The sequence below is a fragment of the Stutzerimonas kunmingensis genome, from assembly GCF_032106285.1.
GTDB classification, from domain to species: domain Bacteria; phylum Pseudomonadota; class Gammaproteobacteria; order Pseudomonadales; family Pseudomonadaceae; genus Stutzerimonas; species Stutzerimonas kunmingensis_B.
In genome coordinates this window covers 223,371-280,593 of record NZ_DAMCPO010000002.1, presented here as the reverse complement: position 1 = coordinate 280,593, position 57,223 = coordinate 223,371, and the positions used below count along the sequence as shown (strand labels likewise).

Here is a 57,223-nt window from a genome sequence, read left to right as displayed (position 1 = left end):
ACCGCCGCAGCCAGAGCAAGGCGCGCAAGCCTGCTCGCGATGGAGCCGCCAGTGAAGCGCAAACCGCTGCTCGACCTCCGCAGCTGCCGCCAAACCGTGCTCCGGACGAGTTTCTCGATGACGAAGTGGACAACTTCGGCAATCGTGTCGACTACGTCAGCCCGTATCAGAACAAGCAGAACCGCGGCCGGCGCCCTGGTGCTCCGGCTCCGGCTCCGGCTGGTGCCGCGCCACGTGCCGCCGGAGCCGCACGCCCTGGCGCTGCTGGTGCTCCCGCCGGCAAGGGCAAACGTCCGGGTACGGGCCAAGGCCAGGCGGCGCGCAGCGGCCAGCCGCGCAACGGCCAGCCACGGCGCAAGAACGACAGCCGACGGATCGAAGAGCCAGCCGTCGCGCGCCAGGAAGCTGCCAAGCCGCGTGAAAAGCAGCCAGTGATCATCCACAAGGAATCGAAGATCGATCGGCTGCCCAGTCTGGAGCAGCTCGAGCAGCTGCCGTCTCGCCCGCGTGGCGAAAAGCCGGCGCTGCTGACGCGCAACCGCGAGGCCTGAGCCGCGCCCGAAACAAAAACGCCGCCCATCGGGCGGCGTTTTTGTATCCACTCGACGACCGTCCCCAGAACCGGGGGCAGCCGTCGATGTCACTCAGCCCTCGGCAGGCGCCGCCTGTGGCATTCCCCGCCAACCGCCACCCAGGGCCTTGAACAGATTGACCTCGCTGGTCATCTGCGCGAGGCGATCGCTGATCAGCTGCTGCTGCACGCTGAACAACTGGCGCTGCGCATCGAGCACGGTCAGATAGCTGTCCACGCCGGTGCGATAACGGCGCTCGGCAAGGTTGTAGTAGTCCTCGCTGGTCGCCAGCAGATCCCGCTGCGCCTGCACCTGGCGGGTGTAGGTGGCCTGCGCCGCGAGACCATCGACCACTTCGCGGAATGCGGTCTGGATCGCCTTCTCGTATTGCGCGACCTGGATGTTCCTGCTGATCTCTGCGTAGTCCAGATTCGCCCGCAGCTGGCCGGCATTGAAGATCGGCACGCTGATGCTCGGCGAGAAACTCCAGTAACCGGAACCGCCGTCGAACAAGCCGGACAGCTCACGGCTGGCGGTCCCTGCCGCGCCGGTCAGGCTGATGCGCGGGAAAAAGGCCGCACGCGCGGCGCCGATGCTGGCATTGACCGCACGCAGCTGGTACTCCGCCTGGAGAATATCCGGGCGTTGCTGCAGCAGGTCCGAGGGCAACCCGACCGGCAACGTCGCCAGCTGGGTGCGCTCGAGACCTTCGCCGCTCGGCAGACCGGCCGGTAGGCTCTGGCCCAGGAGCAGGGTCAGGGCATTGCGGTCCTGCGCCACCAGGCGGGTGTACTGCTCGATGCTCACCCGCGCGCTGTCCACCGCACTGCGTGCCTGACGCAGTTCCAGCGCCGAGGCGACCCCGACATCGAAGCTGCGCTGGGTCAGGCCCAGGCTTTCCTCGTAGGTCTTGAGCGTGTCACGGGTGACCTGCAGCAGCGCCTGATCGGCCTGCAGCGTCAGCCAGGCATTGGCGACACTGGCGATCAGGCTGATCTGCGTGCTGCGCTGCGCGGCCTCGCTGGCGAAGAACTCTTCCAGGGCCTGGTCGCGCAGGCTGCGCAGGCGGCCGAACAGATCCAGTTCCCAGGACACGCCGAAGGTGGCGCTGTACTGACTGCTGATGGCCGGCTCGCCGCTCATGTTCAGATCGCCCGGTGTACGGCTGCGGGTGCCAGCGCCATCGGCGCTCACCGCCGGCAGCACATCGGCGCGCTGCACGCGGTACAGCGCACGGTAGGCATCGACGTTCAGCGCGGCGACGCGCAGGTCGCGGTTGTTCTCCAGCGCGACCTCGATCAGCTGCTGCAGCGCCGGATCACGGAAGAACTCGCGCCAGCCGAGCGCCTGCGCCCGAGCCTCGGGGGATGGCTTCGAATAGACTTCGCCCTGCGGCCAGTCGGCCGGGACCGGCGCATCCGGACGCTGATACTCGGGGATCAGCGAGCAGCCACTCAGCGCCGCCACGAGCGCCAGACTCAACAGAGACTTGTTCACAGCGAGTCCTCCTTCACACCTTCGTTGGCGGGCTTCGTGCGGTCGAAGATTGTGCAGATCATCACGTAGAACAACGGAATCCAGAAAATCGCCAGCACCGCAGCGGAGATCATCCCGCCGATCACGCCAGTACCGATGGCGTGCTTACTGCCCGCGCCAGCCCCGGAAGCAAGCGCCAGCGGCACCACCCCGAGAATGAACGCCAGCGACGTCATGATGATCGGCCGCAGACGCATGCGACATGCCTGCAATGCCGCATCGACATGGCTCATGCCCTGCTCGTGCAGCGCCTTGGCGAACTCCACGATAAGGATCGCGTTACGCGCCGACAGACCAATGGTAGTGACCAGGCCCACCTGGAAGAACACCTCGTTGGAAAGGCCGCGCAGCAGCGTAAAGGCAAGCGCACCGACGATGCCAAGCGGCACCACCAGCATGACCGAGAACGGAATCGACCAGCTCTCGTACAAGGCCGCCAGGCAGAGGAACACCACCAGCAGCGACAGGGCGTAAAGCGCCAGCGTCTGCGAGCCGGCCAGCCGCTCCTCGTAGGATTGCCCGGTCCAGGAATAGCCCACCCCCGGCGGCAGCTGAGCGGCGATGCGCTCCACCTCGGCCATGGCATCACCCGAGCTGTAGCCGGGCGCCGGCTCGCCGAGCATCTCGATCGCGCTGACGCCGTTGTAGCGGGACAGCTTCGGCGAACCGTAAGTCCATTCGCCGCTGGCAAAGGCGCTGAACGGCACCATCTCGCCGGCATCGTTACGCACATACCACTTCTGCAAATCCTCAGGGCTCATGCGCGCGTCCGGAACGCCCTGCAAATACACCTTCTTCACCCGCCCTCGATCGATAAAGTCATTGACGTAGCGCCCACCCCAGGCGATCGACAGGGTGCTGTTGATCGCCGCCAGCGAAACGCCCAGTGCCCGCGCCTTTTCATCGTCGATAAGCACCTGATACTGCGGTTCGTCGCGCAGGGTATTGGGCCGCACCCGGGTCAGCACCGGACTCTGGCTGGCCAGCTGCATGAACTTGTCGCGGGCCTGCTGCAGCACTTCCTGGCCAACGCCGGCGCGGTCCTGCAGGAACAGGTTGAAACCGGTGGCGTTACCCAGCTCCATCACCGCCGGCGGCGCAAAGGCGAATACCTGAGCGTCACGGAAACTGGCGAAATGTTGCTGCGCACGCTGAGCCAGGGCGAATACGCCGTCCTCCTCGTTGGTCCGCTCGCTCCAAGGCTTCAGGCTGATGAAGGCGATACCCGAGCTCTGACCGCGGCCGGCGAAGCTGAAGCCGGTCACGGTAAAGACGGAACGAACGATGTCGCCCTCCTCTTCCAGCAGATAGCTGCGCATGGCGTCGATGCTCTGCTGGGTGCGCTCGGCAGTCGAGCCCGACGGGGTCATGACCTGAGCGAACAGGACGCCCTGGTCCTCTTCCGGCAGGAAGGCGCTGGGAATGCGGTTGAACAGCACCACCATGACGCCGACGATCAGCACATACAGCAGCAGGAACGGCGCCTTGCGCTTGAGCACGGCTTTCACACCGCGCTCATAGCCATTGACGCTGCGCTCGAAGGAGCGATTGAACCAGCCGAAGAAACCGCGTTTCTCGTGATGGTCGCCCTTGTCGATCGGCTTCAGCAATGTGGCACACAGCGCTGGCGTGAAGATCAGCGCCATCAGCACCGAGAGCACCATCGCCGATACGATGGTGATCGAGAACTGCCGGTAGATGACCCCGGTCGAGCCTCCGAAGAAGGCCATCGGCAGCAGTACCGCCGACAGCACCACACCAATGCCGATCAGCGCGCCCTGGATCTGGCCCATGGACTTGCGCGTCGCCTCCAGAGGCGAGAGCCCTTCTTCGCGCATCACCCGCTCGACGTTTTCCACCACCACGATGGCGTCGTCGACCAGCAGGCCGATGGCCAGGATCATGGCGAACATGGTCAGCGTGTTGATGCTGAAGCCGAACACCGCCAGCACGCCGAAGGTGCCCAGCAGCACCACCGGTACCGCGAGCGTCGGAACCAGCGTCGCGCGGAAGTTCTGCAGGAACAGGTACATCACCAGAAACACCAGCACGAACGCTTCGAGCAGCGTTTGCATGACACCGGTGATGGAGGCGGAGATGACCGGCGTAGTGTCGTACGGGTAGACCACATCGACGCCCGGCGGGAAGAACGGCTTGAGCTCGTCGATGGTCTTGCGCACGCCTTCGACAGTATCCAGCGCGTTGGCGCCAGTGGCCAGTTTCAACGCCAGGCCGGCAGCCGGCTTGCCGTTGAAATGCGCGCTGACCGAGTAGTTCTCACCGCCCAGCTCGACCTTGGCGACATCACCCAGACGCACCTGCGAGCCGTCGCTGTTGACCTTGAGCAGGATGTTGCGGAACTGCTCCGGAGTCTGCAGACGGGTCTTGCCGATCACCGTGGCGTTGAGCTGCTGCCCGGGCAGCGCCGGCAAGCCACCCAACTGGCCGGAAGACACCTGGACGTTCTGCGCCTGGATCGCCGAGCTGACATCCTCCGGCGTCAGGCTGAAGTTGTTCAGCTTCGCCGGATCGAGCCAGATGCGCATCGCGTACTGGGCACCGAACACCTGGAAGTCGCCCACACCCTTGGTCCGCGAGATCGGGTCCTGCATGTTGGCGACGATGTAGTTGGCCAGGTCGCGTTGATCCAGACTGCCGTCAGTCGATACCAGACCGATGATGATGAGGAAGTTGCGCACGGCCTTGGTGACGCGGATGCCCTGTTGCTGAACCTCTTGCGGCAGCAGCGGCGTTGCCAGCTGCAGCTTGTTCTGCACCTGGACCTGAGCGATATCGGGGTTGGTGCCCTGATCGAAGGTCACGGTGATTTCCATGCTCCCGTCGGAGTTACTCGACGAACTGATGTAGCGCAGCCCGTCGATACCGTTGAGCTGTTGTTCGATGACCTGCACCACGGTGTCCTGCACGGTCTGTGCAGAGGCGCCCGGGTAGGTCACCGAGATACCGACCGCGGGTGGGGCGATGCTCGGATACTGGTTGACCGGCAGGTTGAGGATGGACAGGCCGCCGGCGAGCATGATCACCAGAGCAATCACCCAGGCGAAGATCGGCCGGTCGATAAAGAAGTTGGACATGACTAGGAACCCCTCAGCCTTCTTGGCCTTGGGGTTGTGCAGACACCCCACCGCGATTATCGACATTGGTAGCCGGAGCCACCTCGACCTCGACCCCCGGCCGGATGAACTGCAGGCCTTCGGTGATCACGCGATCGCCCGGCTGCAGGCCTTCGCCGACCAGCCAGCGATTGCCCACGGCGCGCTCGGTCTTGATCGGGCGCACTTCCACCTTGTTCTCGGCATTGACCACCATGGCGGTCGGGTCACCCTTGGTGTTGCGCGTGACGCCCTGCTGCGGAACCAGGATCGCCTCGCTCTTCATGCCGGCCACCAGCTGCGCATGGACGAACATGCCCGGCAGCAGATTCTTGTCCGGATTCGGGAATACGGCGCGCAGCGTCACCGAGCCGGTACCGGCATCCACCGTGACTTCGCTGAATTCGAGTTTGCCTTCGTGACCGTAATCGCTGCCATCCTCCAGTTTGAGGGTGACCTTGGCCGCGTTATCGCCAGACTTCTGCAGACGACCCTCGGCCAGGTCGCGCCGCAGCGCTAGCAGGTCTCGGGCCGGCTGGGTCACGTCGACATAGATCGGGTCAAGCTGCTGAATGGTCGCCAGTTCCTGCGCCTGACCGTTGCTGACCAGCGCACCCTCGGTCACCGCGGAACGGCCGATCCGGCCGGAAATCGGCGCCAGCACCTTGGTGTAGCGCACGTCGATCCGCGCGCGCTCCAGCTCCGCTTCGGCCTGCAGGCTGGTGGCCCGCGCCTCGTCATAGGCCTGCTTACTGACGGCCTGATCCTTGACCAGCTCGGCGTAGCGGTCGGCCAGCGACTTGCTGGACGCCACGCTCGCCTGGGCGCTCTTCAACGTGGCTTCGTATACCGATGGATCAATCTGATACAGCTGCTGCCCGGCCTTTACGTCACTGCCTTCGGTAAACAGGCGTTTCTGGATGATGCCGTTGACCTGCGGTCGCACCTCGGCGATGCGGTAGGCGCGGGTACGCCCGGGCAGCTCGGTGGTTACCGCGAACGGCTCTGCCTGCAGGGTCACGATACCCACCTTGGGCTTCTGCTGGGCCGGTGGGGCGGCTTCTTCCTGACAGCCGGCCAGGAAAACAGCCATGGCGAGAATGGACATCAGGGCAGCATTGGCTGACTTGATTGGCATGGTTAGACCTCTTGAAAACCTGGCAGGCGGGAGTGGGCAACAGCACACCGCAGACGCGGAGAGCGTAAAGGCCCGAAATATACTTACATCCATGACTGTCTGTAAACCTGAAAAGACTCGTCGGACCTGCTGCAAATATTGCAAAAGGTGTGTTCATAGGCCCGTTCGCCACAGCTTTGTCCGCTGCGCAATCCGCGCCGATACATAATCCAGGCAAACGCAGAACGTCGGCAAGATGCCGGCGTTCGGGTTCCACGGGGAGCGTTTACTTGCGCACACCTTCGACCGAGATGATCAGATCGACCGTTTGCGACGCCGGCTCGAGGTCCATCTTGATGTCGAAGTCCTTCAGCGTCAGCGTGGTACTGCCTTCGAAACCGGCACGGTAGCCACCCCAGGGATCATCACCTTCGCCGATGAACTTGGCAGAGATCACCACCGGCTTGGTCACGCCGTTGAGCGTCAGGTTGCCGGTGATGTCAGCAGTGCCGTCGCCGGTGGACTTCACCGAAGTCGACTCGAAGGTCGCTGCCGGGTGCTTGTCGACGTTGAGGAAGTCATCGCTGCGCAGGTGCTTGTCGCGCTCGGCGTGGTTGGTATCGACGCTGGCGGTCTTCAACGTGACGTTGACCTTGCTCGCTTCCGGCTTGTCCGCATCGAAGCTGAAGCTGCCATCGAAATCCTTGAACGTGCCCCACAGCCAGCTGTAGCCGAGGTGGCTGATCTTGAAATTGACGAAGGCGTGCTGGCCCTGCTTGTCGATGGCGTAGTCGGCAGCGAATGCCTGGCCACCGACCAGTGCGGAACCGAGGACCAGTGCGGCGAGGGTTTTCTTGAGCATCGATGGATTCTCCTATCGGGGGTGATTAACCGGCACTACGACCGAGCATGCGCTTGAGTGTCGCGTCGCGGTCGATGAAATGGTGTTTGAGCGCAGCCAGGGCGTGTACCACGGCGAAGATCACCAGCGCCCAGGAAGCGTATTCGTGAACAACCCCGGCGCTGTCGGCCTGATCGGGGATGGAAGTGATCAGCGCCGGCACCTCGAACAGGCCGAACACGCTGATCGGCCGGCCATCGGCGGTGGAGATCAGGTAACCCGAGATCATCACCAGGAACAGGCCGAGGTAGAGCAGGCTGTGACCAAGCCTGGCCGCGATCCGGGTCAGCCGCCCCTGACTCGCCAGCGGCGCCGGCGCAGGGCTGACGAAACGCCAGAGCACCCGCAGCAGCATGATCAGAAACAGCGCGATGCCAATGCTCTTGTGCAGGTCCGGCGCGGTGCGATACCAGCTGCTGTAGTAGTTCAGCCCAACCATCCAGAAGCCCAGGCCGAACAGACCGAATACGGCGATGGCCACCAACCAGTGCAAGGCAATGCTGGTCAGCCCATAGTTCGTTGAGGAGTTACGCCAGTGCATTGAGTCTTCCTTCAAATTCAGGCCTAGAAGCGTAGCCGGTTACCTATCGGAATAGAGCGCATTTTTTCGCTTTGAAACATCGAGTAAATCGATGACTGATCGCATAAGTCATGCCCCAGCGCTTCTGCTAGGCTTCGCGACTCATTGCGGAGGAGTAACGATGAGCCTGAACGACAGCTGGATGCAACGCGACCTTGCCGTACTCTGGCATCCCTGCACCCAGATGAAAGATCACGAGCAGCTGCCGCTGATTCCGATCCGCCGCGGCGAAGGCGTCTGGCTGGAGGATTTCGACGGCAAGCGATACCTGGACGCGGTCAGTTCCTGGTGGGTCAACGTCTTCGGCCATGCCAATCCGCGCATCAATCAGCGCATCAAGGATCAGGTCGACCAACTCGAGCACGTGATGCTGGCCGGCTTCAGTCATCAGCCGGTGGTGGAGCTGTCGGAGCGCCTGGTCGCCCTGACGCCGGCCGGACTGGACCGCGTCTTCTATACCGACAACGGTTCGACCGGTATCGAAGTGGCGCTGAAGATGAGCTTTCACTACTGGCGCAACAGCGGACGTGGCCAGAAGCAGCGCTTCGTCACCCTGACCAACAGCTATCACGGGGAAACCGTTGCCGCCATGTCGGTGGGCGATGTCGCCCTCTTCACCGACACCTACAAGCCGCTGCTGCTGGACACCTTCAAGGTGCCGAGCCCGGACTGCTACCTGCGACCTGAGGGTGTGAGCTGGGAAGAGCATTCGCGGCAGATGTTCGCGCACATGGAACAGACCCTTGCCGAGCACCACCAGGACATCGCCGCGGTCATCGTCGAACCGCTGATTCAGGGCGCCGGCGGCATGCGCATGTATCACCCGATATATCTGAAGCTGCTGCGCGAGGCCTGCGACCGCTACGAAGTGCACCTCATCCACGACGAGATCGCGGTCGGCTTCGGCCGCACCGGCAGCATGTTCGCCTGCGAGCAGGCCGGCATCACGCCAGACTTCCTCTGCCTGTCCAAAGCCTTGACCGGCGGCTATCTGCCGATGGCCGCAGTGCTCACCACCGACCGGATGTACCGGGCGTTCTACGACGACTATTCGACGCTGCGCGCCTTCCTCCATTCGCACACCTACACCGGCAACCCGCTGGCCTGCGCCGCGGCACTGGCGACGCTGGATATCTTCGCCGAAGACAACGTAATCGAAGCGAACAAGGCGCTGGCCGCGCGCATGGCCAGCGCCACCGCACACCTGGTCGAGCATCCGCACGTGGCCGAAGTCCGCCAGACCGGCATGGCACTGGCTATCGAGATGGTTCAGGACAAGGCCAGCCGCACGGCCTATCCCTGGCAGGAGCGTCGCGGCCTGAAGGTCTATCAGCACGCGATGGAGCGCGGAGCGCTGTTGCGCCCGCTCGGCAGTGTGGTGTATTTCCTGCCGCCCTATTGCATCACCGAGGAACAGATCGACTTTCTCGCGGCAGTCGCCACCGAGGGAATCGACATCGCCACCCGAGATGCCTCCGGGGTATCGGTCCCGGTCGGTCCATACCCAGGCTTCAGAGACCCGGGTTGATGTGGAGCATCGGCAGCCTGCGAGCCAGGCTGCCGATGCTTTAGACTTGCCGCTTCCAACTCGCCGCCTGCAGCTGCCTCCATGCGCCTATCCCGTTTTTTCATCGACGCCCCCCTTTCCCTTGGCCAGCACCCACTGCCTGACGCATCGGCCCACTACATCAGCAGGGTGCTGCGGCTTTCGGCCGGCAGCGCGGTTCAGCTGTTCGATGGTAGCGGCAGTGAATTTCGCGGCGAACTGCTGGAAGTCGGCAAGAAGTCCGTCACCGTCGAACTGCACGAACGCCTGACGGGGATGCCAGAGTCACCTCTACAGATCCACCTCGGGCAGGGTCTTTCCCGCGGCGAACGGATGGATTGGGCCATTCAGAAGGCCACCGAGCTAGGCGTAACGCAGATCACGCCCATCGTCAGCGAGCGTTGCGAAGTGCGCCTCAACGATGAGCGTGCCGACAAACGTCTGGCCCATTGGCGGCAGATCGCGATCAGCGCCTGCGAGCAATGCGGCCGGTCGGTGCTGCCGGTCATCCACCCGCCGATCAGCCTGCGTGACTGGTTGCCTGTCGAGGCAGACTTGAAGCTCGTGCTGCATCCAGTGGCCGCGCCGCTGACGAGCCATGCCAGACCGCAGACACTGGCTTTCCTGATCGGTCCGGAAGGAGGCTTGAGCGAGAGCGAAGTCGAACAAGCAGCCAATCAAGGGTTTCAGCCTGCTCAACTCGGCCCGCGAGTGCTGCGCACCGAGACCGCTCCGGTGGTGGCGCTGAGCGTGGCACAGCAGCTCTGGGGCGATTTCTGACGACGTACCGGGTGGCGGCCTCGATCAGATCAGGCCAGCATCGGCGAGCTTCTGCTCCAGACCGATCAGATCGGGGATTCGCGGCTGCACGTCGCCAAGGTTGACCGCATCCAGTTCGAGCGCGGCAAGCGTGACATCCGCGCGCGCGAGGCTGGCGTCGACCTTGATCGAGTGCGGGATGCCCTGCACCAGCAGCGCGATGAACTTGACGTGGTCGCGCCCACCAACCGCGTTGAGCACGGCAACCCGCGCCGAACTGCCAACCGGTTGTGCCTGGCCGCTGGACGCGGCCTCGAACGACAGCAGTGGTAGGCTCAGGTCACGCCACTGCACCTGCCCGAGAAACCATGCAGGCATGCCCTGCACCGCTTGCGGAGCGCGATAGGGAATCAGCTCGGCGACGGCCACGTTGGGCACCAGCAATACGCGATCGGCGAGCGGCATCAGCAGCCCGGTGAGGCTTTCCGCCTCCGGAGAAACGACCATTTGACTCATGAGTTATCCCGTTGAAAAGACGTGGCGGGCGTACCGACCTGGCTGACCAGATGATTGACCAAGGCTTGCGCCAGCTCGCGAGGGTCACCGCTGTAGGAGCTGTAGCCACCTTCGCGAAGATTGTCCGGCATACTTGAGCAGGCGCAGGAGTCGGCGCGCTGCGTCCAGACCCTGCCACCCTGACGCAGCACATATGCGGCCGCCGCACTGCCGTCGCTGCCCATGCCACTGAAGGCAATGACACCGCAACGCTGGCCGAACTGCTGGGCCAGATTCAGCATCATCTGGTCGATCGACGGGCTATACGGTTCAGGCCAGCAACGACCGTTCAGGCGGGTGCTGCCATCGGACTCGAACCCGAGTTCCTCTCCGATCGGCGCGATGATCACTTCTCCGCAGCGCACCGGCTGGCCAGGGCGCACCTGTTGAACTTGCCACTGACTATGTCGGCCAACGGCCTGGGACAACGCGGACTCGAAGCTGGCTTCGATATGCTGGGCATAGATGAAACCGACTGGCAGGCCGCCAGGCAGCGCGTCCAGGAAGGCCTTCACGGCTTCCGGCCCACCGAGCGAAGCCGCCAGCAGCCATACCTGGGTCGCCGCTTCACCGGCATGCAGCGCGCTATCAGCCAGCAGCGGCGGTAGCGTCAGGCGCTCGGGGCGTTGTCCTTCACCCTGCAGTACGTCCAGACGCGGCCCCACTGCCCGTGATGGGTCACCGATCAGGCGCTTCAGCTTGCTGAACAGGCTGCGCTCCCAACGTGGGTAGAACTCCGAATGCCGCTCCGGCGCATGCCCCTCACCGAACAGCACTCGCGTGGTGTCGCGCTCAAGCAACGCATCCACAAGAGGCGAATCTTCGGTCTGCGCCAGATCAACCAGCCAGAGATCGGCCTCGGTACTATCCAGGTCTGCCGGCTCGAGGCGCGCCGGGTCATTGTTCAATACCACCTGATAGCCACTGCCGGTCAAAGCCTGCTGCAGCACGTGACGCTGCAGAGAGGTGTCGGCGAGTACCGCAATGCGGGCGCAGAGAACGTCAGACATCGGCGTGGACCAAGCGCTGAATGGCCTCGAGCAACACCGATTCCTGATAGGGCTTGCCAAGGTATTCGTTGACGCCGATGGTCAGCGCGCGATCACGGTGCTTCTCGCCGGTACGCGAGGTGATCATGATGATCGGCAGATCCTTCAAACGCTCGTCGTGGCGAACCAGCGTGGCCACCTCGAAGCCGTCCATGCGCGGCATCTCGATATCCAGCAGCATGATGTCCGGCTTGCGCTCCTGCAGCTGAGTGATGGCATCCACCCCGTCCTTGGCGGTCAGAACGTTCATGCCATTGCGCTCCAGCAGACGACTGGTGACCTTGCGCACGGTGACCGAATCGTCAACCACCATGACCAGCGTCGGCCGTTCGGTTTCGACCTCGACCGGCTCCTGCACCTGATCGATAAGGCGCGGCTGTTGCAGCTGAATGAGCTGGTGCGCATGGAGCACACGGATGGTCGCCAGCAGGTCCAGAATCACCACGACCCGGCCATCGCCGAGGATGGTCGCGCCGGAAATGCCATGTACGCCGGCGAACTGCAGCCCAAGGCTCTTCACCACGATTTCACGAGAACCGGCGAGGCTGTCGACCTGTACCGCAACGCTGTGCTCTTTCGAGCGCACCAGGATCACCGGCAGCGGCAGACTCTGCCCCACCAGCTTGGGCTTCTGGCCGTTGTTCAAGAGATCGCCAAGATAACGCAGCTCGTAAGCCTGACCGGCATATTCGAAGCGCGGCGCATCCGGCTGGTAATAAGCTTCCAGCTCGTATGGCGAGACACGCACGATACCTTCGATGGTATTCAGCGGGATCGCATACAGATCCTCACCGGAATAAACCATCAGCGCGCGGTTCACCGACACTGTGAACGGCAGGCGAATCAGGAAGCGCGTGCCCTGACCGAGCGTCGACTCGATGCTCATCGACCCGCCGAGCTGCTTCACTTCCGAGTGCACCACGTCCATGCCCACGCCGCGTCCGGAGATCTGCGTGACGCGCTCCGCGGTGGAGAACCCGGCTTCGAGGATGAACTGCAGGATTTCATGCTCGGACAGGTCGCTATCGGCGGACATCAGCCCGCGCTCGATCGCCTTGCGCCGCACCGCGTCCAGATTGATGCCACCGCCGTCGTCGGCCAGCGTCAGCACGATATCGCCGCCCTCACGTGCCAGATCCAGGCGTATCACACCCTGCTCGGGCTTGCCGGCAGCGCGACGACGCTCGACCGGCTCGATGCCATGGTCCACGGCGTTGCGCAGCATGTGCTCCAGCGGCGCGACGATTCGCTCGAGCACGCTGCGGTCCATCTCACCGGTGGCATTGCCGACCATGAACTCCACCTGTTTGCCGAGCTCGCCAGCGACCTGCCGCACGATTCTGCGCAGGCGCGGCACCAGGCGCTCGAAAGGAACCATGCGGGTGCGCATGAGGCCTTCCTGTAGCTCGGTATTGACCCGAGCCTGCTGCAGCAGCAGCGTTTCAGCGTCGCGATTACGCGCAGCCAGCGTTTCCTTCAGATCGAGCAAGTCAGACGCTGACTCGAACAGTGCACGCGAAAGCTGTTGCAGCTGCGAATGGCGGTCCATTTCCAGCGGGTCGAAATCGTCATAGCCGGCGCGCTCGGCTTCAGCCTGGTAACGGCTGAGAATCTGCGCCTGGGTTTCGGTATCCAATCGGCGCAGCTGGTCGCGCACCCGCTCGATGGTCGCTTCCATCTCGCCAAGGGTGAAGCCGACGTCGCTGACCTGCTGCTCGACTCGACCGCGGAAGATCGATGTTTCGCCCGCCAGGTTGACCAGACCCTCCAGCAGTTCTGCGGGAACCTTGACCAGCTCCTGCGGTGCCCGCCGCGCAGCGGCTTCCTGAGCGGCCAGCTGTGCGCGTCGAATGAATGGCAGCACCTTAGCCGGGCTGGTACTCGGCTTCGGCAAGGTACTGGCCGCGACGATCGGTTGTTCCAGAGCCACCGGCTCGCGCGGCAACTCTGGCTCGAGCTCCGGCGACTCAGGTTGCGAAGCGTAGCCTCCGTCGCTCGCCAGGCCCGCCCGAAGCAACTCGACATCCTTCAGCAGCGCGTCGTAGCCGTGCTGCACATCGAGAAACAGGCTATCCGGCCAGGGGGCGCCCTGCTGCTGCGCCTCGCTCAACCGCTGCTCCAGATCGTGGGCCATGTTGCCCAGTGCGGTCTGCCCAGCCAGCCGCGCACCGCCTTTCAGCGTGTGCAGCACACGGAGCATGTCAGCCAACGGAGCGGCATCCTCACGGCCGGCATCCCAGCGACCGAGCGCTGATTCCATTTCCTCCAGCAGGTCGTCAGCTTCCTCGACAAAGATGTCGAGAATTTCGGCTTCGGCAGACTGCTGCGCATCTTCCTGAGCGGCCTTCAGCGACACGCTGCTGGGAATGCTCAGTTGCTCATCGGGGTTGTTGCGAAAGTGGCGAATCGTCTCGATCAGCGCATCGCCCGATGGCACCGGTTGATGGGCCCGCACCGCCTCGAGCATTTCCGCCAGGCGGTCCTGGCAGGCCTGCAGAAGGCCGAACAATTCCGGACTGGCCCGGTAGCTACCGGCGCACAGGCCTTCGTAAAGAAACTCGAGCTCGTGGGAGAGATCACCGATTTCACGGATATCAGCCATCCGGGCCCCGCCCTTGAGGGTATGCAGATCGCGCTGCAATGCCTCAAGTTCGAAGCTGTTGTCGACATCCGCCATCCAGCGTTGCAAACCACCCGCAGCGCTCTCGATGAGGTCGAAACCCTCCTCGAGGAAGATCTCCACTAATTCGGGATCGCGCTCGACCGTGTCGTGCTCCTCGGCGGCCGGCACAGCTTCGAACGCTTCCGGCACCTCATCCAGCTCGGGAAGGCTGAGGTCGATCTCATCCAACTCTTCGCTGAACGGGATATCCGAAGCGCGTCTATCGTCCGCTGCAGTTTCGTTGTCGCCTTCATCCGCCTCGGCAGAAGTCTCATCGACATCGGGCAGCGGCAAATCAAACGCATCGGCGCTCAGCGGCTCATCCAGCGATTGCGCAGGATCGTTCTCCGGTCGGATCAGGTCAGCATCCGTATCCGCCTCGACCTCGGGTAGTGAGGTATCAGTAGCATCAACGCCGTCGAATGCCGGCAGAGCCCCCTGACGGAAGGCTTTCATCGACTCGATGAGTGCATCAGCACTGCTCATCGGCGTCTCACGCTGCAGCTGCTCGAGCTGCAGCGCCAGATGATCGTGGCTACGCTGCAACAGCGCTGCAAGCGGGGCGGAATGGACGTAGCGACCGTCGGAGAGCCCCTCGTAAAGCGACTCCAGCTCATGGGCCAGGTCGCCGATCGGACAGATTGCTGCCATCCGGGCGCCGCCCTTGAGCGTGTGAAGGTCGCGCAGCAGAGCCGAGAGCGCCATCTGGTTCGCTGGATCAGCGAGCCAGCGATCCAGCGCATGGCCGGCGCTTTCCATCAGGTCGACGGCTTCGTCGAGAAAGATCTCAACCATTTCGTGATCGAGATCGTCCTGCGCCTCGTCTTGCGGGGCTTGTTCTTCGGGCCAGGCTTCGGCTTCGGCTTCGGCTTCGGCTTCGGCTTCGGCTTCGGCGGGCAATTCTGTCAGCGAAACCTCGCCAGGAGCAGCAACCGGCACGGGGTCGCCCGGCTGCTCCAGAACCAATGGATCAATGGCTTCGGCGAGCAGTGCTTCGAGCCGCGCCACCAACTCCGACTGCTCACTCACCTGCAGCGCGGCAGCTACCTGATCCATCATGCCGACCAGCGCTTCATGGCCCTGCTCGACGTCGTCGAAGAAGCGCTCGCTAACAGCCAGTCGCCCCTCCTCAACCACCGCGTACAAACGCAGCAGCACCTGGCACAACGCCTCCATCTGCGGCAGGTCGGCCATCTTCGCGCCCTGTCCGAGCGTGGTCAGCTCCTGCAGCAGAGCGGAGAGTTCCTGACGCTCGGCAGGATGCTCGCGCCAGCTGCGCAGCAAATCTTCGGCATCCAGCAGGATGTCCATGCCTTCAGAGAGGAACAGCGCGATCACGCTCGGATCGCGGGCCTCACCAGCATCGTTATGCTGGCGGGCGCCGGCTTCGACCAGTCTGGCCTGATGCAGGGCGTGCACCTTGGCCAGGAAACCCGGGGCGCCTTCTATCGGCGCCAACGGTTCGTGATCGAGATTGGCCAGCCCCTGGCGTAACAACAGCTCGGCCTCATGCAGCAGCTCGGCTTCGGCCAGATCCATCTGGATCAGGTTGGTCTTGAATTCCTTGACCATCTTCTCCAGGGGCGTTGCGATTTCCGCCACCGGCAGGATGCCGGCCATGTGCGCACTGCCCTTGAGCGTGTGCAAGGCACGTTGCAGTGCATCGGTCACCGGCTGCGGCAGGCGCTGGGCGCAATCGGCGAGAAAACTGACCAGCGTGGTCAGATGCGATTCGGCTTCGTTGCGAAAAATTTCCAGCAACTGGGGGTCCAGTGCGTCGTCATCGTCTTGCGGCGCCGCGGACGGGGCAGGCTCGTCCGCAATCGCAGCAGGCGTCTCGGCAGGCTGCGAAAGTACCACTGACTGCCCCTTGGCCAGGGCATGCGCTGCTGCCGCAAGGTGATCGACGTCATCACGCTGGCGCTGGGCCTTGGCCGCGAACTCATCGACGAGGGCTGGCATGAGTGCAACGACATCGTTAACGACCTGCCTCACCGCGTCGGTCGGCTGGATGCTGCGATCGAGAACACGATTGAGCAGATTCTCGATGGACCACGCCAACTCGCCGATGACCAGTGCACGCACCATCCGCCCACTGCCCTTGAGCGTGTGGAATGCACGTCGCACTTCGCCCAGGGCATCCTTGTTGTCACTGTCGGCAAGCCAGAGTGGCAACTGCTCGCCAATCGCCTCCAGAACTTCTGCCGCTTCCTCGATGAAGACTTCCAGCAGGTCCTCGTCGACCGCTTCTTCGTCGGCAGGAGGTGGCAGGAGGCTAGGCGGTACATCCTGAGCAGGCGGGTTGATGGCTGCGACCGGCGCCGCCATGACTTCCTCAAGGCTGAGTACAGGCTCGACTTCCACCTGCAGGCTTTCAGGTTCGGAATAATCTGGCAGGCTCACTTCCGGAAGATCGAGCTCGGCGACCTGCGCATCGCTCCACTCGCCCAGGTCCGACTCATCTTCAAGTGAGTCTGGAGGCGTTTCGGGCGCCGGCATCTCTTCTGGCAGGTTGAAAATGATTTCTTCATCGCCGGACAGGTCTTCCAGCGTCCACTCGCTTTCCTCGGCCTCCGCCGCGATCTCCGCATCACGGCTCTCGAGTGGCGCTTGCGCCTCGCTTAAGAAATCAGGGTCCATCGGTGCCGGAGATTCTTCCTGGTCGACCGCAACGGAGTCGAACGCTTCCAGACTTGCGTCCGGCTCCTCAGGCAGCACTTCGATCTCGTCCAGCGGATCGGCGAATTCGTTCTCGAGCGCCGCGACCTTCATCGGTGCATTTGCATGTCCCAGCGAGTAGCCGAGGTTCTGCAGGCTTTCTTCGGCCACATCCAGAATCAGATCGCCCTGGGTGCCGCAATCCTCGGACAGTCGCTCGAGGTAATACTCGACGCTGGTGATCGCGTCAGCCAGGGTATCCAGGCTCTGCCAGTCCGGCACAGCCTGTCGCGCCAGAAGCTGATCCTGGATGTAGCCATTGCAGGCTTGCAGCAGGGCCGCAGCACGCTCCAGGGGAATCATCGCCAGACCGCCGCGAACCTGAGTGAGCAGATCCGGCACCCGGGCCAGATGCTCGTGGTTCCATTGCGAGGCAATGAATTCGATGATTGCATCCTTGGCCTGCTCCAGCCCGTTACGCGCTTCGCGAATGACTAACTGGTGAATCTGGGCAACATCGGTGGTCGGCAGGTGGCTTGCTTCGCTGCGCTCCTCCGCGGGACCGCCGACCATGCCGGCCAGCGTGGCCTCGACATAGAGCAACGCACCGGCGATATCCATCAGGATGGCGTCGTCGGGCGCCTGCTGCCCCTGCGCTACGGACTGGACGAGGACGATCTGATCGAGAATGATCTTGCGCGGTTGAGCGAAGCCGAGCACTGCCAAGGTATCGGCGATCTGCTTGAGCGGGACCTCGAGGCTGGACAGCTCGGCAATGACCTTGCGATCGCTGCGCACGAACAGGTCCAGGCTGTCCTTAACCCGCACCAGCTCTTCACAAAGGGCAGCGACCACCGAGCGCATCGCGCCACGGTCGGGGCCAGCCAGCTGAGCACGCTCCTGATCGACCACGGCGCTGTCTGGCAGCGCTTCGTCGAGGCGGTAAAGCTGCTTTAACGCCTGGATACGGGGCGTCTGCCCCGGCGCCTTGGCGACGTAGAAGAGCAGGTTCTTGATCAGCTCATCGGGCGCCGCCTGATTTAGGCCATCAGCGCCTTCCTCGACCAACCGCTTGAGCTGCTTGTCTACCTGTCGCAACAAGGTGCGGACGGAGGTGCCGTTGCTCACGCCGCCACTGGCCAGGCCTTCGACCATGCCCGAGGCGATCTGCCATAGCGCCGCCAGTGGCGCATCCTTGCAGAGCATTTCCAGTCGGGCGAATACCCGCGCCATGTAGCCGAGATTGGTCGGTAGGTCCTGGTTGCGAATCACCCCAACCAGCGCAACCTGCAGCATCTGGCGCAGCTTGCGCAGCAGGGCCGGCAGCTCGTTGGTACGCAGACGCTCGACCGACTCCTGGGAAAGCGCCGGCGTGCGTCCGGATAGGTCGGGTGAAAATAGGCTGGTTTCAGAAAGCAGCTTTTCACCGCGAGCGGCGCGCAGGTCGTTAAGCAGCGGCAGCACCACCATCGGCAGGTCGCGGCGCGCACTCTGAATGCGGTCCAGATAGGCAGGCAGCTGCAGGATGGCCTGCATCATCACCTCGAGCGCCTCGCCCTGATTGGCCACCCGCTCGTCGAGCAGGGCCCGCGCCAGCTGCTCCATTTCCTCGGCGAGCAATGCTGCGCCGAAGAACTCCACCATCTGCAGAGTGCCGTGGACCTGATGCACATAGGTCAGGCAAAAGCGCATCCGGGTCGAGTCCTGTGGGTTCTCGACGAACGCCTCCAGAGCCTGACGCGCCTGCTTAAGCGTCTCGGCAATCTCGCCTTTCACCCACTCCAGGGCGACATAATCGTGCCGATCACCCATAGCGACTCCGCTCATAAACTTTTCCGGGTAAAAGCCAGAACCTGATCGTTGGCCACCGGAAGCAAGCCCGGATGCTGCCAACCGACCACTTCACCTACACCGATCACCAACAATCCCCCCGGAGCCAGGCAATCTGCCAGGCGATTGAGGATTTCTCGGCGACGCCAGCGGCGGAAATAGATCAGCAGGTTCTGACAGAAAATAACGTCCATGCTGGAAACGGGCGAGTTCGCCAGTTCCAGCACATTGAGCCTTGCAAAGCACACACGTGCGGCCAGGCCGGGAATCACTTGAAAACGATCATCGGATAGCGACAGGAAATAACGCTCACGCAACGCCGGTTCGACCTGCTCCAGCTTGCGCGCGCTGTAGACCGCTGTTCGGGACTTGGCCAGCGCGCTCAGACTGATATCCGTACCGGTGACCCCGAAGCTGCCGTCGAATTCGCGTCCCGCCAGCGCCTCGGCGGTGGCCATGGCTAGCGAGTACGTCTCTTCACCACTTGCGCAACCAACGCTCCACAGCGCCAGGGGTCGCTTGATCGACTCCTGCTCCAGACGCTGGCGCAAGTAGGTTTCGAGCAGATCAAAAGAAGCGGGATGACGGAAGAAACGTGTTTCCTGAACGGTCAGCCTGTCCATGAGAGTCGACCACTCGACAGCACCACGGGGGCCGGAGGTGACCTGCCGATAGTAGCTGGCATAGTCGGGAGCACCGACCTCGCGCATGCGAGCGCTCAGATTGGTCTGCAGGAAGCTGCGCCTGCGTTCGCTGACGACCATGCCGGAGCGCTCTTCGAGGAGCGTCTGCCAGTCATGGAATTCCGCCGGCGACATATCGGCCAAGGGCTCCAATGCCCAGTCAAACCTCGGCTGCATGCCCTGCCCCTCGCTCATGATCATCGGCGGCAGCCATCAGATGACTGCCGCACTGCTCAAGTCAGGCCTGATCCGGAGCATCCGGCAGGGTAAAGCCGGAAACGGAATGGCGCATCTCGTTGGCCATCTTGGCCAAATTACCGATGCTCTTGGCCGTAGCGGTTGTACCCGACGAGGTCTGCGAGGTGATCTCCTGGATCACGTTCATGGTGTTGGAGATGTGGCCGGCCGAAGAAGCCTGCTGGCGTGCCGCGTTGGAGATGTTCTGGATCAGCGCCGCAAGCGTCTTCGATACCTTCTCGATCTCTTCCAGTGCCACACCGGCGTCCTGCGCCAGACGCGCACCGCGCACCACTTCGGAAGTGGTCTGTTCCATCGAGATGACCGCCTCGTTGGTGTCGGTCTGAATGGTCTTTACCAGTGCCTCGATCTGCTTGGTCGCCGCGGAAGAGCGTTCAGCCAGGCGCTGTACTTCGTCCGCTACCACGGCGAAGCCGCGGCCTGCGTCGCCCGCCATGGATGCCTGGATCGCCGCGTTGAGTGCAAGGATGTTGGTCTGGTCGGCAATGTCGTTAATCAGGCTGACGATGTCACCGATCTCCTGGGACGACTCACCGAGACGCTTGATCCGCTTGGACGTATCCTGGATCTGCTCGCGAATGTTGTCCATGCCGGTGATGGTGTTGTGCACCACCTCGTTGCCCTTGTTGGCAATGGCTACCGAACGTTCTGCTACCGCCGAGGATTCCGCGGCGTTGGCCGATACCTGGTCAATGGAAACCGCCATTTCGTTGATGGCAGCAGAAGCACCGGCAATTTCCTGGGCCTGGTGTTCGGAGGCCTCGGCGAGGTGCATTGCAGTCGCCTGGGTTTCCTGCGCAGCGCCCGATACCTGAACAGCGGTCTGGTTGATGGTGGCTACCAGTTCGCGCAGCTGGTCGATGGAGTAGTTGATCGAGTCGGCAATCGCACCGGTGAAGTCTTCGGTAACGGTCGCGGCCACCGTAAGGTCACCGTCTGCGAGGTCGCCGATTTCATCGAGCAGTCGCAGAATCGCAGCCTGGTTACGCTCGTTCTTCTCAGCGGTTTCGCTCAGGCGGCGGCGTGCTTCCTGAACCATTACCAGACCAATCAGGATGATCGAGGCCAGCGCAATGGCGCCCAGCACGTAACCGAGGATGGTGTTGAGATAACGGGCATCGGCGCGGCTCTGCAGGCCTTGCGACAGCGCGGAGGTCTTGTCGAGCAGGGTCTGCGAAACCTCGAAGATGCTGTTCGCCGACTCGCGCACCTGGAACAGTTCAGGCGACGTTTCGAGAATTTCGTCCACCGATCCGGATACGAACTGGAAGAGCTCAGCGATCTCCGAGAGACGATCCAGCGCCTCTTCGTCGGCCACCGCAGTGATGCCCATGGCGACGTTGCCTTCGATCATCGCATTCAGGACTCGACCGAACAGACTGGCATCACGACCGAACATATCGGCCGCCTGTACCGAGTCCTGGTCACCGGACAGCACCTTGTTCACCGAACCGAGGATACGCTCGGCCAGCAGCGACTGGCGCTGGGCAACCGAAACCTGAGCTGCTGGCGCACCACTTTCCAGCAGGATGTCGACGACCTCCTCGTACTCGACCTGGAGCTGAGGAATGGTTTCGGCGAGGGTGCTGGCTACCTGGTGGAGCGACAGGACAGTCTGCTCACTGGCCAGGATGGCGTCGGTATCGCGACGCAGCGTGTTCCAGTCCTGCTCCACCGCGTTGACTTCATCGCGCAACGATTCGGGAACCGCCGGCAGACCGATGTTCTCGTTTCCTTGCGAGAGATAGGCCCAGCGCTGGTTGAACTCGTTCCGGGCCTGCTTCAGAGACGCGAACGCCTCCTGCGTGCCGGTCGCCGCTTCCACGGCATCCTTGGCGATCTGCTGGGACAGTACGCGCAGCTCTCCTGCGTGAGCGATGTATTCGTTATCGTGATCGGCCTGAGTGTTGACGTACGCGAAGTTCGCGAACAGCAGCACGATCGATACGATCAGCACGATAAACAAACCGGTGGTCAGCGTATTGCTGCGCACCCCGCTCAACAAAGCATTAGCATTCATTTTGATCATTATCCGGCCCCCGCCTGGACCCCCGTCGTTTCCATCCAAGAACCAAAAGGCCGACCTTGGTCGACCCACCTACAACTAAAACGCGACGTCCAGAAACGCCTGATGCGTAGCCAATGCGTGCGGGCTGAAGACCAGCCAGGGCTGCTCGCGCTGGAACACACCATGAATGAATGGCTGAATCGATGCCTCGATCGGAGGCAACTCCTCCGAGAAGGTTTCCACCGCGAAATGCTGCATGCCGAAGACTTCATCGACAGTCAGTCCGGCGAACACTTCCTGGTGATCCACCACCAGCACCCTGCGCTGCTTGCGCAGTGCCGAAAGCTCAAGCCCGAAATACCCACAAAGGTCCATCACAGGCAACAATCTGCCGCGCACGTTCGACACGCCCTTTACCCAACTCTTGACGCCGGGAAGCAACGTATAGCGCGGCTCATGCAGGATTTCGCCAACCTCCCCCATTGGAGCGACGAACAAGCGCCCCCCCATCCGAAAGCCGATCCCTCCCCAGGTTTGCACGGCTTCCTGCTGAGAAGGCAGGCCTGCCGCGTACGTGCGGCAACGTTTATCTAGCTCCAGCAACTGCTGAAACGGCGATTGCATGTCAGGCATGCTGGCCACGTCCCTTTGTCCGAGTGTTGGCTACCGCGGCGTCAGCCCGCCAGAACGGCATTCAGGGTCTTCAGCAATGTGGCTTCGTCCACCGGCTTGGTCAGGTAATCCTTGGCGCCTTGGCGTTTGCCCCAGACCTTATCGGTTTCCTGATCCTTGGTGGTGACGATGATCACCGGAATGTGACTGGTTTCAGAATCTTTGGTCAGCTGGCGCGTCGCCTGAAAACCATTCAGCCCAGGCATGACGATATCCATCAGCACGGCATCCGGCTTTTCCTGGCGCGCCAGCGCGACGCCGTCAGCACCATTTTCTGCTTTAAGCACCACATGGCCATTCTTCTCCAGCATGGCGGTGAGCTTGTACATTTCGGTCGGCGAATCATCAACAATCAGAACGCGAGCCATGATTTCTCCATAGGAAGGCTTCAGCGGCAAACAATGCCGAACTTCAGGATGCTTGCTCCACCGGTGCGAAATCAGGGACATGCGCCTTGATCGCACCGAGCAGCTCTTCTTTGCTGAACGGCTTGGTGAGGTATTGATCGGATCCGACAATACGCCCTTTGGCCTTGTCGAACAGGCCATCTTTGGAAGACAGCATGATCACCGGCGTCGACTTGAAGGAACTGTTGTTCTTGATCAACGCACAGGTCTGATAACCGTCCAGCCTGGGCATCATAATATCGACAAAGATGATGCGGGGATGAGTATCCGCAATCTTGGCGAGCGCATCGAAACCGTCCACAGCGGTGATGACATCGCAACCTACCTTCTTCAGCAGGGTTTCAGCAGTGCGACGAATCGTTTTCGAATCGTCGATCACCATGACCTTCAAGCCCTCGGAGTGCTGTTCCATTTCGCCCTACCATCGCCTCGGTGAGTCGTAGTTTATCGTTATGTCAGTGCGCCGGAGGCCCTGCCACCGATGGGCTGCACCCAATCGCCGGACCTTTTTAGCACACTCCTCATGCACACGCTATCAACCGGAAAAGCATCCGGATTTTCCTTGACCCAGTGCACAACCACAGCCAATCTGCAGCGACATTTTGAGCCACTGGCGGCGCTTCGCCGCCCATTGCCGGAGAACACCCCATGACCGTTCGCGTCGGGATCATCATGGACCCTATCGCGCAGATCGCCTTCAAGAAGGACAGCTCGCTGGCCATGCTGCTGGCTGCCCAGGCGCGAGGCTGGACACTGTTCTACATGGAGCAGCGCGACCTATATCAGCTCGGCAATCAGGCCCGGGCGCGCATGTGCCCGCTGCGGGTATTCAACGACCCACAACATTGGTTCGAGAAGGATGGGGAGGTCGATGCGGCCCTGACTGATCTGGACGTGATCCTCATGCGCAAGGACCCGCCTTTCAACAGCGAGTATGTCTACGCAACCTATCTGCTGGAACTGGCGGAAAAGGCCGGAACGCTGGTGGTCAATCGACCGCAGAGCCTGCGCGACTGCAACGAGAAGTTCTTCGCCACCCAGTTTCCACAATGCACCCCACCGACACTGGTCAGTCGGCGCGCGGACATTCTCCGCGAGTTCGCCCGCGAGCACCGTGACATCATTCTCAAACCCCTCGACGAGATGGGCGGTGCATCGATCTTTCGTCATCGCGAGGGCGACCCGAATCTGTCGGTTATTCTCGAGGTTCTGACCGAGCATGGCAGCCGCCAAATCATGGCGCAGCGATACATTCCCGCGATCAAGGACGGCGACAAGCGCATCCTGATGATCGATGGCGAGCCGATCCCCTATTGCCTGGCGCGAATCCCCGCCACTGGCGAGACCCGCGGCAATCTGGCCGCGGGTGGTCGCGGCGTGGCACAGCCGCTGTCGGATCGCGACCGCGAGATTGCAGCGATCGTCGGCCCGGAACTACGCAAGCGCGGCTTGCTGTTCGTCGGCCTGGATGTGATCGGCGACTACCTCACCGAAATCAACATCACCAGCCCGACCTGCATCCGCGAAATCGACAATGCTTTCGATACCCGCATCGGCGAACGGCTCATGGACGCGATTGCGGCGAAGCTGCAAGGTTGAACCAGCTAACAGCTTTGAGCTTGGAGCTTGCGACTCCAAGCTCAAAGCCGGCAGACTGCGCGGCACTTCGAGCCGACCCGACCTGCGATGAACGCCGCTATCCGCCATCCCGTGCCTGAAACCACCCGAGTCCGCCCGGCGGACAGGCTCGGCTTCACGCTTTTTCTGGCTACCGCATTGCATCTAGCCTTGATTCTCGGGCTTGGCTTTACCCTCTCCGAGCCGAAGCAGATCAGCAAGACGCTGGAAATCACCCTGTCGACTTTCAAAAGCGAGGAGAAGCCCAAGGAAGCCGACTTCCTCGCCCAGGACAATCAGCAGGGCAGCGGCACGCTGGAGCACAAGGCCTCGCCGAAAACCACCGAGCAAGCGCAGTTCCAGGATACCGAGGTCCGCAAGGTCACCCCGCCGGCAGCACCGCCTCGCAGTACCCGGCCGGAACCGGCGAAGACCGTCGTCACCACTCGCAGCCCGCAGCGCGAAAAGGCCGACGTCAAGCAACAGACGCCACCGCAGCCCGAGCCGCAATCGGCCCCGGCATTCGACAGTTCACAGTTGAGCGCAGAGATCGCCAGCCTCGAAGCCGAGCTGGCGCAGGATGTCGAACGCTACGCCAAGCGACCCAGGGTCAGCCGGCAGAACAGTGCCGCCACCATGCGCGACATCAGCGCCTGGTACCGCGACGAATGGCGCAAGAAGGTCGAGCGCATCGGCAACCTCAACTATCCCGACGAGGCACGCCGCCAGCAGATCTACGGCAGCCTGCGCATGCTGGTGACCATCAACCGCGACGGCACCATCCAGGAGCTGCGCGTGATCGAGTCCTCCGGCAAGCCGGTGCTGGACGATGCCGCGCTGCGCATCGTGCGACTGGCAGCGCCTTTTGCGCCCTTCACCGGCGAACTGGCGCAGAAGTTCGACCAGGTGGAGATCATCCGCACCTGGCGTTTCGAGCGCGGCGACAGGCTTTCGAGTCGCTGAAATCGGCAGCCGGGCGAACCGTCGCACCTGTAGCCGGAACGCGGTGCAACGCTTAAGCTAACGCGCATGAAAAGCACCGCGCCCAGCTACCTCAAGCATCACTTCCTGATCGCCATGCCGCAGATGGCCGATCCGAACTTTGCCCAGACGCTGATCTACCTGATCGAACACGGCGCAGAAGGCGCCATGGGCCTGATCGTCAATCGCCCGAGCGGGCTGAGCCTGGCTGATGTGCTGGAGCAGCTGCGCCCGGACGAGCCGATCCCCCCACTCTGCCAGAGCCTGCCGATATTCTCCGGCGGCCCGGTGCAGACCGATCGCGGCTTCGTTCTGCATTCGCCCGACCAGCAATTCCAGGCCACCCTGTCCCTCGGACCGCTGGGCATGTCCACATCGCAGGATGTCCTGTTCGCCATTGCGGACGGCCAGGGGCCTGCCCGGCACTTCGTGGCACTAGGTTACGCCGGTTGGGAAGCGGGACAGCTGGAAGCCGAACTGGCCGACAATGCCTGGCTCAGCTGCCCCGCGGATACCGAGATCCTGTTCGACCTACCTTATGACCAACGTCTGAACGCCGCGGCAGCATCACTCGGCGTCGACCTGCGCCTGCTCAGCACCCAGGTCGGCCACGCATGAGTGCGCCGCGACTGCTGCTCGGCTTCGACTACGGCACCAAGCAGATCGGCGTCGCCGTCGGCCAGGTCATTACCGGGCAAGCACGTGAACTCTGCGTACTCAAGGCGCAGAACGGCGTGCCGGACTGGCAACAGATCGAGGCGCTGATGCGCGAATGGCAGCCCGATGCGCTGGTCGTCGGCCTGCCGCTGAACATGGACGGCACGCCCAGCGACATGAGTGCCCGCGCGGAAAAGTTCGCCCGCCGACTCAACGGTCGCTTCAACCTGCCGGTGCACACTCACGACGAACGCCTGACCACGTTCGAAGCCAAAGGCGAGCGTCTGCGCCAGGGCCAGCACGGCGGCTATCGCGATCGCCCGGTGGATGCCCTGGCCGCAGCCCTATTACTGGAAGGCTGGCTGAGCGATCACCCTGCCGCCTGATCCAGACCTGTAAGGAGACACAATGATTCTGCCCAATCCCGAACAGCTGCTGCCCGAGATGGTCGCCACACTGAAGCAGCACCTGATTGATCGCGACATCCAGGAGCCGCGCTTCATCGGTATCCGTACCGGCGGCGTCTGGGTGGCCCAGGCGCTGCTCGCAGCCCGCGCGCAGAACGAACCGCTCGGCATTCTCGACGTGTCCTTCTATCGCGACGACTTCACCCAGAAGGGCCTGCACCCGCAGGTGCAGCCGTCGGAGCTGCCTTTCGAGATCGAAGGCCAGCACCTGGTGCTGATCGATGACGTGCTGATGACCGGCCGCACCATCCGCGCCGCGCTCAATGAACTGTTCGACTACGGTCGTCCTGCCAGCGTAACGCTGGTCTGCCTGCTCGACCTGAACGCGCGTGAGCTGCCGATTCGCCCGGACGTGGTCGGCGCCACCCTGTCGCTGGCGCCCGAGCAGCGCATCAAGCTGATCGGACCGGAGCCATTGGCCCTCGAACAACAGATGGAAACCAGCGGCTCCTGAGCGAGCCGGCAAGTCCGCCCCACAGCCCCGCCAACCGAGATCCTGCGATGACGCCCACCGACGCCAAGCGCCCGCTACAGTTGAACGACCAAGGCCAGCTGCGCCATTTTCTCTCCCTCGACGGCCTGCCGCGCGAGTTGCTCACCGAGATCCTGGACACTGCCGATTCATTCCTCGAAGTCGGCGCACGGGCGGTGAAGAAGGTTCCACTGCTGCGCGGCAAAACCGTCTGCAACGTGTTCTTCGAGAACTCCACGCGCACCCGCACGACCTTCGAACTGGCGGCGCAGCGGTTGTCGGCAGACGTCATCACGCTGAATGTCTCGACCTCCTCCACGAGCAAGGGCGAGACCCTGACCGACACGCTGCGCAACCTGGAAGCCATGGCCGCGGACATGTTCGTGGTGCGCCACGCCGACTCCGGCGCCGCCCATTTCATCGCCGAGCACGTCAGCCCGGAGGTCGCGGTGATCAATGGCGGCGACGGGCGCCATGCGCACCCGACCCAGGGCATGCTCGACATGCTTACCATCCGCCGCCACAAGGGCAGCTTCGAGAACCTCTCGGTCGCCATCGTTGGTGACATTCTGCATTCGCGGGTAGCGCGCTCGAACATGCTGGCGCTGAAGACACTGGGCTGCCCGGACATCCGCGTGATCGCACCGAAAACCCTGCTGCCCGAGGGCATCGAGCAGTACGGTGTGCGCGTGTTCAACGACATGAACGAGGGGCTGCGCGATGTCGACGTGGTGATCATGCTGCGCCTGCAGCGCGAGCGCATGCAGGGCGGCCTGCTTCCCAGCGAAGGGGAGTTCTACAAGCTCTACGGCCTGAACACCCAGCGTCTCGCACTGGCCAAGCCCGACGCCATCGTCATGCACCCGGGCCCGATCAACCGCGGCGTGGAGATCGAGTCGGCGGTGGCCGACGGCCCGCAATCGGTGATCCTCAATCAGGTCACCTATGGCATCGCCATTCGCATGGCCGTGCTGTCCATGGCGATGAGCGGCCAGGCGGCCCAGCGCCAGATCGATTCTGAATCCGTATCCGAGGAGCAGCAGTGATGGTGGCAACCCGAATCCTCGGCGCACACGTGATCGACCCCGTCAGCGGGCGCAACGAAATCGCCGATATCTACCTACAGCACAACAAGATCGCCGCCATCGGCCAGGCGCCAGCCGGCTTCGAAGCACAACAGACAATCGACGCACAGGGTCTGACCGCCGCACCCGGCCTGGTCGATCTTGCGGTAGCCCTGCGCGAGCCCGGCTACAGCCGCAAAGGCAGCATTGCCAGCGAGACCCTGGCCGCCGCCGCTGGCGGCATCACCAGCCTGTGCTGCCCGCCGCAAACGCGACCGGTGCTGGATACCGCGGCAGTGACCGAACTGATCCTCGATCGCGCCCGTGAGTCGGGCCATGCCAAGGTGTTCCCCATCGGCGCGCTGACGCGCAACCTGGCCGGTGAGCAGCTTTCCGAGCTGGTCGCGTTGCGTGAAGCCGGGTGTGTCGCGTTCGGCAACGGCCTTACCGAATTTGCCAGCAATCGCAACCTGCGCCGTGCGCTGGAATACGCCGCCACCTTCGATCTGACGGTGATCTTCCACTCCCAGGACCGCGACCTGGCCGAAGGCGGGCTTGCTCACGAAGGAGCCGCCGCCAGCTTCCTCGGCCTGTCGGGGATTCCGGAGACTGCCGAAACCGTGGCACTGGCGCGCAATCTGCTGCTAGTCGAGCGCTCCGGCGTTCGCGCGCATTTCGCCCAACTGACCAGCGCCCGTGGCGCGGAAATGATTGCCCAGGCACAGGCTCGTGGCCTGCCGGTGACGGCCGACGTGGCCATGTATCAGCTGATCCTCACCGATGAAGCGCTGCACGGTTTCTCCAGCCTGTATCACGTGCAGCCGCCACTGCGCAGCGCAGCGGATCGCGATGGCCTGCGTGAGGCGGTGAAGGCGGGCGTCATCTCGGCGATTTCCAGTCATCACCAACCACACGAGGCCGATGCCAAACTGGCCCCGTTCGGCGAAACCGAACCGGGTATCAGCAGTGCCGAAATTCTGCTGCCACTGGCGCTGACATTGGTGGACGACGGCTTGCTCGATCTGCCGACCCTGCTGGCGCGCCTGACCAGCGGGCCCGCTACAGCACTACGCCTGCCGACCAGCACCCTGCAAGCTGGCCAACCTGCGGACCTGGTGCTGTTCGATCAACACAGTTCGACCCTGGTCGGCGAGCGCTGGTATTCCAAAGGTCGTAACTGCCCGTTCATGGGCCACTGCCTGCCGGGCGCGGTACGCTACACCATCGTCGACGGCCACATCAGCTTCGAAGGCTGATGCGAAAGATCTGCGCAGGCTGGACATCAACCCGTCCATGCCTGCCAGACTTCTAAAGCGTTTCCTGCCCTACTCGTTCAGCTCCGCGCCAGATTGCGCTCGGATATCTGCGAGTTCAGCGTCCAGAAGTCGTAAAGCACACCGATAAAGAACAAGCCACCGGTGAACAGGTAAAGGATTCCTGTGATCCACTTACCCTGATACATGCGGTGTACACCGAATACGCCGAGAAAGGTCAGCAGTATCCAGCCGACCGTGTAGTCGATGGGCCCCGGCTGGAAGCGCATGTCCGCTTCACGATCCATCGATGGGATCAGAAACAGGTCGATGATCCAGCCGACAAAGAACAGGCCGAGGGTAAAGAACCAGATGGTGCCGGTGATGGGCTTGCCGTAGTAGAAGCGGTGGGAGCCGAGAAAACCGAATATCCACAGGAGATAGCCGATCAGCGTGCTATGGGTGTTCTGCTGCATCCGAACCTCGATGTGCGATTGATGAGTGGCGTCCAGCTTATCCGATAATGCGCCTGAACCGCCCCGCCAGACGGACCTTGTCGGCATGCGCAACCGTGATACTGTATATGCAAACAGTATCACGGCCACCATGATGCAATTGATCGACAAACTCAGTGTGCTCGCCGACGCGGCCAAGTACGACGTTTCCTGTGCCAGCAGCGGCGCGCCGAAGCGCAGCTCGAAGGGCAAGAGCGGACTCGGCGCCACCAATGGCATGGGCATCTGCCACAGCTTCACGCCGGATGGTCGCTGCGTGGCGCTGCTGAAGATCCTGCTGACCAACTTCTGTCTGTACGACTGCCAGTACTGCGTCAATCGCCGCTCCAGCGATGTGCCGCGGGCGCGCTTCACGCCGGAAGAAGTGGTCAGCCTGACGCTCGACTTCTACCGACGCAATTGCATCAGCGGTCTGTTCCTCAGCTCCGGCATCATCCGCTCGGCGGACTACACCATGGAACAGCTGGTGCGGGTCGCCAGGCTGCTGCGTGAGGAGCACGAGTTTCGCGGCTACATCCACCTCAAGACCATTCCCGACGCCGACCCGCTGCTGATCGCCGAAGCCGGCCGCTATGCCGACCGGCTCAGCGTGAACATCGAACTGCCGACCGAAACCAGCCTGATCCGCCTGGCCCCGGAAAAGCAGGTGGTGACCATCAAACAGGCCATGCACACCATTCACCAAGGCGAAACCGAGGCTAGCGCCGAGCGGCGGGCGCCGCGCTTCGCACCCGCCGGGCAGAGCACGCAGATGATCGTTGGCGCCGACAATACCGACGACAGCACCATATTGCACACCGCCCAATCGTTGTACGGCAGCTATCGACTGCGCCGGGTCTACTACTCGGCCTTCAGCCCGATTCCGCATAGCCCCAACACCGTGCCTTTCGCGGCACCACCGCTGATGCGCGAGCATCGCCTGTATCAGGCCGACTTCCTCATGCGTGGCTACGGCTTCAAGGCCGACGAACTGCTCAGCGGGCCAGGCAACCTCGCGCTGGATATCGATCCGAAGCTGGCCTGGGCGCTGGCGCACCGCGACCAGTTTCCGGTGGACCTCAACCGCGCCGAACCGACGATGATCGCCCGCATTCCCGGAATCGGCATGCTCAGCGCGAAACGCCTGGTGGACCTGCGCCGACAGAAGCGCATCCGCTTCGAGGATCTGACCCGTCTGCGCTGCTCGCTCGAGAAAGCCAAACCCTTCGTCATCACTCAGGATTACCGGCCAAGCCTGGCAGGGCAGGAGTCGGCCATGCTGCGCCAGCATCTGCGCGACACGCCCGCACAACTGGCGCTCTGGTAATGGTCACGGTGCGTTTCGATGGAAGCTTCCAGGAGTGGCGAGTTCGGGCTCGCGCTCTGCTGCAGAGCTGCGTCGCGCCACATGAGCTGAACTGGGCCAGCGACGATGAATCGACAGGGCTATTCGACGAGCCCTCGCCGGCACCTTCAACGGAAGGCGGACCGCGCATTCGCGTCCCCCGACAACTGCTGGACGAACTCGAAATGGCCGCGCGCTATCGCACCGAGCAGCGCTGGAGCCTGCTGTATCGCGTGCTCTGGCGGGTCACCCTGGGCGATTCGAGTGCGCGAATGGTCGGCGACATCGATGGCAGCGAACTGCATGGGCGCATCAAGGCAGTCCGTCGTGAGGCCCATCATCTGCATGCCTTTCTTCGCTTCAGCCCACTGCAGACCAGTGATGGACCGCGGTACGTCGCCTGGTTCGAGCCTGCGCACGACATACTGCCCTGGGCGGCGGGACACTTCGCCGAACGGATGGGCGGCAACAGCTGGCTGATCGCGACGCCGGAAGAAGGGGTTTGCTGGGATGGCCAAGACATGTACTACACCCGCCCCTGCCCGCCACCGTGGCGGCAGCTGGCGCAGAACGCAGCGGACCCCGGCGGCGAGCTATGGAAGGCGTATTACGAAAGCACGTTCAACCCGGCCCGGCTGAACCGCGGCGTACTGGAGAGCAACCTGCCTGTGCGCTTCTGGAAGAATCTGCCCGAAGGCATGTTGATCCCGCAGTTGATGAGCCGCGCGCGTGCCGGTGCGCAGCGTGACGGCCAGGCCGAGCGCGTCGCCGCGAGAAGCGGAAAGCGCATCGGCCGGGATGCAAAACAGGCCGACTAGCGGAAGCTGCGGCCTGGATCGTCGTCACTGACCTCAAGACTCAGGCCCTGGGACACGCTGGTCAGATGCTCGCCATCGGTTTCCGATCCCAGCTTGATCAGCAGACGCAGGTCGTTGGCTGAATCGGCGTGCAGCAACGCATCTTCGTAGGTGATTTCACCCTGCACATAGAGGTTGTACAACGCCTGGTCGAAGGTCTGCATGCCCAGCTCGGTGGAGCGCTTCATCAGCGACTTGAGCTCATGCACCTCGCCCTTGCGGATCAGGTCGGCCGCCAGCGGCGTATTGATCAGCACCTCGATTACCGCACGACGCCCCTTGCCGTCAGGCGTCGGCACCAGCTGCTGGGCGACGATGGCCTTGAGGTTGAGCGACAGATCCATCCACACCTGGTTGTGACGGTCGGGCGGGAAGAAGTTGATGATGCGGTCCAGCGCCTGGTTGGCGTTGTTGGCGTGCAGGGTCGCCAGGCAGAGGTGACCGGTTTCGGCGAAGGCCACGGCGTAGTCCATGGTTTCACGGGTACGGATCTCGCCGATGAGGATTACGTCCGGCGCCTGGCGCAAGGTGTTCTTCAGCGCCACTTCGAACGAGCTGGTGTCGATACCGACCTCGCGCTGGGTGACGATGCAGCTCTGATGCTGGTGGATGAATTCGATCGGGTCTTCGATGGAGATGATGTGCCCGCTGGAATTCTTGTTGCGGTAGCCGATCATCGAAGCCAATGAGGTCGACTTGCCGGTACCGGTGGCCCCGACGAACAGCACCAGCCCGCGCTTGGTCATCGACAGCTTCTTGAGGACGTCCGGCAGCTTGAGTTCTTCGATGGTCGGAATGTTGGTTTCGATACGCCGCAGCACCATGCCAGCGAGATTGCGCTGGTAGAACGCACTGACCCGGAAACGGCCGATACCACGAGCGCTGATGGCGAAGTTGCACTCATGGTTCTCGGTGAACTCGCGGCGCTGCTGCTCGTTCATAACGCCGTGCACGGTCTCGCGGGTCATTTCCGGCGACATCGCCGTCTTGCTGACCGGCATGATCTTGCCGTTGACCTTCATCGAAGGCGGCACGCCTGCCGTGATGAACAGATCGGAGCCGCCCTTTTCCACCATCAGGCGCAGAAGTTTCTCGAATTCCATCGTCGTACTCGCAATCGTGGCAAGCGCCGCATCGGGCGGCGCCCGGTAGTTGTCAGGCGTTTAGAAGTTCTCTGGCTGCTTGGCCTTTTCCTTGGCGCTGTCTCGCGAGATCAGCCCTTTGGCGAGCAGCCCCTTGAGGCACGAGTCGAGGGTCTGCATGCCCAGCGAGCCGCCGGTCTGGATCGAGGAATACATCTGCGCCACCTTGTCCTCGCGAATCAGGTTACGGATCGCCGGCGTACCGATCATGATCTCGTGGGCCGCGACACGGCCGCCGCCAACCTTCTTCAGCAGGGTCTGCGAGATCACCGCCTGCAGCGATTCGGAGAGCATCGAGCGGACCATGGACTTTTCTTCGGCCGGGAACACGTCGACCACGCGGTCGATGGTCTTGGCGGCGGAGGTGGTGTGCAGGGTGCCGAACACCAGGTGACCGGTTTCCGCAGCGGTCAGCGCCAGGCGGATGGTTTCCAGGTCGCGCATTTCGCCGACGAGAATGATGTCCGGGTCTTCACGCAGTGCCGAACGCAGTGCCTCGGAGAAGCCCAGGGTGTCACGATGGACCTCGCGCTGGTTGACCAGGCACTTCTTCGATTCGTGAACGAATTCGATGGGGTCCTCGATGGTAAGGATGTGGTGGTACTTGGTGTTGTTCAGGTAATCAAGCATCGCCGCCAGGGTGGTCGACTTGCCCGAGCCGGTCGGTCCGGTGACCAGCACCAGCCCGCGCGGCACATCGGTAATCTTGCGGAAAACCTCGCCCATCCCCAGGTCTTCCATGGTCAGCACCTTGGAAGGAATGGTCCGGAACACCGCGCCGGAACCGCGATTCTGGTTGAACGCGTTGACGCGAAAACGCGCCACGCCCGGCACTTCGAACGAGAAGTCGGTCTCCAGGAATTCCTCGAAATCCTTGCGCTGCTTGTCGTTCATGATGTCGTAGATCAGCGCATGCACCTGCTTGTGGTCCATGGCCGGCAGGTTGATTCGCCGCACGTCGCCATCGACGCGGATCATCGGCGGCAGGCCGGCGGAAAGGTGCAAATCCGACGCACCCTGCTTGGCGCTGAAGGCCAGCAGTTCTGTGATATCCATGGGACTCCCCAATTACAAGCAAGCAGGTAGAATGCCGCGCAGACCCAAGGCGGCGGCGCAAGTAATGTCCACGATAGAGAAGAATATTGCAAAGGTCGCAGCGCGCATCCGTGAGGCGGCGCAAGCTGTGGGACGCGACCCTGCTTCGGTCGGCCTGCTGGCGGTGAGCAAGACCCAGCCGGCCGCCGCCATTCGCGAGGCCGCCGAAGCCGGCATGCGCGATTTCGGCGAAAACTATCTGCAGGAAGCGCTGGACAAGCAGGCCGAGCTGAGCGAGCTGCCGCTGACCTGGCACTTCATCGGACCGATCCAGTCGAACAAGACCAAATCCGTCGCCGAACACTTCGACTGGGTGCATTCGGTGGATCGCCTGAAGATCGCCCAGCGCCTGTCCGATCAACGTTCAGCCGAACTGCCGCCGCTGAATATATGCCTGCAGGTGAATGTCAGCGGAGAGGCGAGCAAATCCGGCTGCGCGCCAGAGGAACTGCCGCAGCTGGCACAGGCTGTCGCCGCGATGCCGCGTCTGCGCCTGCGTGGACTGATGTGCATTCCCGCACCGAGCGAAGACCCCGCCGAGCAGCGCGCCGCCTTTGCCCGCCTGCGCGCATTGCGCGATGAACTGCCACTGACACTGGATACGTTGTCCATGGGCATGAGCCAGGACCTCGAAGCGGCAATTGCCGAAGGCGCGACCTGGGTCCGCATCGGCACCGCACTGTTCGGCGCCCGCGACTACGGACGCACTCAATAAAGGAATCGCTATGACCTCACCCCGCATCGCCTTCATCGGCGCCGGCAACATGGCTGCCAGTCTGATCGGCGGGCTGCGCGCCAACGGCGTCGCAGCGGACGCCATTCGCGCCAGCGATCCAGGCGCCGAGCAGCGCGCGAAAATCAGCGCCGAGCACGGCATCCAGACGTTCGCGCAGAACGCCGATGCACTGGCCGGCGCCGACGTGGTGGTGCTGTCGGTCAAGCCGCAGGTCATGCAGGCGGTCTGTCAGGATCTGACTCCTCATCTGGCCCACGGCCCCCTGATCGTCTCGATCGCCGCCAGCATCAGCTGCGACAGCCTGCAGCGCTGGCTGGGCCCGCGCCCTCAGGCAATCGTGCGTTGCATGCCCAACACGCCGGCCTTGCTGCGCCAGGGCGTCAGCGGCCTGTTCGCCAATACCCAGGTCAGCGACACGCAGAAGCAGCAGGCCGAGCAACTGCTGTCGGCCGTCGGTATCGCGCTATGGCTCGAAGAAGAGCGTCTAATCGATGCGGTAACCGCCGTTTCCGGTAGCGGTCCTGCCTATTTCTTCCTGCTGATCGAAGCGATGACGGCTGCCGGACAGCAGCTCGGCCTGCCCCGCGAGACCGCCGCGCAACTGACCATGCAGACCGCGCTGGGCGCAGCTCGCATGGCTTGCGAAAGCGACGTCGATGCCGCCGAACTGCGGCGTCGCGTCACCTCGCCGAACGGAACCACCGAAGCGGCGATCAAAGCCTTCCAGGCGGGCGGCTTCGAGCAACTGGTGCAGCAGGCGTTGAACGCGGCCGCACAACGCTCGGCCGAACTGGCCGAACAACTGGGTCAATAGGTCTGTTGACGCTTCGTTCGCGACGAAACAACAGCCTCTAAGGAGCATTCATGTCCCAACTCTCGCAAGCCCTGATCCTCGTCATCCAGACGCTGGGCAGCCTCTATCTGCTGATCGTGTTGCTGCGCTTCATCCTGCAGCTGGTACGCGCCGACTTCTACAACCCGCTCAGCCAATTCATCGTCAAGGCAACCCATCCACTTTTGCGGCCGATGCGCCGCATCATTCCGAGCATGGGCACGCTGGATATTTCTTCGCTGATCCTCGCGCTGATCGTGCAGACGGTGCTGATGGCGCTGATCCTGCTGATCGCCTACGGCACCATCGGCAATCCCTTGCTGTTGCTGGTCTGGGCGCTGATCGGCATCACTGGGCTGTTCCTCAACATCTTTTTCTGGGCGCTGATTATCAGCGTGATCCTGTCCTGGGTCGCGCCGGGCAGCCATAACCCAGGCGCACAGCTGGTCAGCCAACTCTGCGAGCCGGTCCTGGCGCCGTTCCGCCGCCTGCTGCCGAACCTCGGCGGACTGGATATCTCGCCGATCTTCGCCTTCCTGGCGATCAAGCTGCTGGACATGCTGGTAGTCAACAACCTGGCCACCATGACCCACATGCCGAACATCCTGCGCATGCTCATCTGAGACGCCGTTCATGCTTTGCTGCCAAAGCGGCACCGAGGAGCCAAAAGCGCCTCGGAATGCCGCATGGCTGCACGTAGACTTCAACTTCTCGGCTTTTTCCATCCTGCCTCGTACTTTGCTGCGGGGTGTGAACGAGGACATCGACTCGAACCGAGCCGCCCATGACCGCCCATGCCGCCAGCAAGGCCGCTCGGTCACGTCAGGCTTCGATTGAATTGACCTTGTAACGGCGGGTCCGATAATTCGCCGAATCACACCTCCGGGAGCTGGATGAGCATGGAACGTCTCGATCGACAAGTGGACGCCTACGTCACCTGGAAGCGTGACCTCATTCGTGAGATCACCCGCTACCGCAGCTGGCTGGCGCATAACCGGCTTTCCAGCGAGGGCGTCGAGGCGCGCCTGGAACGAGCGCTGCGGGTGTTGCGCACCGATCACATCACCCTGGCTTTCGTCGGCGAGTATTCGCGCGGCAAAACCGAGCTGATCAATAGCCTGTTCTTCTCCAACTACGGTCAGCGCATCCTGCCTTCACGGGCTGGCCGCACCACCATGTGCCCCACCGAACTGCTGTTCGATCCGCGTTCGGAACGCTCCTACATCCGCCTGCTGCCCATTGAGTCGCGCCTGGAAGACACCAGCATCGCGCAGCTCAAGCGCACACCGCGACTCTGGCTCAATCTCCCGCTCGACCCGCATGACCCGGAAAGCATGGCCGAAGCTTTTGCCCAGGTCGCGTTGACCAAGGCCATGCCGGTGGAACAGGCGATTCAGCTGGGCTTTGACCCGGCCGGCCTGGAAAGCAGCAGCAGCGGCGATACCGTACTGGTCCCGGCCTGGCGCCACGCCGTGGTCAACTTCGACCACCCGCTGTTGCGTCAGGGCTTGCGCATTCTCGATACGCCCGGGCTGAACGCGCTGGGCAGCGAGCCGGAACTGACCCTGTCGATGCTGCCCAATGCCCAGGCAATCGTGTTCCTGCTCTCTGCCGACACCGGTGTCACCGCCAGTGACATGCAGATCTGGCAGCAGCACATCCGCCAGCTCGACGAAGATACGCAGAACAGCCTGTTCGCCGTACTGAACAAGATCGACGTGCTCTGGGACGATGTTGCCGGAGAGACCTTCGTGCAGAAGGCCATCGAGGATATCCGTGACACCACCGCGCAACAGCTGGGCATTGATTGCGCCGACGTCCTGCCGCTATCGGCCAAACAGGCGCTGATGGCGAAGATTCGCGGTGACCAGGCGCTGCTCGAACGCAGCCAGCTGGCACGGCTGGAAGAGTTGCTCAGCCAGCGCATCCTCACGCAGAAGGAACGCCTGCTCGAAGACCAGGTGGTGCAGCAGGTGATGGCGCTGCTGCAGAACAGTCAGCATGCCCTCAAGCTGCGCCTGGAAAAGGTCATCGAGCAGCGCGATGTGCTGGCCAGTCATCAGGAAGGCAGCGGGCAGATGCTGCTCGAACTCACCGCGCGTACGCGGCACGATCACAACCGCCACCACAAGCGCCTGCTCGACCTGAAGACCAATCAGCGCCTGCTGCAACGCCAGGGTGAGCTGCTGCGCACGGCAATACGGGCCGAACGCCTCGAGGAGCACCTGACCCGGTTGCGACGCAGCCTGACCGGCAGCCTGACCACGCTGGGCATTAACCTGGCGATCCTGCACTTCTTCCGCTCGGTGGAACAGGACCTGGGCATCCTCGAGCAGGAGGCGGAAAGGGCCAACAAGATGGTTTCAGCGATCTACCGGCGGCACAGCGAAGAAAACCCCCTACAGGGTATCGACCCGCCGTTGTTCCAGTTGCTGCCTTATCAGCGCGAGCTGCGCAGCCTGCAAGGCAAGGCCGATCAGTTCCGCCTGCAGTTGAAGACCCTGCTCACCGAGCAGCGAACACTCACCAGACGCTTCTTCTCTACCCTGGTGCAGGAGGTCATCGGCATGCACCAGCGGCTGCGCCAGGAAGCCGAACAGTGGGCTGGAGATGCGCTGACGCCGCTGCTGCAGTTTTCCCTGGAACACAAGCAACAGCTGGAAACCCACATCCTGCAGTTGAAGAGCCTGGCCAGGGAGAGCCAGCAGAACAGCCAGCGCGGACAATTGCTGACGCGCTACAGCGGCGAACTGGAGCTGCAACTGGCACAGGCCGCGGAAATGCTCCGCGCGCTGCGCCGACCGGCGCCGCTGCGGCGGCAGGGCAAGGTGGTCAGCCTGACCAGCGCGCAGATCAGCTAAAGCTGTCGCCATTTCGTCGCAGCCCGCGAGGAAATGGCGAGAGCCCCGCTCGCCGTTGCATTTCAGGATGAATTGCAACGCGCATACCTTTAGACTTTGCCGCCTTCTTCAAGCAAGAGCCAGGGTCGATGCCCACTGCAATTCCCGCCGATTCCGTTGGCCTGGTGAGTCCGCAGGTCGCGCATTTTGCCGAACCACTGACACTCGCCTGCGGCCGTACGCTGGCCGATTACCAGCTGATCTATGAAACCTATGGCGAGCTGAATGCCGCGCGCAGCAATGCCGTGCTCATCTGCCATGCGCTCTCTGGCCACCATCATGCCGCCGGCTACCACAGCATGGACGACCGCAAACCCGGCTGGTGGGATTCCTGCATAGGCCCGGGCAAGGCCATCGATACCGATCATTTCTTCGTCGTCAGCCTGAACAACCTGGGCGGCTGCAACGGTTCGACCGGCCCCAGCAGCACCAACCCGGCCAGCGGCAAGCCCTACGGTGCAGACTTCCCAGTGGTGACAGTGGAAGACTGGGTGCACAGTCAGGCACTTCTGGCCGACCGCCTTGGCATCGCCCAATGGGCAGCGGTGATAGGCGGCAGCCTGGGCGGCATGCAGGCCTTGCAATGGACCATCAGCTACCCTGAGCGAGTCCGCCACTGCCTGGCCATCGCCTCGGCGCCCAGGCTGTCGGCACAGAACATCGCCTTCAACGAAGTCGCGCGCCAGGCCATCCTGTCCGACCCGGAATTCCACGGCGGCCATTTCCAGGAGATGGGCGTGATTCCCAAGCGCGGCCTGATGCTGGCGCGCATGGTCGGCCACATCACCTACCTGTCCGATGACGCCATGGGCACCAAGTTCGGTCGCGGACTCAAGAGCGAGAAGCTCAATTACGACTTCAACAGCGTGGAATTCCAGGTCGAAAGCTACCTGCGCTATCAGGGCGAGGAGTTTTCCGGGCGCTTCGACGCCAATACCTACCTGCTGATGACCAAGGCGCTGGACTACTTCGACCCGGCGGCAGCCCACAACGACGATCTGGCCAAGACCTTCGAGGGCGCCCAGGCGCGCTTCTGCGTGATGTCCTTCACCACCGACTGGCGCTTTTCGCCGGAGCGCTCGCGGGAAATCGTCGACGCCCTGCTCGCTGCGCGCAAGGATGTCTGCTACCTGGAGATCGATGCGCCGCAGGGCCACGACGCCTTCCTGATCCCCAATCCCCGCTACCTGCAAGCCTTCCGCGGTTACATGAACCGCATAGCCGTATAAGGAACGAAGATGCGCGCCGATCTGGACATCATCCAAGAGTGGATTCCGGCCGGCAGCCGAGTTCTCGACCTCGGCTGCGGCAATGGCGAGCTGCTGGCCTGGCTGCGCGATCACAAGCAGGTCAGCGGCTACGGCCTGGAAATCGACCCGGACAACATCGCCGCCTGCATCGACAAGGGCGTCAACGTCATCGAGCAGAACCTCGACCTGGGCCTGGGCAACTTCGCCAGCGACAGCTTCGACATGGTGGTGATGACCCAGGCGCTGCAGGCTGTGCATTATCCCGACCAGCTGATGAAGGAAATGCTGCGCGTCGGCCGCCAGTGCATCATCACCTTCCCCAACTTCGGCCATTGGCGCTGCCGTTGGTACCTTGCGAGCAAAGGCCGCATGCCGGTGTCGGAGTTCCTCCCCTACACTTGGTACAACACGCCGAACATTCACTTCTGCACGTTCGAGGATTTCGAGCGGCTGTGCCAGGAAAGCGGTGCCAGGGTACTCGAACGCCTGGCAGTCGACCGCGATCATCGGCATGGCTGGGCTAGTCGCATATGGCCGAATCTGCTGGGTGAAATCGGCATCTACCGCGTCACCGGGCCATCCCGCTGAGCGGCTTCAACGCTGGAGGTAAGCACATGAAACGCATCCTGATCGGTCTGTTGGCCGCACTGCTCACATTGCCGGCGCTGGCCGAGCGCAAACACAGCGTCGGCGAATACGACGTCCACTACAGTGCCTTCAATTCGGGCTTCCTGCAGCCGGACATTGCCGCCGCCGCCGGGCTCACGCGCAGCAAGACCCAGGGCGTAGTCAACGTCTCGGTGATCAAGGACGGCAAGCCGGTCGCGGCGCAGGTCAGCGGTGTAGTGAAGAACCTGCTCGGGCAGGATCGCCCGCTGGGCTTCAAGCAGCTCAAGGAAGGTGACGAGGCGATCTATTACCTCGCGCAGTTCCCCTTCGACTCGCAGGAAACCCTGCGTTTCGCCCTCACCGTTCAGCCGACCGGCGCCGAGCCGTTCAGCTTCGAGTTCAACCAGGAATTCTTCCCCGACCGATGATGCCTTTTTCCGAACTGGTACTGGCCAGCCACAACGCCGGCAAACTCAAGGAGCTCCAGGCCATGCTCGGTGACGCGGTTCGCGTGCGCTCGGTGGCCGAGTTCAGCACCGTCGAGCCGGAGGAAACCGGTCTTTCCTTCGTCGAGAACGCCATTCTCAAGGCGCGCAACGCCGCGCGGATATCCGGTCTACCGGCGCTCGCCGACGACTCCGGCCTGGCCGTCGACGCCCTCGGCGGCGCACCGGGCATCTACTCGGCGCGCTACGCCGATGGCCAGGGCGATGCCGCCAACAACGCCAAGCTGCTGGACGTCCTGCGTGAGGTTCCGGATGCCGAACGCGGCGCGCAGTTCGTCTGTGCCCTGGCGCTGGTGCGCCACGCCGACGATCCACTGCCGATCATCTGCGAAGGCCTCTGGCACGGCCGCATCCTGCATGCGCCGCGTGGCGAGCACGGCTTCGGCTACGATCCACTGTTCTGGGTGCCGGAGTGCGACTGCTCCAGCGCCGAGCTGCCAGCTGCGCAGAAGAACCAGCTCAGCCACCGTGCACGCGCCATGGCCCTGCTCAAGCAGCGGCTGGGGATATGAAAGCGGCAGACTCAGCCCCGCTATGCGCCAGCGAAGGCAACCACGGCACGCCGACAACGGCAGGTTTCGAATTGCCCCCGCTGGCGGCGTACGTACATATTCCCTGGTGCGTGCGCAAATGCCCGTACTGCGACTTCAATTCCCACGCGGCCGGACCCGAACTGCCCGAAGACGCCTATGTCGCCGCGCTGCTGGCCGATCTTCGCGCGGATCTCGAGCACGTCGGGGACCGCCGGCTGAGTTCGATCTTCTTCGGCGGCGGTACGCCAAGCCTGTTTTCTGCCAAGGCACTGGCGGCGATCATCGACGGGCTGGAACGGCTGGTCGGCTTTTCCGAGGACATCGAGATCACCCTGGAAGCCAATCCGGGGACGTTCGAACAGGCCAAGTTCCGCGACTACCGCCAGCTCGGCATCAACCGGCTTTCCATTGGCGTGCAGAGCTTCCAGGCCGACAAGCTCAAGGCGCTCGGGCGCATTCACGACGGCGACGAAGCTATTCGCGCCGCCGACATGGCTCGCGCCGCCGGCTTCGACAATTTCAACCTCGATCTCATGCACGGCCTGCCGGACCAGAGCCTGGAGGATGCGTTGAGCGACCTGCGCATCGCCATCGCGCAGCAACCGACGCACCTGTCTTGGTACCAGCTGACCTTGGAGCCAAACACGGTGTTCTGGAGCCAGCCGCCGCAGCTGCCCGAAGACGATATCCTCTGGGACATCCAGGAAACCGGCCAGACGCTGCTCGCGGAGCACGGCTATCGCCAGTACGAGACCTCGGCCTACGCCCAGCCCGGGCGGCAGGCGCGGCACAACCTGAACTACTGGACCTTCGGCGATTTCCTCGGCATCGGTGCCGGCGCCCATGCCAAGCTCAGCCACGCCGACGGACGCATCCTGCGCAGCTGGAAGACCCGCCTACCGAAGGACTACCTCGATCCGGCCAAGGCCTTCCGCGCAGGCGAAAAGCTGCTGGCAGCGGATGAATTGCCCTTCGAATTCCTGATGAATGTGCTGCGCCTCACCGACGGCGTACCAGCCATGCTGTTCACTCAGCGCACCGGACTGCCGCTGGATGTGCTCGCCAAGCCACGGCGCGACGCCGAAGCGCGCGGCCTGCTCTCGGCTGACCCAGCGCGCCTGGTGGCGACGCCGAAGGGCCAGCTGTTTCTCAACGACCTGCTACAGAGCTTCCTGCCTTAAGGACACCGCATGGATTTGCTACTCGACCTGATCGTCACGCTGTCGCGCTGGAGCCGCAGCCACCTGTCGGATATCTCCCTGGCGCTGATGGCCACACTCTTCGTACTGTTCGGCCCAGCAATCAATACCTGGGTAAAGGGCGCCGTCAGCAGCCTGAACTTCTTTTTCCGCACGCTGATCTTCGTACTGGTCTGCGCGGTGGGCTATGGCCTGGCGATCGTCTTCCTCACCCCGTGGATGACCCAGGGGCTGGCCCACCTGAACAACTACAGCCTGGCGCCGGTGCTGCTGCTGATCTTCTTTCTCATCGGCGTGATCGCCGACCGTAACTAGTGGCCTGGTTGGTAAGGTCAGTTGGTCGACTCCGGCGCCCATGGCCCCGATACTGTGTTGCCGCTCCTTGCCATAGCCCCGCTATGACGCGTCGCAGCGCCTTCTCGGAGCCATGTCCATCCGAACTTGCCTTGACCAACTGACCGCACAAGCCACTTACGCCGCTCAGCCTTCGCGAAGAAATCGATCGAGATCGACGGCCTCGCCCGGCCGATAGCACAGCTGCCGGCGCAGATCCTCGAACAGCGGGTCGTAGATGCCGTGCAGACCGAAGAGGATATCGGCGTCCACCGGCACACCGTGGCGACGCAGGCACTGACGGACGCGCTGCAGGAAGTTGCAGGCAACATCGCGGTGCATTCGAAACTGCTCGTCCACCAGAGTTGCTCCGGCCTCGAAGCGCAGGTGAAAACACGCCCACTGCGGCGCCTCCGGCGTGCCCTCGACACGGTAGTCGAGCTGCAGGTGATAACCCGGTTTCCCGGAAGCGGAAAGGCTGTGGTACTCCAGTTGTCCCGGTCTGAACACGCGGCTCCCTCCTTTGCGAATGGCGCGGCTGCTTGCCCGGCTGTCGGGCCGCCTTTTCAGCGCTACGCAGGCGATCATCCCACTGCCGTGCCAGCCCACTCTTGAGCGAAGTCACTACCCGTGCTCGGCCCCACCGAACAGGAACAACCTTGTAGCCTCACACCGCCGCAGCGGCGCGCGACGGCAGTTCTGGTGGTACGAAAAAGGGCGCCAGCGGCGCCCTTTCGTGCATCTTCTGTTTCTGTCCTTCGTCAGTTGCCGCGACGCAGCGCCTGCGGCGAGAAATCACGCGGGCCGAGCTTGACATTGAAGTCGTACATCGGCTCGTTGTTGTCCAGCCCATCGACGAAGTAGTTGCCGTCCTTGAGGTGGTAGAGCGTTTCCAGCGTGCTGTTGAACATCGGCACGTCGTAATAGCTGATCGGATGGCTTTCCTGCAGGCCGATCAGCTCGCCCTTCTCGTCGTACAGGTCGACGGCAAGGATCGCCCAGCTGTCCTCGTCGATATAGAACCGACGCTTGTCGTAGAGGTGACTGAAGCCCTTGCGCAAAGTCGCCTCGACCACCCACACGCGATGCAGTTCATAGCGCAGCAGTTCCGGGTTCAGGGTGCGTGCCTGGACGATGCTGTCGTAGGGGAGGCCCTTCTGATGCACGGCATAGCTGTTGTAGGGCATCAGCATTTCACGCTTGCCGAGCAGCTCCCACTCGTAGCGATCCGGCGCGCCGTTGAACGAGTCGACCACATCGGCCGTGGCCAAGCCGCTGGTGTCGGGCTGCAAGGAGTCATAAGCCAGTGACGGCAGACGGCGCACGCGGCGATCGTCCGGGCTGTAGCGCCACGCCTTGCGAGTGGTCAGCACCTGATCGAGCGGGTCCTGCACCACCAGTGCCGTACCGGACAGCTTGGCCGGCGCGGTGACACGGTACTTGTAGTACAGCACGGTGTTGTCCAGGTCCGCGTGAGTCATGCCTTCGCGGTTGTAGACGTAATAGATGTGCCGATCACGCTTGATGTAGTTGGCCCGGCCACCGATCACCACTGCCTGGTTATTGATCATGTGGCTCTGGTCACCCTTGTAATGCAGGATGTGATTCCAGATCACCTCGATGCCGCTCTGCGGGATCGGGAAGGGAATGCCGGCTGCCGCGCCCTGGATACCGTTGCCGTTGGCGATGAGCTCGGCGCTGACGGCGTTGTAGCGAGTGGCATCATAGATCCGCTGCGGCACCGAGGCGCTGCGGCGGGTCGGAAATACGCGCAGGTGGTAGTCGGGATAACGCTCCAGCAGCGCCTTCATACCGCCGGAAAGCTGGCCGCTGTACTCGTTGATATTGGTGTGATCGACGCGATAGAGCACTGTATCGGCCGCATACGGGTCGGGATGGTGCATCCCGGGCTGGTAGCCGGCGGGTGCTGCAACGCCCCCGGCCCAGGGCGGGATCGTCCCCGCGGGATTGCCGCCGCGCTCCGCTCCCAGCGGAGTCAGGTCCTGCCCCAGTCGCGCGGCCTGCGTGCTGTCTACCTTCGCCTGTGCCGGTAACGCGGTACAGGCTGCCAACAGCAGAATTCCGATCTTTCCGTACATCGTCTACTCCCCCAATTGCGCACGATGCTGGGCACCGCGTGGCGAGCCCGGCTATCGGCGTTGCATTGTTATATGGTGTGGGCAGGCATGCCGTCCTGGCAGCACTCTTCCCTGGCCGCTGCTGCGGCTCTCGATCTGGGTGTGGCAAGCGACCTGGCTGCCTGGCGCCGCTGATAGGGCAGCCGGGACTAGGTCGCGGGCGTTTCGCTTTTACTGACCGCGCTCAGTCGATGCGCTGGAATTTCAGGTCCCAGACGCCATGACCGAGCCGTTCACCACGGCGCTCGAACTTGGTGATCGGTCGCTCCGCAGGCCGTGGTACGCAACGTCCATCCTCGGCCAGATTGCGATAGCCCGGGGCGACGTTCATCACCTCGAGCATGTATTCGGCATAGGGCTCCCAGTCGGTGGCCATATGCAGCACACCGCCGATCTTCAGCTTGCTGCGCACCAGCTCGGCGAAAGCCGGCTGCACGATACGTCGCTTGTGATGACGGCTCTTGTGCCAGGGGTCCGGAAAGAACAGCAATACGCGGTCCAGGCTGGCATCGGCCACGCAATCGCGCAGCACCTCCAAGGCGTCGCAACTGTAGACCCTGACGTTGTTCAATTTCTGTGACACAAGTCCGCTCAGCAACGCACCGACGCCAGGTTTATGCACTTCCACGCCAATGAAGTCCTGATCCGGCGCCGCGGCGGCCATTTCCAAGGTGGAATGGCCCATGCCGAAGCCGATCTCGAAGGTGCGCGGCGCGCTACGGCCGAACACCTCGTCGAAATCGCGCAGACCGTTCTCGATCTCCAGGCCGAACTTCGGCCAGCCTTGCTCCAGGCCACGCTGCTGGCCTTCGGTCATGCGCCCGGCACGCATCACGAAACTCTTGATGGTACGGCGGTGCTCGGTTTGCTGCGCTTCGGCCGCGGGGTTCTGCTCTGTCATGGTCTACCTGCGAGAAATAAAAAAGCCGGCCCCCGACACAAGATCGGGGCCGGCCACGAATCGTTTCAGCGAATCAGCCCGTCCAGCGGCGACGAGGCGCTGGCGTAGAGCTTCTTCGGCATGCGGCCGGCGAGATAGGCCAGGCGGCCGGCCTCGATGGCGTACTTCATGGCCTCGGCCATCAGCACGGGATTCTGCGCATGGGCGATGGCGCTGTTCATCAGCACCGCTTCGCAGCCCAGCTCCATGGCGATAGTGGCGTCCGAAGCGGTTCCGACACCGGCATCCACCAGCACGGGCACGGTGGCTTCCTCGAGGATGATGCGCAGGTTGTAGGGATTGCAGATGCCCAGACCGGTGCCGATCAGGCCGGCCAGCGGCATCACCGCGATGCAGCCCATCTCGGCCAGCTGGCGGGCGATGATCGGGTCGTCGCTGGTATAGACCATGACGTCGAAGCCGTCCCGGATCAGTACTTCGGCGGCTTTGAGGGTCTCGATCACGTTGGGAAATAGCGTCTTCTGATCGGCCAGCACTTCCAGCTTGACCAGCTTGTGGCCGTCGAGGAGTTCACGGGCCAGGCGGCAGGTACGCACCGCGTCCTCGGCGGTGAAACAGCCGGCGGTGTTCGGCAGGATGGTGTAGCGCTCGGGGCTGATCACGTCGAGCAGATTCGGCTCGCCCGGATTCTGGCCAATATTGGTGCGGCGCACCGCGACGGTGACGATCTCGGCACCCGAGGCCTCAATGGCCGCACGCGTCTCCTCAAGGTCCTTGTACTTGCCGGTGCCGACCAGCAGGCGCGATTGATAGGTGCGACCGGCCAGGGTGAAGGGCTTGTCGTGCGGAACTGGGCGCATGGGAATTCCTCGTTCGGACGTGTTTCTGCGGACTGGGCGCCGCAAGGCGGCGTACTTCGGATGAACGCGACCGGCTAGCCGCCACCGATGGCGTGCACCACCTCGACGTGATCGCCTTCGCTGAGTTCGGTGGTCGCGTGCGCGCTGCGCGGCACGATGTCCCGGTTGAGCTCGACGGCCAGACGGCGTCCGGTCAGGTCCAGACGCACAAGCAGGTCGGCCACCGACTCGCCGGCTGGCAGCTCATAGGGTTCGCCATTCAACTGGATCTGCATGCTGTTCGCCGCCATTGCGAAAAGGGGACGGCATTCTAGCCCGAATCACCCACGCCACCAACGCGAAGCCCGCGGCCGTTCGTCCCGCTCAGCTGCGTATGCGCCAGCCGGCCAGCGCCAGGCAGAGCCAGCCTGCGAGAAAGGACGTACCCCCTAGCGGCGTGATCATGCCCAGTTTGCCGATTCCACTGAGGGTGAGCAGGTAGAGACTGCCGGAGAACAACAGGATACCGGCGACGAACAGGGCACCTGCCGCAGTCAGGAGGCGTCCGGGCCGATGCAACGAAAGCAGCGCGACGCCGAGCAGTGCCAGCGCATGAAGCATCTGGTACTGCACGCCCGTCTGAAACACCGCAAGATAGGCAGCGCTCAACTGGCTCTTGAGGGCATGGGAAGCGAAAGCGCCAAGCGCAACGCCGGTCAAGCCGAACAGCGCGGCAAGGACGATATAAGCACGAATCATTGCCATTTCCGGTCGATGGCCTTAGCGGCCGCTATAATGCCCGCTCTTTTCGCCCACGACCAAGTGCCATGTTGCGAAACCTACTGCTGCGCCTCTCCAAACTGCTGCTCTGGCTGATCGGCCTCTCGGCGCTGCTGGTACTGCTGTTTCGCTGGGTGCCACCGCCGTTCACCGCTTTGATGATCGAGCGCAAGATCGAGTCATGGCGCACAGGCGAAACTATCGACCTGACCCGCGACTGGCGGCCTTGGAAAGTGCTGCCGGACGATCTGAAGATGGCGGTGATCGCCGCCGAGGATCAGAAGTTCGCCGACCACTGGGGCTTCGATGTCGCAGCAATCCGTGCGGCGCTCAGCCACAATGAGCGCGGTGGCTCACTGCGCGGTGCCAGCACGCTGAGTCAGCAGGTGGCGAAGAATCTGTTTCTCTGGTCCGGCCGCAGCTGGCCGCGCAAAGGACTGGAGGCCTGGTTCACTGCGCTGATCGAGCTTTTATGGCCCAAGCAGCGCATCCTTGAGGTCTACCTCAATAGCGTCGAGTGGGGCGATGGCGTCTTCGGTGCGCAGGCGGCGGCCCAGCATCACTTCGGCACCGGTGCACCGTACCTGTCGACCCGCCAGGCCAGCCTCCTCGCCGCAGTGCTGCCCAACCCGCGAGAGTGGAGCGCTGGCAAACCGGGCAGCCACGTGAACAATCGCGCCGCCTGGATTCGGCAACAGATGCGCCAGCTGGGTGGCAGCCACTACCTGCAGCGGATCAAACCGGACCACCCGGACTGGTGGCCGGGCTGGCTCTGAACCAGCATGCAGAACAACCGGCGCAGCAGGATGCAGCACCTCCGGTGCGAGATGACGTGCCTCCCGCTCAGCCAGTGCGATGGGGTTTGACTATGCAGTATCTGGATCGGACCCGAGAGCAACCATGAACACCTACCTCGTCCGGCTAAGTCTGGGCTATTTCTGCCTGGCCATGCTGTGGATTCTCCTCGGCGACATGCTGGTCGGCTACCTCGCTGCAGGCGATAGCCAAACCTGGCAAACGGGCAAGGGAGCGCTGTTCGTGGGGCTTACTACCGTGCTGATATTCCTGCTCGGCCGCCAGCACTTTCGCCGCTTCGACGAACAGCAGCGCGCCCAGCACGTCCAGGAAACCAGCCTGAAGCAGGCCGCCGCAGTCTTCGACAGCACTCAGGAAGGCGTGCTGGTCACTGATCCAAGCCAACACATCGTGCACGTCAATCCGGCGTTCAGCCGCATCACCGGATACAGCACCGAGGAAGTCCTTGAACAGACCCCTAGACTCTTCGCGTCTGGCAAGCACGACGCAGCCTTCTACAACCAGATGTGGCTGGCGCTGAAAGAGCATGGCGAGTGGAGCGGCGAGATCTGGAACCGACGCAAGAATGGCGAGGTGTACCCGCAATGGCAGAACCTGCGCTGCATCCATGACAACCAGGGCCAGCTCAGCCATTACGTGGCGGTGTTCTCCGATCTCTCGGCGCTCAAGCGCTCGCGCGAAGAGCTCGACCAGCTCGCTCATTACGATCCGTTGCTCAAGCTGCCGAATCGGCTGCTGTTCACCGAACGCGCCAAGCAGGATCTCGAGCGCGCCAGGGCCAACAAACGCAGCGGTGCATTACTTCTGATCGACCTCGATCACTTCAAGGACATCAATGAAAGCCTTGGCCACAGCCTGGGCGACGCGCTGTTGCAGGCTGTCAGCACGCGACTGGGCGAGTACCTGGAAGAAGGCATGACGCTTGGCCGACTCGGCGGTGACGAGTTCGCCCTGCTCTGTGAAGGCTACGGCGCGGAGAAGGCCACCTCGCTGGCGTTGCGCATTCTCGACCGACTGAACGAACCCTTCCATATCGCCGACCAGGAGCTGTTCAGCAGCGCCAGCATCGGCATCGTGCTGTACCCCTATCCGACCGACGTGCAGAACGTCGAACAGCTGATGCGCAACGCCGACTCGGCGCTGTTCAAGGCCAAGAACAGCGGCCGCTCAACCTATGCGTTCTATTCCGAGGAACTGACCAGCCAGGCCCGCCAGCGCGTCGAACTGGTCACCGCATTGCGCCAGGCCCTCGAGCAAGGACAGCTGCGCCTGCACTTTCAGCCGATCTACGACCTGCGCGAGGGCACGATCACCGGTTTCGAGGCACTGGTACGCTGGCTACACCCGGAGAAAGGCCTGATCGCACCGGGCATCTTCATTCCCGTCGCCGAGGAAACCGGGCTGATCAGCGCGATCGATCACTGGGTGCTGGAGCAGGCCTGCAATCAGGCTCGAGAGTGGCTTGGCCAGGGTCGCCCGCTTGGCTTCATCGCGGTGAACATCTCCAGCCGCCTGTTCGGCAACGGCGAGCTCGACCTGCAGGTCGCCACCATTCTGGCCCGCTGCGGGCTAGAGGCGCACCATCTGGAACTGGAGATCACCGAAAGCGCGGTGATGCAGGACCCGGACGCCGCCCTGGAGCTACTGCAGCGCCTGCGCGCACTCGGCGTTCAGCTGGCGATCGACGATTTCGGCACCGGCTACTCGTCGCTCCAGCGACTCAAGCGCATGAACGTGCACAAACTGAAGATCGACCAAGGCTTCGTCCGCGGCCTGCCCGACGACCGCGAGGACGCCGCCATCACCCGCTCGGTCATCGGTCTGGCACACAATCTGGGCCTCAAAGTCGTGGCGGAAGGCATCGAGACTGCAGACCAGGCGGCGTTTCTGTTGGCGCAGAATTGCGACTATGGCCAAGGCTACGGCCTTGCACGACCGCAGCCTGCCAGCGACGTCGATTGGCGCCCTGCCGAACTCCGCTACGGGCAGAGTTGCCGCTCGTCCGGAGCCTGATCAGGCGTATATATCAATAGGCCATTACGGCAGGTAAGCTGACAGAACGGTCAACCTCGCCGTCATGGAAGGCCGGGCAATCAGCTTTGCGGCATACTGGCTCGACTGCCGCAGACTGGCACCGATTCCAGGCCTCCGGCGTCCAATTGGTCAACCACCGCGTACCGCAGCGAAGACGATGAGCGATCCAGCGATACACCACAATCAGCCTCACGGCCTGCGACAGCTGTTCAGCTGGCGAAACGGCGTTGCCTGGGGAATGCTGGCGTTCACCCTGCTGGTCCAACTGGTGGTCTGGCAGAGTCTGCGCACCAACGAGGATCGCGCTGCCCGGCAGCAGTTCCAGATGCTCGGCGAGAAGGTCACTGAAGCGATCCGCAAGCGGCTGCGGGACCATGAACAGATCCTGCTCGGCGGCGCCGGTCTGTTCGATGCCGTGGAGAACGTCAGCCGCGAGCAGTGGCGCACGTACGTCGAGCGCTTGCTGCTACCAGACCGTTATCCCGGCATCCAGGGCGTCGGTTTCAGCCAGGCAATTCCGCAGGCCGAACGCGATGCGCATGTCGCACGCATGCGTGCACAGGGTTACCCGGATTACGACATTCATCCGCCAGGCCAGCGGGAGCTCTACACTTCGATCGTCTATCTTGAGCCGTTCCTCAGGCGCAATCTGGCCGCCTTCGGCTACGACATGTATTCCGAGCCGACTCGCCGTCGCGCCATGCAACGTGCCGCCCAGCTCGGCGAAACGAGTATTACCGGCAAGGTGACGCTGCTGCAGGAAACCCATGGCAAGGTGCAGGCCGGTGTGCTGCTCTATGTGCCGGTGTATCGACCGAGCGCGCCGCTGACGACGCCGGAGCAGCGCATGCAGGCGCTGCGCGGCTTCGTCTATAGCCCTTATCGCGTCGAAGATCTGATGCGCGGCATTCTGCGTGCGGCCGATCTGCCGCTGGCGCTGCATATCTACGCCAGTCCCGGTGAAGAGCCGGAACACCTGCTGTACGCATCGAGCGAAGCCCCCGAGCCCGGCAGTGCCCGCTTCAGCCAGTTGCAGCAGCTGGAGCTGTACGGCCAGACCTGGACGCTGCGCATGGATAGCCGGCCCGAGTTCGACGAGCGTTTCCATTCCAACGAGGCACTGGTGTTCGGCCTGGGGCTCGGTCTGAGCCTGCTGGTTTTTTTCCTGACCTCGTCATTGGCGCTGCGCCATAGCCGTGCCCAGGCGCTGGCGAACGAGATGACCCGGCACATACGTCAGAGCAAACACGATCTGCGCTTGAGCGAGGAGCGTCTGTCGCTTGCGCTGAAAGGCAGCAACGATGGGCTGTGGGATCTCGATCTGGAAGCCGGCAGCATGTTCGCCTCGCCCCGCGCCTGGGAAATACTCGGTTATCGTCCCAACGAGCTGACCTGCGACCTCAAACTGTGGGAGCGGCTGACGGTTGCCGAAGACCTAGCGCAGCAGAAGGCGCGCCTGGCCCAAACCATGCTGTCCAATGTCGACCACTTCACCACCGAATTACGGTTGCAACACAAGCATGGTCATGTCGTCCCGGTACTGCTGCGCGGCCATATCCAGCGTGACCCGCAAGGCATGGCCCAGCGCATCAGCGGCACGCTGATGGACCTCACCGAACGCAAGCGCGTCGAGCAGATGAAGAACGACTTCGTTTCCACCGTCAGCCACGAGCTGCGCACGCCACTGACCTCCATCAGCGGTGCGCTCGGGCTGATCGTCGGCGGCGCGCTCGGGGCAGCGCCTCCAGCCATGCAGCAGATGCTCGAGATCGCCTACCGCAATAGCCTGCGCCTGGGTCATCTGATCAACGACCTGCTGGACATGGAAAAGATTGCCGCCGGCAAGATGTCGTTCGAACTGCGCGAACATTCGCTTGGCGACCTGCTCGAGGAATCGCTGGCGAGCAACCAGGCCCTCTGCGAGCAGCATGGCGTGCGCTGTACGCTCGAGCATCCGGCCGATGTGCTGGTCTGGGTGGACAGCCTGCGCCTGCAGCAGGTGCTTGGCAACTTCCTCTCCAACGCCGTCAAGTTCACCCCCGAGGGCGGAGAGATTCGCCTGCACAGCTCCCTGCGTGGGACCAAGGTTCGTATCAGCGTTACCGACCAGGGCCCCGGCATTCCCGAGGCGTTCCGCTCCCGCGTGTTCGAGAAGTTCGCCCAGGCCGATGCCTCCGACAGCCGGCAGAAGTCCGGTACCGGACTCGGACTTGCGATCACCAAGGAGCTGATCGAACGCATGGGCGGTACGGTCGGCTTCGACTGCTTACCCGGCCAGGGCACCACCTTCTGGTGCGAGCTGCCGATCCAGATACCGCCAGCCGAATCGGACTGCCGCGACGGCCAGCCGCGAATCCTGGTCGTCGAAGACGAGCCTGACACCGGCCGTCTGCTGCATATGATGCTGCGCGAGGGCGGCTACGGCGTGGAGCGCGTGCAAAGCCTGCATCAGGCCCGTGAAAAGCTCGCTGCCAGCCATTACGAGGCCATGACACTGGACCTGCACCTGCCCGACGGCAGCGGCATGCAGCTTATCGACGAATTGCGCGATCAACCGGCGATGCAGGATCTGCCCATCGTCGTTATCTCCGCCGCGCACCAGTTCGAGCAGGCACAGTTCCCCGCAGGGATCGTCTGGCTGCACAAGCCGATCACCAACGCCCAGCTGCTGGTCGCGGTTGAACAGGCGCGAGACAACATCCGCCAGGCCAGAAGCAAGCCTCGATAGCCGGGCGGCATCCCGAGCGAACGACAGGCAAAAAAAATCGCGGGAGCCAATGGCATCCCGCGATTCTTTTTCAGCTGACTGAGCATCAAGCCTGAATCGAGCCCTTCAACTTGTTCATCGCATTCTTCTCCAGCTGACGAATGCGCTCGGCCGATACGTTGTACTTGGCAGCCAGGTCGTGCAGGGTCGCCTTGTCTTCGTTCAGCCAGCGTTGCTGGAGAATGTCCCGGCTGCGCTCGTCGAGCCCCTCGAGCGCCGTATGCAGGCTGGAAGTGGAACTGTCGCTCCAGTCGGCATCTTCCAGCTGGCGGGCCGGATCGTAGCGATGATCTTCCAGATAGTGCGCAGGCGACTGGTAGGCGCTGTCGTCGTCGGCATCGGCGGCCGGGTCGAAGGCCATGTCATGGCCGGTGAGGCGGCTTTCCATTTCGCGCACTTCGTGCGGCTCGACGCCCAGGCTATTGGCCACGGCGGTGACTTCATCGTTGTTCAGCCAGGCCAAACGCTTCTTCTGGCTGCGCAGATTGAAGAACAGTTTGCGCTGCGCCTTGGTGGTCGCGACCTTGACGATGCGCCAGTTGCGCAGGATGAATTCATGAATTTCGGCGCGAATCCAGTGCACGGCGAAGGACACCAGCCGCACACCCATTTCCGGATTGAAACGCTTGACCGCCTTCATCAGACCGACGTTGCCTTCCTGGATCAGGTCGGCCTGGGCCAGACCATAGCCGGAATAGCTGCGGGCGATGTGAACGACGAAACGCAGGTGCGCCAGCACCATCTGCCGAGCCGCTTCGAGATCCTGATGATAGAAGAGGCGCCCGGCCAGCTCGCGCTCCTGCTCGACAGTGAGCAGCGGGAGGCTGTTCACGGTCTGCACGTAGGCCTCGAGATTCGCTCCCGGGACTAGCGCTTGAACAGGTTGCAGAGTAGTTGTCATGCAGTACCTCCAATGACGAAGCTGCAGCAGTTTAGCATTGCCGCATGAGACTGCAAGCCTGTGGAAAAGTTCCCTGACACAACTGTCAAGTGATTGTTTTCAAATGAAATTTTATCGAGGAGCCAGCTCGCTCAGATGCCTTGCGACAGCCAGCCAGGCACCGATGTAGCCGAGCAGCACCGCACCGATCACCAGCGATAACGCATCGCCCGCCGGAACGCCTCCCAGGCCGAAATCGCTGCCGTAGAGGCCCGCCAGATTCACCACGGCCTCGTTCAGCCAGCCCAGTCCATAGACCAGCAGCAGCCAGGCGATCAGGCCGGCGCCCAGACCGTAGATGGCACCCATGTAGAGGAACGGACGGCGGACGTAACCATCGGTGCCGCCCACCAGCTTGACCACTTCGATCTCGGTGCGGCGGTTCTCGATGTGCAGGCGGATGGTGTTGCCAATCACTAGCAGCAACGTCGCCACCAGCAACAATGTCAGGCCGAAGACGAAGCGGTCGCCAAGCTTGAGAATAGCGGTCAGCCGCTCGACCCAGAGCAGATCCAGCTGAGCCAACTGCACGCCGGGCAGCTCGGCCAGCTGCTGACGCAGCGCTTCGAGCTTGTCCTTGTCCACCTCTTCGGGTGTCACGATGACCACGCCGGGCAGCGGATTGTCCGGCAACTCCTTGAGCGCTTCGCCAAGCCCGGACAGCTGCTGGAACTCGTCCAGCGCCTGCTCGCGGCTGACCCAGTCCGCCGCTGCCACGTCGGGCATGGCGGCAACCTCGTCACGCAGGCGCTCGCCAGCGTCGCCATCCACCTCAAGCTGCATGAACAGCGAGATCTGCGCGGCACGCTGCCACGAGCCACCGAGCCGTTCGACGTTGTCCAGCAGCAGCGCCAGGCCCATGGGCAGGCTCAACGCCACGGCCATCACCAGGCAGGTGAAGAAGCTGCCGATCGGCTGCTTGATCAGACGCCCGACGCTGTCGACCAAACTGGCGCGATGACTTTCCAGCCAGGCATGGAACAGCGTCTTGAAGTCCGGCTCGTCGCCGCGCGGCTGCTCCGGCTTCTTCACCGAACCGCCGACGCGCTCGGCCGTGCTCGGGTTGGTCTTGGGATTGCGTTCGCTGCTCATCGGCTGGCCTCCCCGTCGCCGATCAGGCGACCACGTTGCAGGGTCAGCATGCGATGACGCATCCGCGCGATCAGCGCCAGATCGTGGCTGGCGATCAGCACGGTGGTACCCAGGCGATTGATGTCTTCGAACACGCCCATGATCTCCGCAGCGAGTCGCGGGTCGAGGTTGCCGGTCGGTTCATCGGCGAGCAGCAGGGCCGGCCGGTGCACCACGGCGCGAGCGATGCCGACACGCTGCTGCTGACCGGTGGACAGGTCCGCCGGATACTGCAGCGCCTTGTCCTTGAGGCTGACGCGCTCCAGCGCGGTCATCACCCGCTGGCCAATCTCGCGCTTGTTGAGCCCGAGAATCTGCAACGGCAGGGCGACGTTGTCGAACACCGTGCGATCGAACAGCAACTGGTGATTCTGGAATACCACGCCGATCTGCCGGCGCAGGAAAGGAATCTGCGCATTGGTGATGCGCGACAGGTCCTGCCCGGCCAGCAGCAGCTTGCCGCTGGTGGGACGCTCCATTGCCAGCAACAGGCGCAGCAGCGTGCTCTTGCCGGCGCCGGAATGGCCGGTGACGAAGAGGAATTCGCCACGGCGCACCTGGAAGGAAAGCTCATGCAACCCGATGTGGCCGTTGGGGTAGCGTTTGCCGACCTGTTCGAAACGAATCATGCGCCGTCCCGCTGGGCGAAAAGCGCCTTGACGAAGGCATCGGCCTCGAACGTGCGGAGATCGTCGATCCCTTCGCCGACGCCGATGTAGCGGATCGGCGTGCCGAACTGCTTGGCCAGGGCGAAGATCACACCGCCCTTGGCGGTGCCGTCGAGTTTGGTCAGCACCAGACCGGTCAGCTCGACCGCCTGATTGAACTGTTTGGTCTGGTTGATGGCGTTCTGGCCGGTGCCGGCGTCGAGCACGAGCAGGACCTCTTGGGGAGCCGACTCGTCGAGCTTGCCCATCACCCGGCGGACCTTCTTCAGCTCCTCCATCAGGTTGTCCTTGGTGTGCAGCCGGCCAGCGGTGTCGGCGATCAGCACATCGATGCCCCGCGCCTTGGCCGCCTGCACCGCATCGAAGATCACCGAGGCGGAGTCGGCACCGGTGTGCTGTGCGATCACCGGAATGCTGTTGCGCTCGCCCCACACCTGCAATTGCTCCACCGCCGCGGCGCGGAAGGTGTCGCCAGCGGCGAGCATGACCTTCTTGCCTTCGAGCTGCAGCTTCTTGGCCAGCTTGCCGATGGTGGTGGTCTTGCCGACACCATTCACCCCGACCACGAGGATCACATACGGGCGCTTGCCACTGTCGACCACGAGCGGCTGCTCGACCGGCTTGAGCAACCCAGAGAGTTCTTCCTGCAGCGCGGTATAGAGCGCGCCACTGTCGGCCAGCTCCTTGCGCGACACGCGGCGCGTGAGGTTCTGCATGATCGCCGTCGTCGCCTCGACACCGACGTCGGCGGTGAGCAGACGGGTTTCCAGTTCGTCGAGCAGGTCATCGTCGATGGCCTTCTTGCCGAGGAACAGGCTGGCCATGCCTTCGCCGATGCTCGAGCTGGTCTTGGTCAGCCCTTGCTTGAGGCGGGCGAAGAAGCCGAGCTTGGCCGGTGCCTCGGCGGGCGCTGCCGCGGCGACCGGCACCGGCGCTATCTCCGGCTCCGGCTCCGGCTCCG

The 57,223-nt window shown here is 63.0% G+C and carries 51 protein-coding genes (1 of these 51 running past the window's edge); 25 read left to right on the top strand and 26 right to left on the bottom strand.

Annotated elements, in window-relative coordinates:
- On the top strand, window positions 1-551 hold the 3' portion of the coding sequence (locus RT582_RS02965; protein ID WP_090520849.1) for a DEAD/DEAH box helicase. The gene continues 1,273 nt to the left of window position 1, outside the view; the window shows 551 of its 1,824 coding nt (coding positions 1,274-1,824); its start codon lies beyond the left edge, outside the window; it ends in the stop codon at window positions 549-551.
- Between the two features lie 93 nt (window positions 552-644).
- Here RT582_RS02965 and RT582_RS02960 read toward each other — a convergent pair whose 3' ends face one another.
- From RT582_RS02960 to RT582_RS02940, 5 genes are all read right to left on the bottom strand, one after another.
- Window positions 645-2,069 carry an AdeC/AdeK/OprM family multidrug efflux complex outer membrane factor gene (locus tag RT582_RS02960; protein ID WP_044315566.1) on the bottom strand — a complete coding sequence of 475 codons (1,425 nt, stop codon included), beginning with the start codon at window positions 2,067-2,069 and terminating at the stop codon, window positions 645-647.
- Window positions 2,066-5,203, bottom strand: a complete 3,138-nt coding sequence (locus tag RT582_RS02955) for an efflux RND transporter permease subunit (RefSeq protein WP_044315565.1) — start codon at window positions 5,201-5,203, stop codon at window positions 2,066-2,068. Before RT582_RS02955 ends, RT582_RS02960 begins: the two co-directional genes overlap by 4 nt.
- A gap of 13 nt (window positions 5,204-5,216) precedes the next feature.
- The gene (locus RT582_RS02950; protein WP_313476506.1) at window positions 5,217-6,359 is read right to left on the bottom strand and encodes an efflux RND transporter periplasmic adaptor subunit; all 1,143 of its coding nucleotides are present in this window, start codon (window positions 6,357-6,359) and stop codon (window positions 5,217-5,219) included.
- A gap of 265 nt (window positions 6,360-6,624) precedes the next feature.
- Window positions 6,625-7,200 carry a YceI family protein gene (locus RT582_RS02945; RefSeq protein WP_125876009.1) on the bottom strand — a complete coding sequence of 192 codons (576 nt, stop codon included), beginning with the start codon at window positions 7,198-7,200 and terminating at the stop codon, window positions 6,625-6,627.
- Between the two features lie 25 nt (window positions 7,201-7,225).
- The gene (locus RT582_RS02940; RefSeq protein WP_312914915.1) at window positions 7,226-7,780 is read right to left on the bottom strand and encodes a cytochrome b; all 555 of its coding nucleotides are present in this window, start codon (window positions 7,778-7,780) and stop codon (window positions 7,226-7,228) included.
- Window positions 7,781-7,940: 160 nt separating this feature from the next.
- On the opposite strand from RT582_RS02940, the gene RT582_RS02935 reads away from it, so the two are divergent.
- Both RT582_RS02935 and RT582_RS02930 read left to right on the top strand, forming a co-directional pair.
- On the top strand, window positions 7,941-9,347 hold the full coding sequence (locus tag RT582_RS02935; RefSeq protein WP_023446063.1) for an adenosylmethionine--8-amino-7-oxononanoate transaminase: 1,407 nt from the start codon (window positions 7,941-7,943) through the stop codon (window positions 9,345-9,347).
- An 81-nt stretch (window positions 9,348-9,428) separates the two neighbouring features.
- Window positions 9,429-10,145 (top strand): 16S rRNA (uracil(1498)-N(3))-methyltransferase, encoded by a 717-nt coding sequence (locus RT582_RS02930; RefSeq protein WP_278400685.1) that lies wholly within the window; start codon window positions 9,429-9,431, stop codon window positions 10,143-10,145.
- Window positions 10,146-10,169: 24 nt separating this feature from the next.
- Here the strand turns inward: RT582_RS02930 and RT582_RS02925 are convergent, their stop codons facing one another.
- The 8 genes from RT582_RS02925 to pilG form a co-directional block, all read right to left on the bottom strand.
- Window positions 10,170-10,640, bottom strand: a complete 471-nt coding sequence (locus tag RT582_RS02925; RefSeq protein WP_042927207.1) for a chemotaxis protein CheW — start codon at window positions 10,638-10,640, stop codon at window positions 10,170-10,172.
- Window positions 10,637-11,689, bottom strand: coding sequence for a chemotaxis protein CheB (locus tag RT582_RS02920; RefSeq protein WP_023446065.1), 1,053 nt, complete (start codon window positions 11,687-11,689; stop codon window positions 10,637-10,639). The genes RT582_RS02925 and RT582_RS02920 overlap by 4 nt, the downstream gene beginning before the upstream one ends.
- Window positions 11,682-18,860, bottom strand: a complete 7,179-nt coding sequence (locus RT582_RS02915; protein WP_313476537.1) for an Hpt domain-containing protein — start codon at window positions 18,858-18,860, stop codon at window positions 11,682-11,684. The genes RT582_RS02920 and RT582_RS02915 overlap by 8 nt, the downstream gene beginning before the upstream one ends.
- 11 nt (window positions 18,861-18,871) lie before the next feature.
- Window positions 18,872-19,738: a CheR family methyltransferase gene (locus tag RT582_RS02910; RefSeq protein WP_031298039.1), complete on the bottom strand. Its 867-nt coding sequence runs from the start codon at window positions 19,736-19,738 to the stop codon at window positions 18,872-18,874.
- Window positions 19,739-19,799: 61 nt separating this feature from the next.
- A complete protein-coding gene (locus tag RT582_RS02905) occupies window positions 19,800-21,848 on the bottom strand; it encodes a methyl-accepting chemotaxis protein (RefSeq protein WP_234174510.1) in 2,049 nt (682 codons plus the stop codon).
- 75 nt (window positions 21,849-21,923) lie between these two features.
- A complete protein-coding gene (locus tag RT582_RS02900) occupies window positions 21,924-22,460 on the bottom strand; it encodes a chemotaxis protein CheW (protein WP_278379057.1) in 537 nt (178 codons plus the stop codon).
- Window positions 22,461-22,501: 41 nt separating this feature from the next.
- Entirely contained in the window at window positions 22,502-22,867 is a 366-nt protein-coding gene (gene pilH / locus RT582_RS02895) for a twitching motility response regulator PilH (RefSeq protein ID WP_003303135.1), read from the bottom strand.
- Window positions 22,868-22,910: 43 nt separating this feature from the next.
- Window positions 22,911-23,318 (bottom strand): twitching motility response regulator PilG, encoded by a 408-nt coding sequence (gene pilG, locus RT582_RS02890; protein WP_003282729.1) that lies wholly within the window; start codon window positions 23,316-23,318, stop codon window positions 22,911-22,913.
- Between the two features lie 236 nt (window positions 23,319-23,554).
- Here pilG and gshB point away from each other — a divergent pair, with 236 nt between their 5' ends.
- The 7 genes from gshB to RT582_RS02855 all read left to right on the top strand — a co-directional run bounded on the left by gshB (window position 23,555) and on the right by RT582_RS02855 (window position 29,420).
- Entirely contained in the window at window positions 23,555-24,505 is a 951-nt protein-coding gene (gshB, locus tag RT582_RS02885) for a glutathione synthase (protein WP_278379056.1), read from the top strand.
- Between the two features lie 87 nt (window positions 24,506-24,592).
- The gene (locus tag RT582_RS02880) at window positions 24,593-25,486 is read left to right on the top strand and encodes an energy transducer TonB (protein WP_312727368.1); all 894 of its coding nucleotides are present in this window, start codon (window positions 24,593-24,595) and stop codon (window positions 25,484-25,486) included.
- A 66-nt stretch (window positions 25,487-25,552) separates the two neighbouring features.
- Window positions 25,553-26,122 carry a YqgE/AlgH family protein gene (locus RT582_RS02875; protein WP_044315557.1) on the top strand — a complete coding sequence of 190 codons (570 nt, stop codon included), beginning with the start codon at window positions 25,553-25,555 and terminating at the stop codon, window positions 26,120-26,122.
- Window positions 26,119-26,547, top strand: a complete 429-nt coding sequence (ruvX, locus tag RT582_RS02870; protein ID WP_003297208.1) for a Holliday junction resolvase RuvX — start codon at window positions 26,119-26,121, stop codon at window positions 26,545-26,547. The genes RT582_RS02875 and ruvX overlap by 4 nt, the downstream gene beginning before the upstream one ends.
- A 22-nt stretch (window positions 26,548-26,569) precedes the next feature.
- Entirely contained in the window at window positions 26,570-27,082 is a 513-nt protein-coding gene (pyrR, locus tag RT582_RS02865) for a bifunctional pyr operon transcriptional regulator/uracil phosphoribosyltransferase PyrR (RefSeq protein WP_023446072.1), read from the top strand.
- A gap of 47 nt (window positions 27,083-27,129) precedes the next feature.
- The gene (locus RT582_RS02860) at window positions 27,130-28,146 is read left to right on the top strand and encodes an aspartate carbamoyltransferase catalytic subunit (protein ID WP_042927198.1); all 1,017 of its coding nucleotides are present in this window, start codon (window positions 27,130-27,132) and stop codon (window positions 28,144-28,146) included.
- A complete protein-coding gene (locus RT582_RS02855) occupies window positions 28,146-29,420 on the top strand; it encodes a dihydroorotase (protein ID WP_046617518.1) in 1,275 nt (424 codons plus the stop codon). Before RT582_RS02860 ends, RT582_RS02855 begins: the two co-directional genes overlap by 1 nt.
- Window positions 29,421-29,497: 77 nt before the next feature.
- Here RT582_RS02855 and RT582_RS02850 read toward each other — a convergent pair whose 3' ends face one another.
- On the bottom strand, window positions 29,498-29,893 hold the full coding sequence (locus RT582_RS02850; protein ID WP_003282737.1) for an NINE protein: 396 nt from the start codon (window positions 29,891-29,893) through the stop codon (window positions 29,498-29,500).
- 133 nt (window positions 29,894-30,026) lie between these two features.
- On the opposite strand from RT582_RS02850, the gene RT582_RS02845 reads away from it, so the two are divergent.
- Entirely contained in the window at window positions 30,027-31,238 is a 1,212-nt protein-coding gene (locus RT582_RS02845) for a putative DNA modification/repair radical SAM protein (protein ID WP_102832393.1), read from the top strand.
- Window positions 31,238-32,074 carry a TIGR03915 family putative DNA repair protein gene (locus RT582_RS02840; protein ID WP_313476500.1) on the top strand — a complete coding sequence of 279 codons (837 nt, stop codon included), beginning with the start codon at window positions 31,238-31,240 and terminating at the stop codon, window positions 32,072-32,074. Before RT582_RS02845 ends, RT582_RS02840 begins: the two co-directional genes overlap by 1 nt.
- Here RT582_RS02840 and RT582_RS02835 read toward each other — a convergent pair.
- Together RT582_RS02835 and pilT are read right to left on the bottom strand one after the other, a co-directional pair.
- Window positions 32,071-33,216 carry a PilT/PilU family type 4a pilus ATPase gene (locus RT582_RS02835; protein ID WP_015275295.1) on the bottom strand — a complete coding sequence of 382 codons (1,146 nt, stop codon included), beginning with the start codon at window positions 33,214-33,216 and terminating at the stop codon, window positions 32,071-32,073. The genes RT582_RS02840 and RT582_RS02835 overlap by 4 nt on opposite strands.
- A gap of 60 nt (window positions 33,217-33,276) precedes the next feature.
- On the bottom strand, window positions 33,277-34,311 hold the full coding sequence (gene pilT / locus RT582_RS02830; protein WP_003303153.1) for a type IV pilus twitching motility protein PilT: 1,035 nt from the start codon (window positions 34,309-34,311) through the stop codon (window positions 33,277-33,279).
- A gap of 64 nt (window positions 34,312-34,375) precedes the next feature.
- Here pilT and RT582_RS02825 point away from each other — a divergent pair, with 64 nt between their 5' ends.
- From RT582_RS02825 to RT582_RS02780, 10 genes are all read left to right on the top strand, one after another.
- Entirely contained in the window at window positions 34,376-35,065 is a 690-nt protein-coding gene (locus RT582_RS02825; RefSeq protein WP_278447119.1) for a YggS family pyridoxal phosphate-dependent enzyme, read from the top strand.
- A 10-nt stretch (window positions 35,066-35,075) separates the two neighbouring features.
- Window positions 35,076-35,900 (top strand): pyrroline-5-carboxylate reductase, encoded by an 825-nt coding sequence (proC, locus tag RT582_RS02820; protein WP_313476498.1) that lies wholly within the window; start codon window positions 35,076-35,078, stop codon window positions 35,898-35,900.
- A 50-nt stretch (window positions 35,901-35,950) separates the two neighbouring features.
- Window positions 35,951-36,541 (top strand): YggT family protein, encoded by a 591-nt coding sequence (locus RT582_RS02815; protein ID WP_313476495.1) that lies wholly within the window; start codon window positions 35,951-35,953, stop codon window positions 36,539-36,541.
- A gap of 270 nt (window positions 36,542-36,811) precedes the next feature.
- Window positions 36,812-38,779 carry a dynamin-like GTPase family protein gene (locus RT582_RS02810; protein WP_230357528.1) on the top strand — a complete coding sequence of 656 codons (1,968 nt, stop codon included), beginning with the start codon at window positions 36,812-36,814 and terminating at the stop codon, window positions 38,777-38,779.
- A gap of 128 nt (window positions 38,780-38,907) precedes the next feature.
- A complete protein-coding gene (gene metX, locus RT582_RS02805; RefSeq protein ID WP_014818742.1) occupies window positions 38,908-40,047 on the top strand; it encodes a homoserine O-succinyltransferase MetX in 1,140 nt (379 codons plus the stop codon).
- A gap of 9 nt (window positions 40,048-40,056) precedes the next feature.
- Complete coding sequence (gene metW, locus RT582_RS02800; RefSeq protein ID WP_023446081.1) at window positions 40,057-40,656, top strand: methionine biosynthesis protein MetW; 600 nt, start codon at window positions 40,057-40,059, stop codon at window positions 40,654-40,656.
- Window positions 40,657-40,682: 26 nt separating this feature from the next.
- On the top strand, window positions 40,683-41,105 hold the full coding sequence (locus tag RT582_RS02795) for a DUF4426 domain-containing protein (RefSeq protein ID WP_023446082.1): 423 nt from the start codon (window positions 40,683-40,685) through the stop codon (window positions 41,103-41,105).
- Window positions 41,102-41,695: an RdgB/HAM1 family non-canonical purine NTP pyrophosphatase gene (gene rdgB / locus RT582_RS02790; protein ID WP_313476493.1), complete on the top strand. Its 594-nt coding sequence runs from the start codon at window positions 41,102-41,104 to the stop codon at window positions 41,693-41,695. Before RT582_RS02795 ends, rdgB begins: the two co-directional genes overlap by 4 nt.
- A complete protein-coding gene (gene hemW / locus RT582_RS02785; RefSeq protein WP_313476491.1) occupies window positions 41,692-42,897 on the top strand; it encodes a radical SAM family heme chaperone HemW in 1,206 nt (401 codons plus the stop codon). Before rdgB ends, hemW begins: the two co-directional genes overlap by 4 nt.
- A 9-nt stretch (window positions 42,898-42,906) precedes the next feature.
- On the top strand, window positions 42,907-43,230 hold the full coding sequence (locus tag RT582_RS02780) for a DUF3392 domain-containing protein (protein WP_003303164.1): 324 nt from the start codon (window positions 42,907-42,909) through the stop codon (window positions 43,228-43,230).
- 165 nt (window positions 43,231-43,395) lie between these two features.
- Here the strand turns inward: RT582_RS02780 and RT582_RS02775 are convergent, their stop codons facing one another.
- From RT582_RS02775 to RT582_RS02750, 6 genes are all read right to left on the bottom strand, one after another.
- A complete protein-coding gene (locus RT582_RS02775) occupies window positions 43,396-43,758 on the bottom strand; it encodes a DUF5064 family protein (RefSeq protein ID WP_023446085.1) in 363 nt (120 codons plus the stop codon).
- Between the two features lie 251 nt (window positions 43,759-44,009).
- Window positions 44,010-45,347 carry a DUF1329 domain-containing protein gene (locus RT582_RS02770; protein ID WP_044314787.1) on the bottom strand — a complete coding sequence of 446 codons (1,338 nt, stop codon included), beginning with the start codon at window positions 45,345-45,347 and terminating at the stop codon, window positions 44,010-44,012.
- A gap of 223 nt (window positions 45,348-45,570) precedes the next feature.
- Window positions 45,571-46,287, bottom strand: a complete 717-nt coding sequence (gene trmB, locus RT582_RS02765; protein WP_044314788.1) for a tRNA (guanosine(46)-N7)-methyltransferase TrmB — start codon at window positions 46,285-46,287, stop codon at window positions 45,571-45,573.
- 65 nt (window positions 46,288-46,352) lie between these two features.
- Window positions 46,353-47,147, bottom strand: coding sequence for a thiazole synthase (locus RT582_RS02760; RefSeq protein WP_014818734.1), 795 nt, complete (start codon window positions 47,145-47,147; stop codon window positions 46,353-46,355).
- 74 nt (window positions 47,148-47,221) lie between these two features.
- Window positions 47,222-47,437: a sulfur carrier protein ThiS gene (thiS, locus tag RT582_RS02755; RefSeq protein WP_256364880.1), complete on the bottom strand. Its 216-nt coding sequence runs from the start codon at window positions 47,435-47,437 to the stop codon at window positions 47,222-47,224.
- A 73-nt stretch (window positions 47,438-47,510) separates the two neighbouring features.
- Entirely contained in the window at window positions 47,511-47,885 is a 375-nt protein-coding gene (locus RT582_RS02750; protein WP_014818732.1) for a DUF423 domain-containing protein, read from the bottom strand.
- Between the two features lie 68 nt (window positions 47,886-47,953).
- Here RT582_RS02750 and mtgA point away from each other — a divergent pair, with 68 nt between their 5' ends.
- The 3 genes from mtgA to RT582_RS02735 all read left to right on the top strand — a co-directional run bounded on the left by mtgA (window position 47,954) and on the right by RT582_RS02735 (window position 53,484).
- A complete protein-coding gene (mtgA, locus tag RT582_RS02745; protein WP_234174502.1) occupies window positions 47,954-48,682 on the top strand; it encodes a monofunctional biosynthetic peptidoglycan transglycosylase in 729 nt (242 codons plus the stop codon).
- Between the two features lie 124 nt (window positions 48,683-48,806).
- The gene (gene dibA, locus RT582_RS02740) at window positions 48,807-50,735 is read left to right on the top strand and encodes a phosphodiesterase DibA (protein WP_313476488.1); all 1,929 of its coding nucleotides are present in this window, start codon (window positions 48,807-48,809) and stop codon (window positions 50,733-50,735) included.
- A 178-nt stretch (window positions 50,736-50,913) separates the two neighbouring features.
- The gene (locus RT582_RS02735) at window positions 50,914-53,484 is read left to right on the top strand and encodes a hybrid sensor histidine kinase/response regulator (RefSeq protein WP_313476487.1); all 2,571 of its coding nucleotides are present in this window, start codon (window positions 50,914-50,916) and stop codon (window positions 53,482-53,484) included.
- Between the two features lie 85 nt (window positions 53,485-53,569).
- On the opposite strand, the gene rpoH is transcribed toward RT582_RS02735, so the two are convergent.
- From rpoH to ftsY, 4 genes are all read right to left on the bottom strand, one after another.
- Window positions 53,570-54,424, bottom strand: coding sequence for an RNA polymerase sigma factor RpoH (gene rpoH, locus RT582_RS02730; protein ID WP_031298050.1), 855 nt, complete (start codon window positions 54,422-54,424; stop codon window positions 53,570-53,572).
- A 111-nt stretch (window positions 54,425-54,535) separates the two neighbouring features.
- Window positions 54,536-55,555: a permease-like cell division protein FtsX gene (gene ftsX, locus RT582_RS02725; protein ID WP_221103523.1), complete on the bottom strand. Its 1,020-nt coding sequence runs from the start codon at window positions 55,553-55,555 to the stop codon at window positions 54,536-54,538.
- Window positions 55,552-56,223 (bottom strand): cell division ATP-binding protein FtsE, encoded by a 672-nt coding sequence (gene ftsE, locus RT582_RS02720; protein ID WP_003297174.1) that lies wholly within the window; start codon window positions 56,221-56,223, stop codon window positions 55,552-55,554. The genes ftsX and ftsE overlap by 4 nt, the downstream gene beginning before the upstream one ends.
- On the bottom strand, window positions 56,220-57,223 hold a 1,004-nt coding region (gene ftsY / locus RT582_RS02715), incomplete at its 5' end, for a signal recognition particle-docking protein FtsY (RefSeq protein ID WP_313476485.1). The genes ftsY and ftsE, both read right to left, overlap by 4 nt.

Excerpts from the sequence above, each read along its gene's own strand:
- RT582_RS02810 (WP_230357528.1), top strand. The coding sequence starts at position 36,812 with ATGAGCATGGAACGTCTCGATCGACAAGTGGACGCCTACGTCACCTGG.
- rdgB (WP_313476493.1), top strand. The coding sequence starts at position 41,102 with ATGATGCCTTTTTCCGAACTGGTACTGGCCAGCCACAACGCCGGCAAA.
- RT582_RS02945 (WP_125876009.1), bottom strand. The coding sequence starts at position 7,200 with ATGCTCAAGAAAACCCTCGCCGCACTGGTCCTCGGTTCCGCACTGGTC.
- RT582_RS02940 (WP_312914915.1), bottom strand. The coding sequence starts at position 7,780 with ATGCACTGGCGTAACTCCTCAACGAACTATGGGCTGACCAGCATTGCC.
- proC (WP_313476498.1), top strand. The coding sequence starts at position 35,076 with ATGACCTCACCCCGCATCGCCTTCATCGGCGCCGGCAACATGGCTGCC.
- RT582_RS02855 (WP_046617518.1), top strand. The coding sequence starts at position 28,146 with ATGGTGGCAACCCGAATCCTCGGCGCACACGTGATCGACCCCGTCAGC.
- RT582_RS02900 (WP_278379057.1), bottom strand. The coding sequence starts at position 22,460 with ATGCCTGACATGCAATCGCCGTTTCAGCAGTTGCTGGAGCTAGATAAA.
- RT582_RS02905 (WP_234174510.1), bottom strand. The coding sequence starts at position 21,848 with ATGATCAAAATGAATGCTAATGCTTTGTTGAGCGGGGTGCGCAGCAAT.
- metW (WP_023446081.1), top strand. The coding sequence starts at position 40,057 with ATGCGCGCCGATCTGGACATCATCCAAGAGTGGATTCCGGCCGGCAGC.
- RT582_RS02825 (WP_278447119.1), top strand. The coding sequence starts at position 34,376 with ATGTCCACGATAGAGAAGAATATTGCAAAGGTCGCAGCGCGCATCCGT.
- pilH (WP_003303135.1), bottom strand. The coding sequence starts at position 22,867 with ATGGCTCGCGTTCTGATTGTTGATGATTCGCCGACCGAAATGTACAAG.
- hemW (WP_313476491.1), top strand. The coding sequence starts at position 41,692 with ATGAAAGCGGCAGACTCAGCCCCGCTATGCGCCAGCGAAGGCAACCAC.
- pyrR (WP_023446072.1), top strand. The coding sequence starts at position 26,570 with ATGATTCTGCCCAATCCCGAACAGCTGCTGCCCGAGATGGTCGCCACA.
- RT582_RS02880 (WP_312727368.1), top strand. The coding sequence starts at position 24,593 with ATGAACGCCGCTATCCGCCATCCCGTGCCTGAAACCACCCGAGTCCGC.
- RT582_RS02850 (WP_003282737.1), bottom strand. The coding sequence starts at position 29,893 with ATGCAGCAGAACACCCATAGCACGCTGATCGGCTATCTCCTGTGGATA.
- RT582_RS02760 (WP_014818734.1), bottom strand. The coding sequence starts at position 47,147 with ATGCGCCCAGTTCCGCACGACAAGCCCTTCACCCTGGCCGGTCGCACC.
- gshB (WP_278379056.1), top strand. The coding sequence starts at position 23,555 with ATGACCGTTCGCGTCGGGATCATCATGGACCCTATCGCGCAGATCGCC.
- pilG (WP_003282729.1), bottom strand. The coding sequence starts at position 23,318 with ATGGAACAGCACTCCGAGGGCTTGAAGGTCATGGTGATCGACGATTCG.
- RT582_RS02875 (WP_044315557.1), top strand. The coding sequence starts at position 25,553 with ATGAAAAGCACCGCGCCCAGCTACCTCAAGCATCACTTCCTGATCGCC.
- ftsE (WP_003297174.1), bottom strand. The coding sequence starts at position 56,223 with ATGATTCGTTTCGAACAGGTCGGCAAACGCTACCCCAACGGCCACATC.
- RT582_RS02845 (WP_102832393.1), top strand. The coding sequence starts at position 30,027 with ATGCAATTGATCGACAAACTCAGTGTGCTCGCCGACGCGGCCAAGTAC.
- mtgA (WP_234174502.1), top strand. The coding sequence starts at position 47,954 with ATGTTGCGAAACCTACTGCTGCGCCTCTCCAAACTGCTGCTCTGGCTG.
- metX (WP_014818742.1), top strand. The coding sequence starts at position 38,908 with ATGCCCACTGCAATTCCCGCCGATTCCGTTGGCCTGGTGAGTCCGCAG.
- dibA (WP_313476488.1), top strand. The coding sequence starts at position 48,807 with ATGAACACCTACCTCGTCCGGCTAAGTCTGGGCTATTTCTGCCTGGCC.
- RT582_RS02920 (WP_023446065.1), bottom strand. The coding sequence starts at position 11,689 with ATGTCTGACGTTCTCTGCGCCCGCATTGCGGTACTCGCCGACACCTCT.
- RT582_RS02795 (WP_023446082.1), top strand. The coding sequence starts at position 40,683 with ATGAAACGCATCCTGATCGGTCTGTTGGCCGCACTGCTCACATTGCCG.
- RT582_RS02750 (WP_014818732.1), bottom strand. The coding sequence starts at position 47,885 with ATGATTCGTGCTTATATCGTCCTTGCCGCGCTGTTCGGCTTGACCGGC.
- RT582_RS02925 (WP_042927207.1), bottom strand. The coding sequence starts at position 10,640 with ATGAGTCAAATGGTCGTTTCTCCGGAGGCGGAAAGCCTCACCGGGCTG.
- RT582_RS02835 (WP_015275295.1), bottom strand. The coding sequence starts at position 33,216 with ATGGAATTCGAGAAACTTCTGCGCCTGATGGTGGAAAAGGGCGGCTCC.
- RT582_RS02950 (WP_313476506.1), bottom strand. The coding sequence starts at position 6,359 with ATGCCAATCAAGTCAGCCAATGCTGCCCTGATGTCCATTCTCGCCATG.
- RT582_RS02930 (WP_278400685.1), top strand. The coding sequence starts at position 9,429 with ATGCGCCTATCCCGTTTTTTCATCGACGCCCCCCTTTCCCTTGGCCAG.
- ftsX (WP_221103523.1), bottom strand. The coding sequence starts at position 55,555 with ATGAGCAGCGAACGCAATCCCAAGACCAACCCGAGCACGGCCGAGCGC.
- RT582_RS02735 (WP_313476487.1), top strand. The coding sequence starts at position 50,914 with ATGAGCGATCCAGCGATACACCACAATCAGCCTCACGGCCTGCGACAG.
- RT582_RS02860 (WP_042927198.1), top strand. The coding sequence starts at position 27,130 with ATGACGCCCACCGACGCCAAGCGCCCGCTACAGTTGAACGACCAAGGC.
- RT582_RS02770 (WP_044314787.1), bottom strand. The coding sequence starts at position 45,347 with ATGTACGGAAAGATCGGAATTCTGCTGTTGGCAGCCTGTACCGCGTTA.
- RT582_RS02935 (WP_023446063.1), top strand. The coding sequence starts at position 7,941 with ATGAGCCTGAACGACAGCTGGATGCAACGCGACCTTGCCGTACTCTGG.
- trmB (WP_044314788.1), bottom strand. The coding sequence starts at position 46,287 with ATGACAGAGCAGAACCCCGCGGCCGAAGCGCAGCAAACCGAGCACCGC.
- rpoH (WP_031298050.1), bottom strand. The coding sequence starts at position 54,424 with ATGACAACTACTCTGCAACCTGTTCAAGCGCTAGTCCCGGGAGCGAAT.
- pilT (WP_003303153.1), bottom strand. The coding sequence starts at position 34,311 with ATGGATATCACAGAACTGCTGGCCTTCAGCGCCAAGCAGGGTGCGTCG.
- RT582_RS02815 (WP_313476495.1), top strand. The coding sequence starts at position 35,951 with ATGTCCCAACTCTCGCAAGCCCTGATCCTCGTCATCCAGACGCTGGGC.
- thiS (WP_256364880.1), bottom strand. The coding sequence starts at position 47,437 with ATGGCGGCGAACAGCATGCAGATCCAGTTGAATGGCGAACCCTATGAG.
- RT582_RS02910 (WP_031298039.1), bottom strand. The coding sequence starts at position 19,738 with ATGCAGCCGAGGTTTGACTGGGCATTGGAGCCCTTGGCCGATATGTCG.
- RT582_RS02915 (WP_313476537.1), bottom strand. The coding sequence starts at position 18,860 with ATGGGTGATCGGCACGATTATGTCGCCCTGGAGTGGGTGAAAGGCGAG.
- RT582_RS02840 (WP_313476500.1), top strand. The coding sequence starts at position 31,238 with ATGGTCACGGTGCGTTTCGATGGAAGCTTCCAGGAGTGGCGAGTTCGG.
- RT582_RS02780 (WP_003303164.1), top strand. The coding sequence starts at position 42,907 with ATGGATTTGCTACTCGACCTGATCGTCACGCTGTCGCGCTGGAGCCGC.
- RT582_RS02955 (WP_044315565.1), bottom strand. The coding sequence starts at position 5,203 with ATGTCCAACTTCTTTATCGACCGGCCGATCTTCGCCTGGGTGATTGCT.
- ruvX (WP_003297208.1), top strand. The coding sequence starts at position 26,119 with ATGAGTGCGCCGCGACTGCTGCTCGGCTTCGACTACGGCACCAAGCAG.